Here is a 45,544-nt window from a genome sequence, read left to right as displayed (position 1 = left end):
CGGTAAGGGGCGGGCGCCAGGACGCCGTCCCTTACCGGCGTTCCGCGAGAGTCCGCTCGACTACCGGCGTTCCGCGAGTATCCGCTCGATCACGACGGCCACGCCGTCCTCGTTGTTGGCGACCGTACGACCGGAAGCTGCCGCGATCACGTCGGGATGGGCGTTGCCCATCGCGTACGACGTGCCCGCCCAGGTGAGCATCTCGACGTCGTTCGGCATGTCGCCGAAGGCGACGACCTCCTCGTGCGAGATGCCGCGCTCGGCGCAGCACAGTGCGAGCGTGCTGGCCTTGGAGACGCCGGGGCCGCTGATCTCCAGGAGCGCGCTCGGGCTGGAGCGGGTGACGTTGGCCCGGTCACCGATGGCCAGGCGGGCCGTCATGAGGAAGTCGTCCGGGGCGATCTCGTGGTGGAAGGCGAGGATCTTGAGTACGGGCTCATCGGCACCGGGTGCGTCCGGCGCCAGGAGCTTCTCGGCGGGCGCGAGGGTGTCGGGGGTCTCCATGTGCAGCTTGGGATACGCCGGCTCCTGGTAGAAGCCGTACGTCTGCTCGATGGCGAACACGGTCCCGGGCGCGGCGTCGCGGAGCAGCCGTACCGCGTCGAGCGCGTTGTCCCGCGCCAGCTCCCGGACCTTGACGAAGCGGTGGGCGCCGGGGCCGCCGTGCAGGTCGACCACGGCGGCGCCGTTCCCGCAGATGGCGAGGCCGTGACCGTGGACGTGGTCGCTGACGACGTCCATCCAGCGGGCGGGGCGTCCGGTCACGAAGAAGACCTCGATGCCGGCCGCCTCGGCGGCGGCCAGGGCGGCGATCGTGCGTGGCGAGACGGACTTGTCGTCGCGCAACAGGGTGCCGTCGAGATCCGTGGCGATCAGCCGGGGCGGGAGAGTGGAGGCCGGGTTCCCGGGCCGTCGGGTCGCTGAGGTCACTTCCTCATTCTCCCGCATATGCGTGCACGGGCGTGCGGCGGTCCGCACATGTGAGTGAGGCGTGCCTTCACCTGCGGTTTTGCCGACCCGGGGCTGAGGTGGGGCTTCCTTGAGAGACGCCTGTGGAGGGCCGCCGAAGCGACCGCCGCATCGGTCACCGGAGCGGGCATCCAGAACCGGCCCGCTGGAGCCGGCCCCACCTGCGTCGGTCCGCCGGAGCCGACTATCAGCGCCCGTCCGCCGGAGCCGGCCCATCGGCGTACGTCCGCCGCGAGTCCGCCCATCGGCGTAGGACCGCGAGTGCCGGCCGCCGAAGCCCGCCGCCGGAGCGAACCGCCCGAGCCAGGCGCCGGAACCAGGCCCCGGCCATGCCCTCAGCCGAGCTGTGCGACCGCCTCCATCGCGATGTGCTCGAAGACCTTCTCGTCCGCGGCGAAGTCCGGGTAGTCGGCGACGGGCCAGTGGATCACGATGTCGGTGAAGCCCAGCTCCATATGACGGCCCGCGAAGTCGACGAATGCGTCGAGGGACTCCAGCGGACGCGCGCGGTCCGGGGTGAAGCCGGTGAGCAGGACCTTGTCGAGCTCGTTCACGTCACGGCCGACCGTTTCGCACGCGGTGGTCAGTTTCTCGACCTGTCCGCGAATGGCCTGAACCGACTGCTCGGGCGTGCCCGTCTCGAACAGCTTCGGGTCGCCCGTCGTCACCCACGCCTGCCCGTACCCGGCGGCGAGCTTCAGCCCGCGCGGCCCGGTGGCGGCCACCGCGAAGGGCAGCCGGGGGCGCTGGACACACCCAGGGATGTTGTAGGCCTCGCGCGCCGAGTAGAAGGTGCCGTCGTGCGAAACGGAGTCCTCGGTGAGCAGCCGGTCGAGCAGCGGTACGAACTCGCCGAAGCGGTCGGCCCGCTCGCGCGGCGTCCACGGCTCCTCGCCGCTCTGCAGCAGCGTCGTGGCGTCGAAGCCGGAGCCGCCCGCGCCGATGCCCAGCGTGATCCGGCCACCGGAGATGTCGTCGAGCGCGATCAGTTCCTTGGCGAGAGTCACCGGGTGCCGGAAGTTCGGGGAGGTCACCAGCGTGCCGAGGCGCAGCCGGTCGGTGGCTCCCGCGGCGGCGGTGAGCGTCGGTACGGCCCCGTACCAGGGCCCCTCGCGGAACGTCCGCCACGACAGATGGTCGTACGTGAACGCGGTGTGGAACCCGAGCTGCTCCGCGCGCTGCCATGCGGAACGCCCTCCCTCGTGCCAGCGGAGGTACGGCAGGATCACGGTGCTCAGGCGCAGACTCATGCCTCAGAGCCTAAGCGCAGCCGCGGGACACACCCCAAACGGCCGGTGGGCGGGCCCGGGCCTTGGCAAGCCCGCAGGGGATGGGTCTGGGCAAGCCTGTGGCGGCGGGCCCGGACGAGCCTGCGGCGAGGGGTCTGGGCAGCCCGCGGGGACCGACCCCGCCGATCAGTGCGGGGCGGGAAACCGCAGGTAGCGCGCGGGCACGGCGGCCGTGAGCCAGACCCCGTTGGCGCTCACCCGGAACTCGTGGCCGTCGCGGTGCATGGCGGCGGCGTCCACGGAGAGCACGACGGGACGGCCACGGCGGGCGCCGACACGGGTCGCGGTCTCGCGGTCGGGCGAGAGGTGCACGTCGTGCCGGTTCATCGGCCGCAGCCCCTCGGCGCGGATCGCGTCCAGGCTGCGGCCGACGGTCCCGTGGTAGAGGTACGCGGGCGGGGTCGCCGCCGCCAGGCCCAGGTCGACCTCGACGGAGTGGCCCTGGCTGGCGCGGATCCGCGAGCCCTCGATCGCGAAGCGCCGCTTGTCGTTGTTCGCGACCACGTGGTCGAGCTCGTCCCGGGTGAACCGGAAGCCGTGCGCCTCCGCCGCGGCCATGAGCGTTTCGATCTCGACCCAGCCGCCCTCGTCGAGCGTGAGCCCGATCCGCTCGGGCTGATGCCGCAGGTGCTTCGAGAGGTACTTCGACACCTTCACGGTGCGTCTTTCGTCCATCCCGCCAGAGTGCCTGGCGAGACGCTCGTCACGCATTTGATTTTGACCCGGAGGTTTGATCCACAGCCAAATGCGTTATCCACAGGGCCAGTTGGAGAATCTGTGGACAACTCACCGACACTTTACGACGGTTCGTCAACTTTCCCAGGCTCAGCATGATTTGCGGCGAGTGCGTCCAAGGCACGGGCCCTGACCTCCCGTTCGGCGGCCACGGCGATGAACTCGGCCGCCTTGTCCGATCCGACGAGCCGCTCCACAGCGGCCATTGTCTCCGCGGGGACGGCCACGAATCGCGTCTCGTCCGCAGCAATCGGGGGTTGTTCCGCACCGAGGTGCCGGCGCAGATGCCGGTTGGCGAACAGCCGCATGGCCCGGGCGAGTTCGGCGTCCACAGTCTGGCGTGCGAGCGGTCGCAGGCGTCGTACGAGCGCGGCTGCTTCGACGGCATCCGCGTCGGTCGGCGGGTGCTCGCCGAGATAGCGGGCGAAGACGTGCTCGCTGGTGAACTCCAGGAAGCGCGAGGCGATGTGCTCCACCTGGCCCCTCAACTCCCGCAGATGGCCCGAGATCGCGGACAGCGGGACACCGGCCTCGTACAACTCGGCGGCCACGGCCAGCTCTTGAGGGCTCGGTACGAGGAACGTGTCCTCGTCCCCCGGAACGCGTTCGAGCACCCCGAGCTCGACGGCGTCGGCCACCGCCGTGTCGTCCGGGTGACCGCCGAACCGCTCGTCCAGCTCGGCCCGGGAGATACGGACCGCCTCCTCGTCCGTCCATGGCCCGTCGACCTCCGCGACCAGGCCGAGCACACCGCCGAGACCCCGGCCCGCGTCCCAGGCCTCCAGGAGTTCCTTGATCGAGGCCAGTGTGTAGCCGCGGTCCAGAAGGTCGGCGATCTGCCGCAGCCGGGCCAGATGGGCGTCCGAGTACACGTTGGCGCGGCCACGCCTCTCGGGCCGGGGGAGCAGCCCGCGGTCCTGGTAGGCGCGGATCGTCCGGACCGTGGCACCGCTGTGGTGTGCCAGGTCCTCGATCCGGTACGCGACGCCGGCCGGCTCGTCGTCCACGGTCCCTGCCTCCTGCCTTCCCGAGTCCTCGTCGCCACCCGATGCCGCTGCCGATGCTGCTGCCCGGGGCCACTACCCGATCGCGGCTCTGCCGATCGCCCCCGCCGCCGTCCGGGCTGCGGGTGACTGCGCCAGATACTCGACCGCCCTGCGCATCGAGCCCTCCTGGGAGGGATGGTACGAGCGCCGCAGATAGCGCGGCACGGCGGAGCCGAGCTCCTTCCACGTGGGCAACAGCCCTTTGCGCACCGCCCGGTTGTGCGCGCCGAGCGAGTAGCGCAGCCGCCCCGCCAGCCGCGGGTCGTGACGTATCAGGTAGGCCGCGCCCCACGCCCACATGTACAGCATCACGGGAGCCGTGACCGCCATGCCGGTGACCCTGCGCGCGTACCGGGGAAGGCCCTCGCCGCCGCAGTGCTGGTACATGTCGAAGGCGACCGCGCGGTGCTCCACCTCCTCCGCGCCGTGCCAGCGCAGCAGGTCGAGCATGACCTCGTCGGCCCCGGCACGGTCGAGCCCCTCGGCGGCCAGCACCCAGTCGCCCAGGACGGCCGTGAACTGCTCGATCGCCGCGATCACCGAGAGCCGGAAGCGCAGCCACTCCGATTCCGGTATCGGTGCGCCGAGCGGCGGGGTCTCGCCGAGGATCTTCCGGAAGAGGTAGTCGACGTGCTTCGTGTACGCGCCCGTGTCGAGGTCCTGCGCGGCGAGGTGGTCCAGCACGTACGAGTGCTGCACGCTGTGCGTCGCCTCCTGGCCCATGAACCCCTTGACGTCCTTGAGGAGTTCGGGGTCGCGGACCAGCGGAAGGCCCTCCTTGAAGACCTTCACGAACCACCGCTCCCCCGCCGGCAGCAACAGATGCAGCACGTTGATGACGTGGGTCGCGGTCGGCTCGTCCGGTATCCAGTGGAGCGGGGTCTCCTCCCAGTCGAAGGACACCCGCCGCGGCGTGATCGGGTAGTGGTCGCTCACAGGGGTGCCTTCATCGGTCACAGGGGTGGCTCCATTCGTGCGATCGCGCGCAGCGCTCTCGGCGTGAAGCGGGACATGAGGCGGCCACCGCGTGCCTCCGCGGTCACCGGCACCACGGCCTGGTTGCGGACGACCGCGCGCAGCACGGCCTCGGCGACCTTCTCCGGCGGGTAGTTGCGCAGCCCGTACAGCCGCGCGGACTTCTTCTGGCGCCGCTTCTCCTCGACGGCGTCGACCCCCGTGAAACGCGCGGTCGACGTGATGTTCGTGTTGATGAATCCCGGGCAGATCGCCGTGACTCCGATGCCCTGTCCGGCCAGTTCGGCGCGCAGGCACTCGCTGAGCATCAGCACCGCCGCCTTCGAGGTGCTGTAGGCGGGCAGCGTCCGGGAGGGCAGATACGCGGCTGCCGACGCGGTGTTGACGATGTGGCCGCCCTGTCCGCGCTCGGCCATCTGCTTCCCGAAGAGCCGGCAGCCGTGGATCACGCCCCACAGGTTGACGTCGAGGACGTTGCGCCAGTCCTCCGAGGTCGTGTCGAGGAACGAGCCGGACAGCCCGATCCCGGCGTTGTTCACCAGGACGTCGACCACCCCGTACTCGGCGGCGACCTTCTCGGCGAGCTTCTCCATGGCCTGCTCGTCGGAGACGTCGACCGTCTCGGCCCAGGCCTGGGGGGCACCGATGAGCCGGGACAGCTCCGCGGTGCGGGCCGCGCTCTCCGCGTCCCGGTCGACGGCCACCACGCGCGCGCCGGCCTCGGCGAACGCGAAGGCGGTGGCCCGCCCGATCCCGCTGCCCGCACCGGTGACTAGCACCAACTGCCCGCCGAAGCGGTCGGCGTACGGGCCGGTCGCCGCGGATGTGGTCCTCCCGCCCTCGGTGGTCGTCACGAACTCGGTGATCCAGGCGGCCAGTTGGTCCGGCCGGGTGCGCGGGACCCAGTGCTTGGCCGGGAGCGTGCGGCGCGTCAACTGCGGGGCCCACAGCTCCAGCTCGTCGTAGAGCTTCTCCGACAGGAACACGTCCCCGAGCGGCGTGATGAGCTGCACGGGCGCGTGTGCGTACGCGTCGGCGCGTGGCCTGCGCAGCCGGGCCCGTACGTTGTCCCGGTACAGCCAGGCGCCGTGTGCGGCGTCCGTGGGCAGCGACGGGGTCGGATAGTCGCCCCCGGGGACCTTTTCCAGCCGCCGCAGGATCTTGGGCCACTGCTTGCCGAGGGGGCCGCGCCAGGCGAGTTCGGGCAGCACCGGGGTGTGCAGCAGGTACACGTACCAGGACTTGGCGCCCTGGCCGAGCAGTTGACCGACCCTGCGGGGCGTCGGGCGGGACACGCGCTTCTTGATCCAGTGTCCGAAGTGGTCGAGGGACGGCCCCGACATCGACGTGAAGGAGGCGATCCGCCCCTCGGTGCGTTTGACCGTGGTGAACTCCCAGGCCTGGACCGAGCCCCAGTCGTGGCCCACCAGATGGACCGGGCGGTCCGGGCTGACCGCGTCCGCGACCGCCAGGAAGTCGTCCGTCAGTTTCTCCAGCGTGAACCCGCCGCGCAGCGGCTGCGGAGCCGACGACCTGCCATGGCCGCGCACGTCGTACAGCACGACATGGAAGTGCCCGGCCAGGCGTGCGGCGACCTCGGACCACACCTCCTTGGAGTCCGGATAGCCGTGCACGAGCATCACCGTGGGCTGCGCCGGGTCGCCCAGCTCGGCGACACACAGCTCGACCCCGCCCGTACGCACCCAGCGCTCACGCGCACCCTCAAGCGTCACTTGTCCTCCGCCCAGCGCCGCACGTGCGGCAGATCGTCGTCCAGCCAGAAGGCGCTCTGCTCGGGGTCCTCGGAGTCGGTGACCACGAGGATCTCCTCGAACTTCGCGCCCGTACCCCGGAATCCGAGGTGCGGCTCGACCGCCCACAGGCCGGGCCGGGGAGGGTGGTCGGAGAACCTGTACGGCGACCACAGCGGGGACCAGCCGTCACGGTGACCGTGGACCGCGTCGCTCGCCAGACCCTTGAGCGACTGCGTGCCGAACCCGAACAGATGTGGTGACCAGCGTCGTTCCTTCACCCGGTCGACCTTGTGCGCGATCACCCCGAAGGGATACGCCCGGTGCCGGTTCGCGTAGCCCTGGCGGACCATGAGGCGGTCCACGTCCTGGTAGATCTCGCGCAGCGGGCGCCGCTCGCGCACCTCGCGCAGGATCAGCTCGCGGTGGGCCTCCAGGTCGGCGAGGAGCCTGTCCTGCAGCGGGTTGGGCCCCAGCGAGCCGGAGTACCCGATGTCCGCGGTGAAGCCCTTGTAGACCGGCGCCATGTCGAGGATGAACGGCATCCCCGCCTCCAGGCGCCGGTTGGTGGGGAAGAACTGCAGCGGGATCCGGAAGTCCACGAACGCCGTACGGTCCCCGAACCAGGCGAAGGGCAGATGGAACCAGTCCCGTACGCCGCGCTCGCGCAGCCATTCGCGCTGCATCCGCGCCGCCTCGCGCTCGGTCACGCCAGGCTTCAGCTGCGCCGCGACCGCCTCCGCGCACTCGTACGCAAGCCGCTGTACCTCTCTGAACCCCCGCAGTTCCGCGGTGAGTCCGCCGCCCTTCCCCGAAGAAGTCCCTGGTGAAGCCGCTGCCGCTGCCACTGCCGAGGTCATGCCACCGTCCGTCCCAAGCCGACTGCCGTACACGCCCGCAACTTGACACTGATGAATGTGACAATTGTTGGAGGCTGCGTCAATAGGCGTGCACGCGACCTGTGGACAACCGGGCCCATGTGGACAATCGGGCCGAGACGGGCCCCGCGCGATGCCGTCCGTCGGCAGCCGGTTGTTCGACCTCAGGGGGACCCCTACGGGCCCGTAATACCCGAGAGGGACGCCGATACAGCTCCCAGGGTTGACGACCACTGTGGTCTGCGCCACTACCTTCGAATTGTGACTGTGATCGCGACCGAAAGCCTGAGCAAGCGGTTCCCGAGGGTGACCGCTCTTGACCGGCTCTCCGTGGACGTCGGGCCCGGTGTGACCGGACTCGTCGGAGCCAACGGAGCCGGCAAGTCCACACTGATCAAGATCCTGCTGGGTCTGTCCCCCGCCACCGAGGGCCGCGCCGAAGTGCTCGGACTCGATGTCGCCACCAAGGGCGGCGACATCCGTGAGCGCGTCGGGTACATGCCGGAGCACGACTGTCTGCCGCCCGACGTCTCGGCCACCGAGTTCGTCGTCCACATGGCGCGCATGTCCGGCCTGCCCCCGACCGCGGCCCGCGAGCGCACCGCGGACACGCTGCGCCACGTCGGCCTCTACGAGGAGCGCTACCGCCCCATCGGCGGTTACTCGACGGGCATGAAGCAGCGCGTGAAACTCGCCCAGGCTCTGGTCCACGACCCGCAGCTGGTCTTCCTGGACGAGCCGACGAACGGCCTGGACCCGGTCGGCCGTGACGAGATGCTCGGCCTGATCCGCCGTATCCACACCGACTTCGGCATCTCCGTCCTGGTCACCTCGCACCTCCTCGGCGAGCTGGAGCGCACCTGCGACCACGTCGTGGTCGTCGACGGCGGCAAGCTCCTGCGGTCCAGCTCCACCACGGACTTCACGCAGAGCACGGCGATCCTCGCGATCGAGGTCACCGACACCGACGAGCACCCGGACGGCACCCGCGCGGTGCGCGACGTGCTCCACGCGCGCGGGATCGACACCCACGACGGCAGCGGACTGCCCGGCGCGGGCCACATCCTCCTGCTCACGGCGGAGGGCGAGGAGACGTACGACGTCGTACGGGACGTCGTCGCCGACCTGGGCCTCGGTCTGGTGCGCATGGAGCAGCGCAGGCACCACATCTCGGAGGTCTTCAAGGACAGCGACGAGCAGGCTCTCCAAGGCGGCGACGAACAGCGGAAGGAGGCGGTCGGCCATGGCGGTTGAGCAGCCCCCGGCACAGACCTCGGCCCAGGCCACGGCCCCGGCCCGCCCGGGCGAGCAGACCCGGATCCACAACATCGGCTACCGCAACTACGACGGCCCGCGCCTGGGCCGCGCGTACGCCCGCCGTTCGCTCTACTCGCAGTCCCTGCGCGGCGCCTACGGCCTCGGCCGCTCGGTGAAGTCCAAGGTGCTGCCGATGCTGCTCTTCGTGGTCATGTGCGTCCCCGCGCTGATCATGGTCGCGGTCGCCGTCGCCACCAAGGCGAAGGACCTGCCCGTCGACTACACGAGCTACGCGGTCATCATGCAGGCCGTCATCGGCCTGTACGTCGCCTCCCAGGGACCGCAGTCCGTCTCACGGGACCTGCGCTTCAAGACCGTTCCGCTGTACTTCTCCCGCCCCATCGAGACCGCCGACTACGTCCGCGCCAAGTACGCGGCGCTGGCCTCGGCGCTGTTCATGCTCACCGCCGCACCGCTGCTCGTGCTGTACGTGGGCGCGCTGCTGGCCAAGCTCGACTTCTCCGACCAGACCAAGGGTTTCGCACAAGGGCTCGTCTCCGTGGCACTGCTCTCTCTCCTCTTCGCCGGCATCGGCCTGGTCATCTCGGCGGTCACGCCCAGGCGCGGCTTCGGCATCGCCGCCGTCATCGCCGTACTGACCATCTCCTACGGAGCCGTCTCCACCGTCCAGGCCATCGCCCACTCGCAGGACAGCACCTCGGCGATCCCGTGGCTCGGCCTTTTCTCACCCATCACGCTCATCGACGGCGTACAGACCGCCTTCCTCGGCGCGTCGTCCTCGTACCCCGGCGAGGTGGGGCCCTCGTCCGGACAGGGCGTCGTCTTCCTCCTCGTCACCCTGGGACTCATCGCCGGTTGCTACGGCCTGCTGATGCGCCGCTACCGAAAGGTCGGACTGTGACCACGCTCACCATCGACCACGTGTCGCGCTGGTTCGGCAACGTGGTGGCCGTCAACGACGTCACCATGACGATCGGCCCCGGCGTCACCGGCCTGCTCGGTCCGAACGGCGCGGGAAAGTCCACCCTCATCAACATGATGGGCGGCTTCCTGGCCCCCTCCACCGGCAGCGTCACGCTCGACGGCCTGCCGACCTGGCGCAACGAACAGATCTACAAGCAGATCGGCATCGTCCCCGAGCGCGAGGCGATGTACGACTTCCTCACGGGCCGCGAATTCGTCGTCGCCAACGCCGAGTTGCACGGCCTCGGCGACAAGGCCGCCCAGCGGGCCCTCGCCACGGTCCAGATGGAGTACGCGCAGGACCGCAAGATCTCCACGTACTCCAAGGGCATGCGCCAGCGCGTGAAGATGGCCTCGGCGCTCGTCCACAACCCGTCCCTGCTGCTCCTCGACGAGCCCTTCAACGGCATGGACCCCCGCCAGCGCATGCAGCTCATGGACCTGCTGCGGCGCATGGGCGACGAGGGCCGTACGGTCCTCTTCTCGTCCCACATCCTCGAAGAGGTCGAGCAACTCGCCTCGCACATCGAGGTGATCGTCGCCGGACGGCACGCGGCGAGCGGTGACTTCCGCCGGATCCGCCGCCTGATGACGGACCGACCGCACCGCTACCTGGTGCGCTCCAGCGACGACCGCGCCCTCGCGGCGGCGCTCATCGCGGACCCGTCGACGTCCGGCATCGAAGTGGACCTCCAGGAGGGCGCGTTGCGCATCCAGGCGGTCGACTTCCCACGCTTCACGGCACTGCTGCCGCGGGTGGCCCGTGACCACGGCATCCGGCTGCTCACGGTCTCGCCGTCCGACGAGTCCCTCGAGTCCGTCTTCTCGTATCTCGTCGCGGCGTAGGAGGCCAAGATGTACGACCCCACAGTCGCCCGGCTCACCTACCGCGGCCTGCTCGGCCGCCGCCGGGCCCTCATCCTGGGCGCCCTGCCCGTCCTGCTGATCGTCATCTCCGTGGCCGTACGCGGCTTCACGGGTGCCGACGACCAGGTGGCCTCCGACGTCCTCGGCGGGTTCGCGCTCGCCACGATGGTGCCCATCATCGGCGTCATCGCGGGCACCGGCGCGATCGGCCCGGAGATCGACGACGGCTCGGTCGTCTACCTGCTGGCCAAGCCGGTCAAACGACCCACCATCATCTTCACGAAACTGATCGTCGCCATCGCCGTCACCATGGCGTTCTCGGCGATCCCGACGTTCATCGCGGGAATGATCCTCAACGGCAACGGCCAGCAGATCGCCGTCGCCTACACGGTCGCCGCGCTGGTCGCCTCCATCGCGTACGCCGCGCTCTTCCTGCTCCTGGGCACCATCACGCGGCACGCGGTCGTCTTCGGACTCGTCTACGCCCTCGTGTGGGAGGCCCTCTTCGGGTCGCTGGTCTCCGGGGCACGCACGCTCAGCGTCCAGCAGTGGTCCCTCGCCGTCGCCCAGAAGGTGTCCGGCGGCGACCTCGTCACGTCGGACGTCGGGCTGACCACGGGGACGGTGCTGCTGGTCGTGGTGACCGTCGCCGCCACCTGGTTCGCCGGACAGAAGCTGCGGACGCTGACGCTGGCCGGCGAGGAGTAACCGCTCCGGGGAGTCGGGGCGGCTCCACGCGCGCGTGACCGGCTTTCCGGGGGCACGCGCGCGTGGAGCCTCTTTTGATCTTGAGATCGGCTTTACACGCGGAACGGCACACTTGCTCAAGGGGATGCACAGCGAGGAGGAACGGGGATGGCAGGGCAGGCACCGAGGAGCGAAGGGCAGGGCCCCGGCGACGGTCAGGGCCAGGAGACGTCCGAGGACGTCTGGGACGAGCTGGTCCTGGACGACGACTTCATACGGTCCGCCGATACGGCCGAGCCGTCCGCGCGAGCCCGGATGCTCGCCGCCCGCTGGCGCGACGGCGGACCCGACCCGCAGCCCTGGCGCTCCGACGAGCCGCCCGCGGGCTGGTTCTTCAGCAAGGCACGGCGCCGCAGGTGGCGTCGCAGGTAGCCCGCCTCCCGGTCACCTCGCGATCGCCCCGGCAGTCTTCCGCCATGGGCCGCGCCCGGCCGGTGATTTATTCGGTGGCGTCCAACTCGGCGTACGGGCACAGTGGTTATGTCCAAGTCGCCGGTTTCCTTCGGCGCCACGATCTGGGAGAGGAGCGCGACGATGCCCGTCAGTAGCAGTTCGTCGAGCTCCCAGCAGGGCAGCCGGCGGGCTCCGGAGTAGTTACCCCTCCGTCGAGTCCGCCCCACACGGGGAGCTGCCCGGGGCGGCCGCTTCGAGCGCGCACATTGGCGCGGGCCGCCCACCCGGAGGATTGGCCGAGCGGTAAGGCACCGGCTTGCTAAGCCGTGGTCGGGGGTGACCCCCGCGCGTGTTCGATCCACGCATCCTCCGCCAGACGCTGTCGCCGTGACTCGGCGGCGTTCGAGACACCGCTCAGCGGCGAGATTCCTGCCCACCTGCCACCCGCCGCCCCCGCTCGCCTCTATCGCCCCTTCGGGGCGGGCTCATCACGTGCCGCAGCCGGTTTCTCCGGCAGCGCCGGGGGCGGTGGTGGCGGTGACGTCAGCCCAGCAATCTCTCCAGCACCACCGCGATGCCGTCGTCCTCGTTCGACAACGTCATCTCGTCCGCGACGGCCTTGAGCTCCTCATGGGCGTTGGCCATTGCTACGCCATGGGCCGACCACGCGAACATCGGGATGTCGTTCGGCATGTCGCCGAAGGCGATCGTCTCCGCGGCCTTCACGCCCAGGCGGCGGGCCGCCAGGGAGAGGCCCGTGGCCTTGGACAGGCCGAGGGGGAGGATCTCGACGATGCCCTCGCCCGCCATCACGACGCTCACCAGACCGCCGGCCGCCGCTCGTGCCGCCGCCGCCAGCTCGTCGTCGGTGAGTTCGGGATGCTGGATGTACATCTTGGTCAGCGGCGCGGCCCAGAGCTCCGCGACATCGGTGAACGGGACGGCCTTCAGCTGGCCCAGCACCCGGTAGCCGGGGCCGATCAGGACGTCCCCGTCGACGCCGTCGCGGCTCGCGGCGAGGGCCAGCGGGCCGACCTCCGCCTCGATCTTGGCCAGCGCGAGGCCGGCCACCTGCCGGTCGAGGGTCACCGACGTGAGCAGGCGGTGCGCTCCGGCGTCGTACAGCTGCGCGCCCTGACCGCACACCGCGAGTCCCTCGTATCCGAGTTCGTCGAGGATGTGGCGTGTCCAGGGCACCGCGCGGCCGGTGACGACGAGGTGCGCGGAGCCCGCCGCGGTGGCCGCGGCGAGCGCCTCACGCGTGCGCTCCGAGACCGTGTCGTCGGAGCGCAGCAACGTTCCGTCGAGATCGGTCGCGACGAGCTTGTAGGGGAACGCCCCGGTCTCGCCGGCCCCGCCGGTCTCCCTGGTCGAAGCGGTCGAGGCTGTGGACCCAGTGGTGCCGGTCACTTGGAGATCGGCTCCAGCACCTCGCGGCCGCCCAGATACGGACGCAGCACCTCGGGAACCCGTACGGAACCGTCGGCCAGCTGGTGGTTCTCCAGGATCGCCACGATCGTGCGCGGGACGGCGCACAGTGTGCCGTTCAGCGTCGCGAGCGGCTGCACCTTCTTGCCGTCGCGCATGCGCACCGACAGTCGGCGGGCCTGGAAACCGTCGCAGTTCGAGGCCGACGTCAGTTCGCGGTACTTGCCCTGGGTCGGGATCCACGCCTCGCAGTCGAACTTGCGCGAGGCGGACGAGCCCAGGTCGGCCGACGCCACGTCGATGACCTGGAAGGGCAGCTCAAGCCCGGTCAGCCACTGCTTCTCCCACTCCAGGAGCCGCTGGTGCTCGTTCTCGGCGTCCTCGGGGTTGACGTACGAGAACATCTCGACCTTGTCGAACTGGTGCACGCGGAAGATGCCCCGCGTGTCCTTGCCGTACGTGCCGGCCTCGCGGCGGAAGCACGGCGAGAAGCCCGCGTAGCGCAGGGGCAGCTTGTCGGCGTCGAGGATCTCGTCCATGTGGTACGCCGCGAGCGGGACCTCGGAGGTGCCGACCAGGTAGTAGTCGTCCTTCTCCAGGTGGTACACGTTCTCCGCGGCCTGGCCGAGGAAGCCGGTGCCCTCCATGGCGCGCGGGCGGACCAGCGCGGGGGTCAGCATCGGGATGAAGCCGGCCTCGGTGGCCTGCGCGATCGCCGCGTTGACGAGGGCGAGCTCAAGCAGCGCGCCGACACCCGTCAGGTAGTAGAAGCGCGAGCCGGACACCTTGGCGCCGCGCTCGACGTCGATGGCGCCCAGCGCCTCGCCGAGCTCCAGGTGGTCCTTGGGCTCGAAGCCCTCGGCGCCGAAGTCGCGGATGGTGCCGTGCGTCTCCAGGACGACGAAGTCCTCCTCGCCGCCGACCGGGACGTCGGGGTGCACGAGGTTGCCGAGCTGGAGCAGGAGGCGCTTGGTCTCCTCGTCCGCCTCGTGCTGCTCGGCGTCGGCAGCCTTGACGTCGGCGGCGAGCCGGCCCGTCTTCTTGAGCAGCTCGGCCTTCTCGTCGGCGGACGCCTTGGAGATGAGCTTGCCGATGCTCTTCTGCTCGGAACGCAGCTCGTCGAAGCGGACGCCGGACGACCTGCGCCGCTCGTCGGCGGAGAGGAGGGCGTCGACAAGGGCGACGTCCTCTCCACGGGCGCGCTGGGAGGCGCGAACACGGTCGGGGTCCTCACGAAGCAGGCGAAGGTCAATCACCCCACAAGGCTACCGGTGCGGGGTTCCGACTCACGACCCGGTATTCCGTTCTGTCGCTTCTGTCATGTTTTGCGGGAATTGGTAAGGCGCTTCAATGGCGTCAATGAAAGAGGTCCCGCTCCCTGGAACGGGGCAGGTGGGATTCGGTCGGTTGACTCGATTCCCTTGTGGGGAACGGGACTTGAGAACTGGGTTGTCCACAGAAATCCACAACCCGGAAAAGTTATCCACAGGCTGTGCGAAAGATCTGTGGACATCGGAAGTGATCGTTCCCAAAGCTGTGCGCAGGGCCAAGAATTCCCGGACCAAACCCTCCCTACACGCACTTTCGAGTGGAAATGGTTCGCTCTATGGGATTGGTCAACAGAAACGGGTGGACGAAGGGTGACCGATGGGGCTGTGGACGGACTTGTGGGCTGTAGGGCGATTTGTCGACTGAGTCGCGCTTCGTTGTCGACTTGTCCCCAGGTCGAGAAGCGTGCCTGTGGATAACTTCTGTGGACAGAGACAATCTGCAGGTAGGACTGGTCGAAACGGGCGGGCGGAGCCGCCGGCTCCGCCCGGGAAGCCGCCCGGAGGACGGCCGGTGGCTGCCGGGTTGCCAACGGGTGGCCGCCCCGCAGCCGTGAGAAAAGCCCGCTCGGAAACCGGCGCTGAGCGAGCCCGCGCCAAGCGAACCCCACTCGGCAAGCCGCGCCAGGCGTCCCGCTCAGCAAGCCGCTTCTCAGCAAGCCGCTTCTCAGCAAGCCGCGCCTCAGCAAGGCCCGCTCGGCAAGTCCTGCTCAGCGAACCCCGCTCGGCAATGCCGCCCGGCAAGCCCCGCTCCGCGAACCCCGCCGCTGAGTAACCCGCTCACCAAAGCCCGCTCAGAACCGGCCGTCCTGGCAGCGCGCCAGCCAGTCCGAGGCCGCCGCGAACTCGCTCTCCGACGTACCGGCCCGCGGCGGGCGTACGTCCTTGGGGTCGACGTCGGCCTGCGGATAGGAACCGAGGAACCGCACCTGGGGACAGATCCGCTTGAGGCCCATCAGCGCCTCGCCGACACGGCGGTCGGCGATGTGGCCCTCGGCGTCGATGGCGAAGCAGTAGTTGCCGATGCCCTCGCCGGTCGGCCGGGACTGCAGCAGCATCAGGTTGACCCCGCGGACGGCGAACTCCTGGAGGAGTTCGAGCAGGGCACCCGGGTGGTCGTCGCGCTGCCAGATGACCACGGAGGTCTTGTCCGCGCCGGTCGGCGCCGCGGGCCGGGCCGGCTTGCCCACCAGGACGAACCGGGTCTGCGCGTTCTCCGCGTCGTGGATCCCCGTCTCCAGGGCCACCAGGCCGTACCGCTCCGCCGCGAACTCGCCCGCGAAGGCCGCGTCGTAGCGCCCCTCCTGCACCAGGCGGGCGCCGTCCGCGTTGGAGGCCGCGGACTCCCAGATGACGTCCGGCAGGTTGTTCTTCATCCAGTTGCGGACCTGCGGCTGTGCGGCCGGGTGCGCGCTGACCGTCTTGATCTCCGAGAGCTTCGTGCCCGGGCGGACCAGCAGCGCGAAGGTGATCGAGAGAAGTACCTCGCGGTAGATCATCAGCGGTTCGCCGACGGCCAGTTCGTCGACCGTGGTGGTGATGCCGCCCTCGACGGAGTTCTCGATCGGTACGAACGCGGCCTCGGCCTCGCCGGCCCGGACCGCGTCGAGCGCGGCGGGCACGGACACCATCGGGATGAGCTGCCGGGTGGCCGACTCCGGAAGAGTCCGCAGAGCGACTTCGGTGAAGGTGCCCTCGGGGCCGAGATACGCGTAGCTGGCTGGCATGGCCTCACCCTAATGGGCCTTGCGCGGCCCGGCTCCCGCTTCCGGCCCCAGCCGTTCCAGCCGTCCGGGCTGCCTCAGTCTCCTCAGCTGCTTCAGCCGCCTCAACTGTCCCAGTCGCCTCAGTGAGTGGATCTCACCCCTCCAGCAACTTCTGCCCCACGTACTCCCCCTCCGCCGCCCCGCCCGGCACGGCGAACAGTCCGCTCGACTCGTGCCGGATGTACGTGGACAACGCGTCACCGCGGTCGAGCTTGCGCTGCACCGGTACGAAGCCGCGCAGCGGGTCGGCCTGCCAGCAGACGAAGAGCAGCCCCGCGTCCGGGACGCCCTCGGCGTCGATGCCGTCGTGGAAGGAGAACGGCCTGCGGAGCATCGCGGCACCGCCGTTCTCGTCGGGCCGGGTGATGCGGGAATGGGCGTTGATGGGGACGACGAGCCCGCCGTCGGCGTCGGTCTTCTCCAGGTCCATCGCGGTCGTCTCGGTACCGCCGGAGAGCGGTGCCCCGGTGGCCTTCCGCCGCCCGATCACGTCCTCCTGCGCCTTGACCGAGAGCTGCTCCCAGTCGTCGAGGAGCATGCGGATACGGCGTACGACCGCGTACGAGCCGCCTGCCATCCACGACGGGTCGCCCGCGTCGGGCACGAAGATCCGCCGGTCGAAGTCGGACTCCGACGGCTTGGGATTGCGCGTGCCGTCGATCTGCCCCATCAGGTTGCGGGCCGTCATGGGCTGGGAGGTGGCTCCAGGCGTGCGGTTGAAGCCGTTCATCTGCCAGCGCACCTTCGCCGCCCGCCCCGCGTCCTGCTGGATCGCGCGCAGGGCGTGGAAGGCGACGAGGGCGTCGTTCGAGCCGATCTGGACCCACAGGTCGCCGTTGCTGCGCGCCTTGTCCAGGTGGTCCGAGGAGAAGTCGGGCAGCGGGTCGAGGGCGATCGGCCGCTGCTTCTCCAGTCCCGTACGGGCGAAGAAGCTGTGGCCGAAGCCGAAGGTGACCGTGAGGGACGAGGGTCCGGCGTCGCGTGCCACGTCGGTGTCGGCGCTCGCGGACGCCTCGCCCGCCATCAGTCGCTGGGCCGTCGTCGACCAGCGCCGCAGCAGGGCGGATGCCTCCTTGCGGCCCGCGCCCGCCGCGAGATCGAAGGCGACGAGGTGGCCGCGGGCCTGGAGTGCGGTCGTGATGCCGGGCTGATGTTTCCCGTGAAACATCACCTCGTCCGCGCCGAGCGAGCTGAGGAGCGCGGTCCGGTCGGCGGAGGGCGCGGCGGCATATCCGGCGGCCCCGCCCGCGGCGCCGAGCGCGAGCCCGGTGGCACCGGCGGTCCCGAGCAGGCGGCGCCGCGAAATGACGCCCTTGGAGGGGGCCTTTTGGGAAACGGCCTCCCCAGGAGGGGCATTTTCGGAAGAGGCCCCTTTGGCAGCGGCTCCCTTGGGAGCGGCCTTCGGGGCAGCGGCCTTCTGGGAGACGCCTCCCTGACCGGATGCCCCTTCGGCGGGGGCACCCGGGGAGGACGTCTCCGGAGTGGACTGTTCAGCCATGGTGTCGTTCAGCCGATCTGCGCGTTCTTGTCCACGGTCACCTGGTCGATGTCGGAGGTCCTGACCGTCACCGCGATCGCCCAGTTGCCCGCCATCGGGATCTGTACCCCGGTCGCCGTCCAGTGTCCGGTGGCGATCCGGTCGGGGACCACGGGCAGCGGTCCGATGTCCTTCGCCTTGAGGGTGAAGGAGACCTTGACCTCGGGGATGTCGAAGGCCTTGCCGTTCGGCCGCTGTACGTAGACGTGCATGTCGTTGCCACCGACGCGGGCCGGGTCGATCTCGACGCGTGCGAGGCCCTTGCCGTCCTTGCCGCCGGTGTCGAACGGGATGTCCACGGCCAGTGCGCCGGTGGCCTCCTGCGAGCTGGCGGCGGTGGCGGCCTCGGCCTCCTCCACCGTGCGCCCGGGTTCGGTGGACGTCAGCACGGTGGTGACGGCCAGCAGGACCACCGCGACGCCCGCCTCGGCGAGCACCGAGCGGCGCAGGCCCGAGCGGAGCGGATCGGCGTCCCTCACGCGCTTCTCGCGCGCGGTGGCCACCGCGGCCCGCTGCCGGGCCAGCTGGGTGGCCCGCTTGCCGTCACCGCCGCCCGCGGGAGTGGCGGCCGGCTCCTTCTCGTCCTCGGTCTCGCGGTCCTCGTCCTCCGACTTCTCTGAGGTCGCCGAGGTCGCCGCAGTCGCGGAGGTCTTGGCCGAGGCCTTGGCAGGGGTCTTGGCCGAGGTCTTCGTGGTGGCCTTCACCGGCGTGGCCGCCGAGGTCTTCGCGGCCTTCACGGCCTTCGTGGCCGGTGCCTGCGACAGTCGCGCCGTCCAGCGGCGCGATATCCACGCGATGCCGACGAGCACGACCACCAGGCCGATCTTGACGAGCAGCAGCTGCCCGTACGACGTCCCGGTGAACGCGGACCAGGAGCCGAGCTGTCGCCACGACTGGTAGATGCCCGTCGCGGCCAGCACGGCCACGCTGCCGAACGCGATGCGGGAGAAGCGGTGTACGGCGGCCGGCTCGATGGACGGGGCGCGGTAGAGCGCCACGAGCAGCGTGGACAGGCCGCCGAGCCAGACGGCGACGGCGAGCAGGTGCAGCACGTCGACGGGCATCGAGATTCCGGTCTGGATACCGGTCGAGGCGTGCTCGGCCATGGCCCAGGTCGCGGCGAGACCCGCCGCCACGACGAACCCGCCGATGGCGAGCCCGAAGGTCAGATCGCCCTTCTCCTCGTCGTCCTCGCGCTTTTCGTACGCTCCGAAGAGCACGGCGATGAACAAGGCTCCCGCGGCGAGCAGCAGCAGGCGCGAGACGAGCGCCGCGCCCGTCTTGGTCTGCAGCACATCGCTGAGCAGGGCCAGGTCGAAGATGTCCCCGACCTTCCCGGAGCCGGTGTACGAGCCGCGCAGCAGCAGCATGGCGAGCGTGGCCCCGGTCAGCGCGAGCCACCCGGAGACGACCAGCCGCTGAACCGACCGCTCCCCGGTGCCCCGCTGCCAGCAGGCCAGCACGAAGGCCGCGCCGCCGACGAGCAGGATGAAGCCCGCGTACGAGAGATAGCGCGCGAAGCCGTAGAGCCCGCCCACCACTCCGCCGCCGGCTTCCTGGTCGGACACGGAGACGGAGGTCGTCGAGGGGGCCCCGATGGAGAAGGTGAAGGCGCCGGAGACGGGGTGGCTGTCCGCCGACACCACCTGGTAGGTGACGGTGAACGTGCCGTCCGGCAGGCCCGAGTGCAGCTTCACGGAGTACGTGTTCGTGCCCTGCTCGCTGGTCTTCCCGGTGTCGACGCGCTTGCCCTTGGGGTCGAGCACGCGCACCGAGCCGTCGGACATCGCGACACCCTCGGAGAAGGTGAGCGACACCTGGGCCGGCGCCTCCTTGACCACCGATCCCTGCTGGGGGTCGCTCGCCGTCAGGGCGGCGTGCGCGGAGACGGGCGCGGACCCGGCGAGGAGCGCGCCGGTGACGGCGAGGAGCAGCAACAGCAGCGTCCGGACGCGGGGAGCGATGGTCTGGCTCACGGTTGGTCCCTCCCTCAGTGGTGAGACGTCGAGGACGACTGCAGGGACGACTTGGTGGTCGCTGTCGGCCGGTAGGTGGGGGACTTCACCGGCATCTCGACCTTCATCGGCCCGGACTTGGTGAAGTGCAGCTCCAGGGACACCTTGTCGCCCTCCTTCGGCTTGCGCTTCAGCTTCTCGAACATGAGGTGGTTGCCGCCGCTCTCCAGCACGAGCTTCCCGTGACCGGGGACGTCGAGGTTCTTGACCTCGGTCATCGACTGCCCGGACGTCGTGTGGAGGGTGACCTCGCCGGCGATGTCGCTGGTGACGGAGGACAGCCTGTCGTCGGCCCCTCCGGCGTTGGCGACGACCAGGAAACCGGCCGCCATGGAGTCCGAGACCGGCTGCGGCATGTAGACGGAACCGACGGACAGTTCGGGCTCCGAGGAGCCCGAGTCCGAGTCGCCGCAGCCCGCCAGGGCCAGGGCGGCGGCCACGACGATGGCAGCCGCCGAGGTGCCCGTGGACGTGGGCACCCTCCTGGCCGCCGTACGACGCGTCACGGCTTCTCGCCCTTGATCAGCTTGGGGAGGTCCTTGGTGTAGTCGTCGACGGTGGCGTCCTCGCCGTACAGCACGTACCCGCCGTCGGTCTTCGGGGAGAAGGCGATGACCTGGGTGCCGTGCATCGAGACGACCTTGCCCTTCTTGTCCTTCTTGGGCGCCTCGATGGAGATGCCGAGCGTCCGGGCACCGCCCTGGATGGTGGCGAAGGAGCCGGTCAGGCCGACGACGTCCGGGTCGATTCCCTTGAGCCACTTGCCGAGCGCGGCGGAAGTGTCCCGCTCCGGGTCGGTGGTGACGAACACGATGCGGAGCGAGTCCTTCTGGGCCTGCGACAGCTGCTTGTTCTGGGCCAGCTGCTTCTCGGCGACGGCGATGTTGTTCATCGTCAGCGGGCAGACGTCGGGGCAGTTGGTGTAGCCGAAGTAGACCAGCGTCGGCTTGCCCTTGGTCTCCTTGCGGAGGTCGTACTGCTTGCCGTGCGTGTCGGTGAGCACGAGGTCCGGCTTCTCGAACGGCTTGTCGAGGACCGTCGCGGCCTTGTCGGAGCCCGCCTCCTCGGAGACCTCGGCGACCGCGTTGTCGGCGTCGTCACCGCTGCCGCAGGCGGAAAGGGTCAGGGCTGCCGCGGCGAACAGCGCGGCAGCGGCGTACGTCTTCTTGCGCATAGTGCATTCTCCGGGGGGACGCCTCACCCGGTCGCCGCTGTGCGGCGGGCCGGACCCCCGGCCGGAAACGGATTCGGCCGGGGATCCCGGTGGGGCGTCCCGGGGTTTCGATGAGTGGGACTTGGCTTACGCGGTGGTACGCCGACGACCGGCGAGCACGCCGAACGCCACGCCCGCCACGCCGACGACGATGCCCACGACGCCCAGTACACGGGCCGTGGTGTCGCTGCTGTCGGAGGAGGCGGCCTCGGTGGTCGAGGTGTTGGCGGCGGCCTTCGCGTCGTCGGCCTCCGCGGAGTCGTCGGAGGCGGCGGAGGCGGAACCGTGGTGGTCGCCCTCGGCGGCGGACAGGGCGAGCACCGGAGCCGGCGACTCGGGCTCCTCCTCGCCCTTCGTCGGGGTCTCGATCCAGCGCACGACCTCCTTGTTGGAGTACGTCTGGATCGCCTTGAACACCAGCTCGTCGGTGTCCTCGGGCAGCGCGCCGATGGAGAGCGGGAACTTCTGGAAGTAGCCGGGCTGGATGCCCTTGCCGTCGGCGGTCCAGGTGACCTTGGTGACGGCCTCGTTGATCTTCTCGCCGTGCAGTTCGAGCGGCTTCTCGAGCTTGGACTTGGTGACCTTGACGGTCCAGCCGTCGACGGCCTGCGGCATCACCGAGGCGAGCGGGTGGTCGGCCGGGAAGTTCACTTCGAGCTTGGTGGTCGAGGCCTTGTCGCGCTCGTTCGGCACCTTGAAGTTGACGGTCGCGTAGCCACCCTTGGCGGCCGTGCCCTCGGGCTGCACGCTGACGTGCGCGAACGCGGGGCCGGACAGGACGAGGACGGCGGAGGCGGCGACGGCGCCGGTCGCGGCGATACGGGAAGCCTTCATGGCAGGACACTCCACTTTCAGCACTGGTTCGGTGGCAGAACGGGGTTGCGCGTGCGAAAGAGCGGGCACGCGCGCGTGCCGCACGACGGCACCCCGGGAGTGATACGTCCAGAAGTGGTGCGTCGCGTCAGGCGGCGAGGGCGAGAACCCCGTGGGCCGGCGGACCGCGCCGGACGACCGAGTGCTGAAGAGCGGTCGCGGGCACGGCCGGTGGCACGTACTCCGTGGCCCGCGGTACGCGCGGCGCCTCGGGGGACGTGCCCGGGAGACCCGCCAGCAGGGCGCGTACGAGCGCCAGGGCCCCGCGCAGGGAGACGAGCGCCCCTTCGGCCACTCCGTGCGCCGAGAGGCGCAGGAGGCGCCGCAGCGCGACGTCCCCGCGGCGCAGCAGCCATCCGGTGGCGGCGGCGGCGAGAACGTGGCCGAGGAACATGGACAGCGACGGCAGCGCCGACATCGGCGTTCCGGTGGCGGCCGACGCCATGGCGCCCGCCTGTTCGTGGGCCGCGTGAGCCGTGCCCGACCCGCCCGTTCCGCCCACCCCGACCGTGTCCAGCCGGGCGTCGGCGAGGATCCGCTGCGCCTGGGCGGGACTGAGCGTCGCGACGGACGCGCCGCACACCAGCCGGGCGGCCCGGGCCACGAGCGAGGCGTCCACACCGGTGGCCGCCGTCGCGGTCGTGCCGTGCTGGCCGAGTCCGAAGAGCGTGTGCAGCGCGGTCTGGCCGACCGCGAGCAGTACGGCGATGCCCGGCAGGGAGCGCTCACGCCCGGCGAGCGGTGCCGCGACGGCGAAGACGGCGAGGAATCCGGCACCCAGCGACCACAGGGGAACCGTGGCGCAGGAGACGATCGCATGACCGGCCGCGGCCAGCACGACACAGACCGCGGTGAACACCGCGGCCCTCAGGACCCGGAGATCACCTCCGGTACACGCGCGCTGGTGGGGGGCAGTCATGGCGGGCTCATCATCGCACTGGGCTCACCGGCTCCACACGGCAGGTCCACAAGGTGACGTACGTTCCGGAAGGTCACGTTCTGACACCGGTAGTACGCACATACACCGGCGGATGGAGTCGGCACATCCCCCGAATGGGCGGCATCACGTCAACGGCACGCTTACACCCGGCCCTGTGCGGCAATACGTATCGGTATGTCGAGCCGCGGCCAGGAGGCTGGAGCATGAGCATCTGGTGGTCCCTCCATCTCCGGCGTGAAGCGGCGAGCGTGCCGCTCGCCCGGCGCCTGCTGCTCGGCACGATGGAGTCGGCAGGGGTGGATCCCGACATCTCCTACGACCTCTCCGTCGCGCTGAGCGAGGCCTGCGCCAACGCCGTCGAGCACGGGGGTGAGTCCGTCCATGGGGAGTCCGGCGAGGCCTACCGGGTCACGGCCTACCTGGACGGCGAGACGTGCCGTATCGAAGTGGCCGACTCCGGACCAGGGTTCCCCTCGGGACGGGGACGAGCCCGCGTCCGGCCCGCCCACAGCGACGCCGAGAACGGCCGGGGCCTCTGTCTGATCCAGGAGCTCGCCGACCACGTCCACATCGGCAACAAGCCGGGCCGGGGCGGCGCGGTGGTCAGCTTCGACAAGATGCTCAAGTGGCGCGAGGACACGCCGCTGATGGCCACCCCCTAGGAGGGGGGTTTCCCGCCTGCTTCGCCCTCCCCGGGATTCTCAGGGTCCTCACAGCCGCCCCCCATGTTCCTGACGGACGGCGTCCCTAGCTTTCCTGGCATGACGGGAACACACAAAGACACGACGATCACCCGGCGCCGCGCGATCGCGGTCACCGGTGGCACGGTCGCGGCCGGTGGGCTCGCGATCGCGGGATACCAGTCCGCCTTCGCCGACGAGACGACCGCCACGGCCACGGAGACGGCCGCCGCGAGCGCGTCCGCCGGTTCGAGCAGCGGCACCTGTGTCCTCATGTCCAGTGTCACGGAGGGCCCGTACTACCTGGACGGCGCTCTCGTGCGGAAGGACATCACCGAGGGCAAGAGCGGTGTCCCGCTGACGCTGCGCATCACCGTGCAGGACACCACCGAGTCGTGCGCCCCGGTGGCCGGCGCGGCCGTGGAGATCTGGCACTGCGACGCCTGGGGCTACTACTCCGGCTACACGACCGCCAACCCCGGCGGCTCGGCGCCCGCCGAGAGCGAGGACGGCTCGACCGCCGACGACAAGACGTACCTGCGCGGCTACCAGGTCGCCAACGCCAACGGGGTCGTCAAGTTCGAGACGATCGTCCCCGGCTGGTACACGCCGAGGACCTGCCACATCCACGTGAAGGTGCACACCGGCGGCGAGAAGGAGGACGGCACCTACGAGGGCGGCAAGGTCAACTTCACCGGCCAGCTCTTCTTCGATGACGCCGTCGCCGAGCAGATCTTCGAGCTGGAGCCGTACTCGCAGCACACCGGCACCTGGACCAAGCTCGACGACGACATGGTCTACGACGGCGGAGGCGCCTCCAGCGGCCTGCTCACCCTGAAGCCCGTCCACAAGAAGGACCCGTCCAAGGGCTACAAGGGATCCATCACCCTCGGCATCGACCCGGACACCGAGAACACGGGCGCGGGCAGCGGCGGCGGTGGCGGCGGAACGCCCCCGAGCGGCGCGCCCGGCGATGCGCCGAGCGACGCCCCGAGCGCGTCGGCCTCCTCCACCGAATCCTCCTCGTAAGCGTTTACGTCGATGAGAGGCCGTGAAGTTTCGATGAGCAGTCGTGAGGACGAGACGCTGGCCCACGCCGCCGTGACCGCCCTGACCGGGCACCTGGCGCTGGCCCCCAAGCCCGGACTGCCCGACCCGCGTGACCTCGCCGCCCGCGCGACCGGCGAGGACCACTGCTCCCTGCGCTGGTCGGCCAAGGCGCTGGCCCCGGGCCTCGCGGCCATGGCGGCGGCCGCCCGCCGCACCGGTTCGGCGACACCGGAACTGAGGGCGGAGCTCGGCGCGATAGGGCGCTCCACCGAGCACTCGGTGGTCCTGGCGGGCGGCGGCCACCGCGGAGCCCTGTGGGTGCTCGGCCTGCTGGTCGCCGCGGCGGCCCTGGAACCCCGCGCCACGGGGCGCGACTTGGCCGCGACCGCCAAGCGGATCGCGGCGCACCCCGACCGGCGGGCGCCGCGTCGGCCCTCCCGCGGCTCGTCGGTCTCCGCGCAGTACGGCGCGGCCGGAGCGAGGGGCGAGGCCAGGGCCGGATTCCCGCACGTAAGGCGGGCGTTGGAGGCACTGGCCACGGCCCGCTCGGCGGGCGTCCCCGAGCCGTACGCCCGGCTCGACGCCCTGGTGACCGTGATGTCGACGCTCCAGGACACGGAGTTGCTCTACACGGTGGGCCCGCACGGTCTGCGGCACGTCCAGGCGGGCGCCCGCGGGGTTCTGGAGGCGGGCAGTACGTCCACAGAGGCGGGCCGCGCGGCGCTGGCCGCCTTCGACGACGACCTGCACACGCGCGCGTGGAGCCCCCGCGGAAGCAGCGGGCTGCTCGCGGGGGCCCTGTTCGTGGACTCGCTGCCGGTGACGGTCAGTTCACCGGTACTGGCCGCCTGACCATCGGTGCGGCGGCGGGCCGGCTGTCCGTCGCCCACCGCACGGCAGGCCCCATGGCGTACGAGGCCGCCAGTATCAGGCCTCCCAGGAGCAGCCACCCGGGCGTCCCCCACCCCACGAGCATCGACGTCAGCACCAGCGGCCCCGCGGTCCGCGCCACCGTCACGCCCGTACCGAAGAAGCCCTGGTACTCGCCCACCCGGTCGGCGGGGGCGAGGTCGAACGACAGCTGCCAGGAACCCGCCGACTGCTGCATCTCGGCGACGACCTGGAGCACCGCGCCGACCGTCAGCACGGCCACCGCCACCCAGGGCGAGACCCCCGCCGACAGCGCGAACACCGCGCACGACGCCAGCATCACGAGCCCCGAACGCCGCACCGCGCGCGTGGCCGACGCAGGCCCCCGCACCCCGCGTGCCATCCGTACCTGGAAGAGCATCACCGCACCGGTGTTGAGCACGAACAGCGCGGACACCAGCCAGGTCGGTGCCTCGGTCCGCTCGGAGATCCACAGCGGGATGCCCAGGCTCAGCAGCGGCATCCGCAGCAACAGCACGGTGTTGAGCAGTGTCACCAGGGCGTACGGGCGATCGCGCAGCACTCCGAGGGCGTTGCCCCGCCCCTTTTCGTCGGCCACGCGCGCGTGCACCGCCTTCACGACGGGCAGCCGCAGCAGCACCGCCGCGCACAGCAGGAAGCTCACCGCGTCCAGCGCGAACACCCCGAGGTAGGCCTCCCGCGTGCCCAGGTGCAGTGCGAGTCCGCCGAGCCCCGCGCCCACCGCGAGACCGGCGTTGAGCGTCGACTGGAGGTGCGCGAGCAGCCCTGTCCGCTCCTCCCGGGACACCAGCCCGGCCAGCAGCGCCTGCCGGGCCGCCGCCAGCCCCGACTGCGCGGAGGCGTACACGCACGCCGCGAGCACGAACGGCACGAAGCCGCGTACGACGAGGAAGGACGCCACCGCGACACTCGTCGCGAGCGCCAGCAGCACCGCCGTGCCGCGCGGCCCACGCCGGTCGGCGAGCCGCCCAAGGGGCACGCCCACCAGCGAACCGACCGCCCACGCGACCGTGAGTCCGAGCCCCACGCGCGCGGGGGCGAGCCCGACGACATGGGTGAAGTAGAGGGCGGACGTGACGTAGTAGGCACCGTCCCCGACGGAGTTGCTCAACTGAGCCAGAGCCAGAACGCGCTGCGGACCCGCGGGCGGGATCACGCGGCTCGTCTTCGCGGGGGCTCCGGCGGGTGCGACTCGGTTCGTCATGACTACGACGCTACGGGCGGAATGGAGCCCTCAACAGGTCCAATATTCACGCACTTTCTTGGCCCAATTCACCCCGCCTCAAGGCCCCCGCTCAAGGCCTCGGACCGCCCCTCAGGCCCCCTCCAGCACCCGGCCCAGCACCTCCAGCGCCTCCGGATAGACCCGCTCCCGAGGCGTGCCGTACCCGACCACGAGCCCCTGCGGCCGTCCGGCGTCGGCCTTGTGCCAGTGCTCCCCGAGGTGTCCCACCGCGAGCCCCTCCTCCGCGGCCCGCGCCAGCACCGCGGCCTCGTCGCTCACGTCGATCAGCGCGTGCAGCCCCGCCGCGATGCCCCGTACCCCGCGCCGCGTTCCCACCCGGTCCAGCAACTGGTCCCGTCGCCGCCGGTACCGCAGGCGGCACGCGCGTACGTGCCGGTCGTAGGCGTGGCTGGTGATCATTTCGGCGAGGGCCAACTGGCCGATGGACTCCGTGTGGTGGTCGGTGTGCAGCTTGGCGTCGGCGATCGCGTCCACGAGGTGCGGCGGCAGCACCATCCAGCCGAGCCGCAGCGCCGGCCCGAGCGTCTTGGACGCCGTCCCCAGGTAGACGACATGGCCGGGTGCCATCCCCTGGAGGGCGCCCACGGGCTGACGGTCGTAGCGGAACTCCCCGTCGTAGTCGTCCTCGACGATCAGCCCTCCACGCGCGCGTGCCCAGTCGGTGAGGGCCCGCCGCCGCTCCGGGTGCAGCGTCACCCCGGTCGGGTACTGGTGCGCGGGCGTGAGGACGACGGCCGCCGCGTCGTCCAACCCCCGTACCGAAGCACCCCGTTCGTCGACCTCCACAGGGACCACGGTTCCGCCGTTGTGCCGCACCACGTCCCGGTGGAAGGGGAGGCCGGGGTCCTCCATGGCGATCACACCGGCGTCCAGCACGCGGGTGAGGAGCGCGAGCCCCTGAACGTACCCGGAGGTGACGACGATCCGCTCGGGCGGCGCGATCACCCCGCGCGCCCGCCCCAGGTACCCCGACAACGCCGTCCGCAGCTCGATCCGGCCGCGCGGGTCCCCGTAGTCGTAGGCCGGGGAGGGCGCGCTCGCGATGGCCCGGCGCAGCGCGCGCAGCCAGGCCGCCGCCGGGAACGTACCGACGTCGGGGCTGCCGGGCCGCAGATCGAAACGGGGTGCACGCGCGCGCGTGGTTGCCTCCGGCGCGTCCGCGGCCGGGGAGGGCAGCGGGGCGACCTGCGTGCCGGACCCCTGCCGCGCGGTCAGATACCCCTCGGCGATCAGCTGGTCGTACGCCGACTTGGCCGTGCCACGCGAGATCCCGAGCTCGGCCGCGAGCCGGCGCGTCGCGGGCAACCGTGTTCCGGGCGCCAGCCGCCCGTCCCGTACGGCATCGCGCAACGCCCGTTCGAGCCCGGCCCGGCGCCCGTCGGCGGCGTCGGGTTCGAGGTGCAGATCGACACCGACGCCGGACCAGAACGCGTCCACAGACAAGTCCCCCTCGGTGAAACGCGTCCCTTCTTCCAGGGGCGCGGGGCCGTGACATGGTGCGGCTGCCCCGCCGGAGCGCGACCAGCCACCGACCGCGCGCAGACGTATGGCCGGGCACCACACTGGTACCCGGCCATCCATGTCATGTCAGCCCATGAGCAATGTGCCCATGAGCAATGTCAGCCCTTGAGGGCTGACATCCACGCCTCGACCTCGTCCGACCGGCGAGGCAGCCCGGCGGACAGGTTCCGGTTGCCGTTCTCCGTGACGAGGATGTCGTCCTCGATGCGGACGCCGATGCCCCGGTACTCCTCGGGCACGGTCAGGTCGTCCGCCTGGAAGTACAGGCCCGGCTCGACGGTCAGGCACATGCCTGGCTCCAGTGTGCCGTCCACGTACGTCTCCGTCCGCGCGGCGGCGCAGTCGTGGACGTCCATGCCGAGCATGTGACCGGTGCCGTGCAGCGTCCAGCGACGCTGCAGCCCGAGCTCCAGAACGCGCTCCACGGGGCCCTCGACGAGCCCCCACTCGACCAGCTTCCGGGCCAGCACGCGCTGCGAGGCGTCGTGGAAGTCGCGGTACTTGCCGCCCGGCTGCACGGCCGCGATACCGGCCTCCTGGGCCTCGTACACCGCGTCGTAGATCTTCTTCTGGATCTCGCTGTACGTGCCGTTGATCGGCAGCGTGCGCGTGACGTCGGCGGTGTAGAGCGTGTGGGTCTCCACGCCCGCGTCGAGCAGAAGCAGGTCGCCGGAGCGTACGGGGCCGTCGTTGCGCACCCAGTGCAGCGTGCACGCGTGCGGTCCGGCGGCGCAGATGGAGCCGTACCCGACGTCGTTGCCCTCGACCCGCGCGCGCAGGAAGAAGGTGCCCTCGATGTAGCGCTCGGACGTGGCCTCCGCCTTGTCGAGGACCTTCACCACGTCCTCGAAACCGCGGACCGTCGAGTCGACGGCCTTCTGCAGCTCGCCGGCCTCGAACTCGTCCTTGACCAGCCGCGCCTCGGAGAGGAAGACGCGCAGCTCCTCGTCGCGCTCGGCGGTCACCTTGTCGGTGAGCGCCGCCTCGACGCCGGCGTCGTAGCCGCGCACGACCCGCACCGGGCCGGTCGCCTCGCGCAGCGTGTCGGCGATCTCGCGGACATCGGAGGCCGGGATGCCGTACAACTGCCCGGCCTCGGTCAGCGAGTGGCGGCGGCCGACCCACAGCTCGCCCTGGCCGGAGAGCCAGAACTCGCCGTTCTCGCGGTCGGAGCGCGGCAGCAGGTAGATCGTGGCCTTGTGGCCGCCCGACGTCGGCTCCAGGACCAGGACGCCGTCCTCGGTCAGGTTGCCGGTCAGGTACGCGTACTCGACCGAGGCACGGAAGGGGTACTCCGTGTCGTTCGAGCGGGTCTTCAGGTTGCCCGCCGGGATCACCAGGCGCTCGCCCGGGAAGCGCGCGGAGAGCGCGGCACGGCGGGCGGCGGTGTACGCGGCCTGCGGGATCGGCTCCAGGCCGTGCAGCTCGGTGTCGGCCCAGCCGGACTTCATGCTCTCGGCCAGCTCGTCGGACACGCCCGGGTACAGGCCGTTCTTGCGCTGCTTGAGCGGCTTCTCTTCTTCCGCCTGGTCGGCGTCATCGTCAAGCACAGCTTCCGGGGTCTCCGGGTTGAGCGCCTCCGACACGGTCTGCCTCCTCGATACGACTCTGGACGCCCTCCATCGTACGGTCGTACGGAAGGACGCCCAGGGCCGGAAGACCTGTCCCGAGGGGCTCGCCCGAAGGGGCGGGACGCTCACTCGAAGCGTGCCGCCAGGAGCACCACGTCCTCGTCGCTGTCGGCGACGTCGAGTCCGTCCGGCAGCACACTCCGCAGAACGTGGTCGGCGACCGCGCCCGGGTCGGTGCGCAGCGCCCTCGGCACGGACGCGGCTGCCGCGTGCAGCCGTGAGAAGGCACGGTCCATGGGGTCGCCGGTGCGGTGCAGCAGCCCGTCCGTGTAGAGCAGAACCGTCTCTCCGGGCTCGGCCTGGAACTCCACGCTCGGCGCCTCCCAGCAGGCGAGCATCCCCAGGGGCGCCGACAGGGACGTCTCCACGTACTCCGTGCGCCGCTCGCCGATCACCAGCGGCGGGCTGTGCCCGGCCCCGGCGAGCGTGATCTTGCGCAGCGCGGGCTCGCAGTACGCGAACAGGGCGGTGGCGGAACGGGCGGGCTCGGTCAGCCGCAGCAGCAGTTCGAGGTCGGACAGGACGGCGACCGGGTCCTCGCCCTCCATCACCGCGTACGCCCTCAGGGAGGCCCTCAGGCGGCCCATCGCGGCGACCGCGCTGGGTCCCGAACCGGTGACGGACCCGACCGCGAGGCCGAGCGCGGCGTCGGGCAGCGGCAGCGCGTCGTACCAGTCGCCGCCGCCGCGCGGCCCCGTGCGGTGCCGGGCGGCGAGCTGAACTCCGGAGACGCGGGGCAGCCGCGAGGGGAGCAGTTCCTCGGAGATGGTCGTCATGCACGCGCGCGTGCGGTCCAGTTCCACCAGCCGGGCCAGGTGCTCGGCCGCGTAGCGCGCGTACAGGCCCACCAGGTGCCGCTGGCGCTCGACGGGTTCGGCGGGCTCGTCGTACAGCCACACGGCGGCGCCCAGTCGGCCCGCCTCCTCCGTGGACAGGGGGAGCGCGTAGCTCGCGGCGTAGCCGAGGCGGGCGGCGACCTCGCGGTGGCGCGGGTCGAGACCGTCCTCGGAGAGGAGGTCGGGCTGGGCGATCTCGCCCTCGCCCCCGGGGAGACCGTCGAGGATCTTGCCGTACGACATGGCGCTGCGCGGGACGGTCTCGATGTGGCCGAGATCGGCGCGGGCCAGACCCAGGCCGATGGTGGTGTCGGGGCCGAGTCCGTCACCCGGTTCCAGGACCACGAGACCGCGCCGGGCGCCCACGAGGGCGGCTCCGGCGCGCAGCAGCTCCTGCAGCGCGTCCGGCAGTGCGGCGGTGCGCGCCAGGCGCTCGGTCAGTTCGTGCAGAGTGGTGAGATCAGAGACCCAACCTGCGAGTCTGTCCTGGAGAACGGCCCCGGGGGCGTTGGGAGAAGTGGTCGAAGAGGCACCCGGGGCGGCAGGCGCGGGCGCGACAGTGTGTGTGGGCGATGGAACCGTTGAATCGATTCCGGCCACTTTCGGGAGGTGAGGGGCGTTCATGGCGTCCGGCTTTCCGACCGGTGCGTATTGCTCAATAGCATCGCAAACCCCCATGTCATTCTGCGCCGCTAGCAGTGTCTCCACATGTACACGCACTCGTGAGGGGATGTCCAGCATTGTCCTGCCGGGATTCCTGGTGTCCGTGGGACCGTTGCGGAATTGCAAAGTTGGCTTAAAACTGACTCGAGTCTCGGCGTATTGAGGTCGACTGGCCTTGTTCGACGGAGCGTCACAGCGGTCGTGATGGGTACGTACTCGGTGAAGGCCAGGGGTGGTTGGGATCGTCCCGGAACCTGGCGACGGACCCGGGCGTCTTAACCATCGACGACCGTGCCCCATCCTCCCGTGGCGGAGGCGGCGAGAAATACGCGCGACGGCAAACGCCAGGCGCCGCCACCCCACGCCATGCCCGTGCTTTTGCCAGACGCAGTATGGACGCGGACGCAGCCCAACGCTCGGCCCATAGGGGTTCCCCTTGTCTCTGACGGGGGTGTGATGCGCCAGCAGGTACGCACAGTGAAGTGATCGACACATGGTGTGATGTGGTCCTCGGTGTTGCCAGGCGTGCAACGGAAAGGAACGAGCGCTCATGCGCGAGATCCTCGGAAAGCGACGCAGGCTCCTGTCCAAGCGAAACGGCGGACAGCCTGAGATGCTCGGCGCGGCCCTGACCTTCGCGACCGCATGGCAGTGGCCCGTACTCCCGGGAGTGGCGGCGGACCCGCAGGGGCGGGCCCGATGCGCGTGCCCCGACCCGGAATGCACAGTGCCCGGTGCCCATCCCTTCGACCCCGGCCTCCTCGCGGCCACCACCGATGAGCGGATGGTGCGCTGGTGGTGGACGAACCGGCCTACGGCGCCGATCATCCTGGCCACCGGGGACAAGGCACCCTGCGCGGTGAGCCTGCCGGCGCTCGCCGCGTCCCGCGCGCTCCTCGCGCTCGACCACATGGGGATGCGCCTCGGCCCCGTGATCGCGTCCCCGACGCGCTGGGCGCTGCTCGTGAAGCCGTACTCCCTGGAACAGCTGGGCGAGTTGCTCTACGCCCAGGACCACGTTCCGGGCTCGCTGCGCTTCCACGGCGAGGGCGGCTATGTGGCGCTGCCCCCGTCCGAGACCGGCCAGGGCCAGCTGCGCTGGGAGCGGGCTCCGCTGCCCGGATCGGCCGCCCCCTGGGTACCCGATGTCGAGGCGGTCGTGGACGCCGTGGTGGAGGCCCTCACCCGTACGGGTGTGAGCGCCCCCGAGTTGTAGGGATACCGGGCGCGCGGCGAGCCGCGCGCCCGCCCTCGCTCGTTATGTTCCTTTCATGCTGCGTCACTCCCGGGGACGACGAGCCCCAGGCCCTCGAAGAGTCCGCCCGATCGCGCTGGCGGGCGCGGTAGCGCTCATGGCCGCGCTGCCACTGGCCGTGGCCTCCGCGGGACCTGTGGGTGACATGGATTCCGCGACCCCACGGACCTCCGACGACGGCTCACGCGCCTCCGACGACTCCGTACGCGCCTCGGGCGCACGTGGCTCCGACGACGCGCCCGCTGCCGCCGCCGGTCGCGCCGGCGCACCACAAGCGCCCGAACCCCGTTCCGCGCCCTCCGAGAGCCCCCTGACGCTCGGCCTGGGCCTCGCCACCGCCGCCCGCTGCGGTCCCGAACTCGCCTCTCCCGACGGCATCGAGGCGCAGACCTGCGTGCTGACCCAGGGGCGGGACACCTGGGCGCGTACGTACTACCGCAACGCGACCGGTGACGATCTGACGTCCGTGCTGACCCTCATGGGGCCCGACGGCCGCACCGTACGGATGCACTGCGCCGTGGGCGCGGACGACGAGCCGGGGGTGTGCGAGACACCGCGGGAGCGCACGGCGGGGGACGCTGGTGCGTACACGGCGGTGGTGGAGTTCGCGGAGGGGGCCGAGGGGCCGCTGTTGTTGCGCTCGGGGAGCAACTCGCCTGCGTAGAACGCGCGTTGAGGCTTCCGCCGGCAGGGGGTCCGGATCCGGGAATGAAAAGACCCGGTTGCTGGCGACGGGGGATGCACCAGCAACCGGGCTAATGGAACGGTAACAAGAGATCGGCGGTTCGCAAATTCGATCTCGGCTATTCGGACACCGACTTCCCTGCCACAACGGGGAGTTGTGACAGGAGTCACCCGGTCCACGGCCCTGTCGGCCGACTGACCGGTCGGGCAGTCCCACCTGGGTGTCGGCTGTGCCTCAGCTGAGCGTGACCTGCCGGTTGGTGAGGCCGCCGCGCGCCCGGCGCTCGTCCGGGGTGAGCGGTGCGTCCGAGGCCAGCGCGCCGGCGAGCCGCTCGGCGAACTCGGCGGCCGGCTTCTCGACATCCTCCGCCGTGACGCCGGTCGGCAGGTCCCAGACCGGCACCGTGAGGCCGTGGGCACGGAAGGAGCCCACGAGACGGGTGCCGTCGCCGAGGCTCGACCGGCCAGCGGCGTGCAGCCGGGCGAGTGCGTCCAGAAGCTGCTCCTCCGGGTGCGGCATGACCCAGCGCAGGTGGTTCTTGTCGGGCGTCTCGCACCAGTACGCGGCGTCGACACCCGAGAGCTTCACGGTCGGGATGGCGGCGGCGTTGGCCCGCTCCAGGGAGGCGGTCACCTCCGTGGTCGCGTTCTGCGCGTCCGGAACCCAGAATTCGAACCCAGGGTGCACAACTGGCTCGAACGCGCCTTCGGGGTCGAGGAGGTCCTGCAGCCGCGGTCCGTCGGCCGGGGCGCGACGGCCCTGGACCGGAGTGCCGGGCTCCGCGGTGAGCGCGCGCCCGAGCGTGTCGGCCAGGTCGCGGCTGATGTCACCGGACGCCGTGTCGTTCTGCAGGCCGATCAGGACCGAGCCGTCCTCGCGGCGCAGCGCCGGCCACGCCATCGGCAGCACCGTCGCGAGCGTGACCGACGGGACGCCCTCCGGGAGCGCCTCCTTCAGATGCAGCTCGACGGTGGCCGCGGGCACCAGCTCGCGCAGCGCGACCCAGTCGGCCTCGCCCGCCAGCGCTTCGAAGGGGCGGTGCACCAGCTCGGTCACAGCGTGCGCGGCGGCCCGTCCGTGACAGGCCTTGTAACGGCGGCCGCTGTTGCATGGGCAGGGCTCGCGTGCCCCGACGACCGGGATCTCTCCATCCGTCAGCTGAGGCTGCTTGGCCTTCGTCTGGGGTCGCTTCTTGGCCATCGTGGATGTCTCCCGGTTACGGCTCGACTCGTACGGGCGCGAGCCTAGCCGCTCGTACGGGGAGCCACGGGACCCTGTGGACAACGTGCCGAGTCGTCCCGGAAGCGGTGATTCGGTTCGTCCTTGAACAAGTGCTTCCGTCTGCTTCGGGTTGCTTCGGGGCAGGTCGTCCCCGGAGTCGTCTCCTCGTCCGCCGACCGGGGGCGTCCTCGGATCAGGTCGTTCTCAGTCCAGGCTGTCGAAAGCGTTCCCGAAGCCGAGGTCGGGTATCGCGGACACCGACGGGGCCGTGACGCGCGCGGCGAAGTCGTCGCGGCGATGTCCCGCGTGTGCGTCCTTGTGCACGACCACCCACACCGTGACCTCACCGCGGGCGTCGTCCCGGACGCCCCAGTCGTCGGCCAGCGCCGTGATGATGTTCAGCCCGCGACCGCCGCGTGCGGTGACCGAGGGCGTGGCCGGAACCGGACGGGTCGGACCGCCGCCGTCCGTCACCTCCACGGTGAGCCTGCCGGTCGGTTCGACGCGCCACGCGCACCGGACGTCGCCGTCCCCTGCCAGGGCGTCACCCAACGGCCTGCCGTGTCGGCAGGCGTTGCTCAATAGTTCGGAAAGGATCAATACGGCATCGTCGATGACCGTTTCCGCCACACCGCCGGTACGCAGCTGAGCCCGCATCCGGTGCCTTGCTTCCCCCACGCCCGCAGGGCCATGGGGTACGGCCATGCTCGACGACGTGGGCACCTCCTGTGCCACCACCAACGCCACCCCCGAGACCTCCTTTGCCCCACGCCACGGTGTGAATGCCCCTCTGGACTGGACCGGAAACCGGCCAATGCACGTGCAGTGACGCACTCGTAACGATCGAATACGGACCGAACGCGCCGGAGCACTCCCTGTAATCGTGTGGCCTGAATTCGACGGTATGGCCGAGGGTCGGGGGTAGCCGCGCGGGGGACTCCGAAGGGCCCCAGGTCAGCGGCCCAGTTGGTGGAGCACCGCGCGCGGGCGGTTGGTGATGATGGCGTCGACGCCCAGCTCGACACAGAGATCGACATCCTCGGGCTCGTTCACCGTCCATACGTGAACGTGATGTCCGGCACGCTTCAGGCGCTCGATGTACGCCGGGTGATTGCGGACGATGCGCATCGAGGGACCCGCGATCCGCACCCCCGCGGGCAGCCGTCCGTCGCGCAGGCGGGGCGAGACGAACTGCATGAGATAGACCGTCGGCAGGGTCGGGGACGCGGCACGGACGCGGTGCAGCGAGCGCGCCGAGAAACTCATGACGCGAACGGGCGACTCGGCGGCCGAGGGCGGAGCGTCCAGGCCGAAGCGCTTCAGGAGTACGAGCAGGCGCTCCTCGACCTGGCCCGCCCAGCGCGTGGGGTGCTTCGTCTCGATGGCGAGCTGTACGGGGCGGCCGGCGTCGGCGACGAGTTCGAGCAGCCGCTCCAGGGTGAGCACGGACTGCTGCTCCCAGGACGGGGGCCGTTGCTGTTCCCAGTCGGGCGCCTCGTCGCGGTTCTTCCAGGAGCCGAAGTCCAGGGTGGCGAGGTCGGCGAGCTCCAGGGCGGAGACGGCGCCGCGGCCGTTGGAGGTGCGGTTGACGCGGCGGTCGTGGACGCAGACGAGATGTCCGTCCGCGGTCAGCCGTACATCGCACTCCAGGGCGTCCGCCCCGTCCTCGATCGCCTTCTCGTACGCGGCCAGGGTGTGCTCCGGGGCCTCTTCGGAGGCCCCGCGGTGGGCGACGACCTGGTTCAGGTGCTGTCGTGCGTGGGTCACCGCGTCATGGTGCCATCGCGAGTGGGTAGGCGTGACGTCGATGGTGTGGTGCATGCGATGGTTTTGTCAGACCTGTCCGATATAAATGAAGATCCCGGAGTCACAGGCACCGCTTATGGTGCCCTGACGGCCCATGGGAAAAGCTGACGGCATACAAAAGCACATGCACAGCTGAATCGCGCCGGTTCCTGAACGCTCGCGGGTGGAGTCATGAACACACGTGAGTGATCGTGACCGAGTGCGACCTGACTGAACAGCCGTGGATCGAGAGGAAGAGCTGTGAGCACCGAGAACGAGGGCACTGCGGTACCCCCGGCCCCGTCTGCACCTCCCGTGCCGGTGGACACTCCTGCTGCTTCCGTGCCGCCGGAGCGGGGGGTGTCGCCGGCAACGGACCCTGTGGACCCCCATCAGGGCGTGGACCCCCATCAGGGCACGGCTCCGTCCCAGGGTCCGGCGTACTCCCAGGAGTCGGCCTACTCCCAGGATTCGGGCGTTTCCCAAGAAGGTGCGCCGACAGCCGCGTTGCCCCCGGTCCCCTCCGGGGCGCCCGAGGCCGCGGGCCCGGCACCGGAAGCGGGTGCCTGGCCGCCTCCGCCGCCGGCCACACCCTCGTACGCGAGCGGCGGCGAGGGCGGCTCGGGGGACACCTGGGGCTCCTCGTACCAACAGCCCGCGCCCAAGCCCAAGTCCGGCGGGCGCGGCGGTCTGGTCGCCGCGGTCCTGGTGGCCGCGCTGGTCGCGGGCGGCGTGGGTGGTGGCATCGGCTACTGGGCCGCCGACCGGAACGACGACTCCACGGGCTCCACGACAGTTGCCGCCTCCGAGAGCGGCGGAGACCTCAAACGTGACCCGGGCACGGTCGCGAACGTGGCCGCCACGGCGCTGCCGAGCACGGTCACCATCGAGGCCGAGGGGAGCAACGGCGAGGGCGGCACGGGCACCGGCTTCGTCTTCGACACCCAGGGCCACATCCTCACCAACAACCACGTGGTGGCGGAGGCGGTCGACAGCGGCAAGCTCTCGGCGACCTTCTCGAACGGCAAGAAGTACGACGCCGAGGTGGTGGGCCACGCCCAGGGCTACGACGTCGCGGTCATCAAGCTCAAGAACGCACCGAGCGACCTCAAGCCGTTGCACCTCGGCAACTCCGACAAGATCGCCGTCGGCGACTCGACGATCGCGATCGGCGCGCCCTTCGGCCTGTCGAACACGGTGACCACGGGCATCATCAGCGCCAAGAACCGCCCGGTGGCCTCCAGCGACGGCAGCGCCCAGAGCAAGGCCTCGTACATGAGCGCCCTGCAGACCGACGCCTCGATCAACCCGGGCAACTCCGGCGGCCCGCTGCTGGACGCGAACGGCGCGGTCATCGGCATCAACTCCGCCATCCAGTCCTCCAGCGGCGGCGGCCTGGGCGGCACGAGCCAGTCCGGTTCCATCGGCCTGGGCTTCGCGATCCCGATCAACCAGGCGAAGACCGTCGCCCAGCAGCTGATCAAGACCGGCAAGCCCGTCTACCCGGTGATCGGCGCCTCGGTCTCCCTGGAGGAGGGCACGGGCGCGAAGATCACCGAGCAGGGCGCCAGCGGTTCGGACGCGGTCACGCCGAACGGCCCCGCCGCCAAGGCCGGCCTCAAGCCCGGCGACGTCATCACCAAGCTCGACGACCGGGTGATCGACAGCGGCCCCACCCTCATCGGCGAGATCTGGACCCACCAGCCCGGCGACACCGTCAAACTCACCTACACCCGCGACGGCAAGCAGCAGACCGCCGAAGTCACCCTGGGCCAGCGCGAGGGCGACAGCTGACCGGTTAGTCTTGTCCCCGCGCCGATCTCCCAGCGGCGCGGGGTGGGTTGCCCGAGCGGCCTAAGGGAACGGTCTTGAAAACCGTCGTCGCAGCGATGTGACCGTGGGTTCAAATCCCACACCCACCGCAGTGCGGGAAGCAGGGGCGTCCGGAACCGAGAGGTTCCGGGCGCCCCTGTTGTTCTTGGTGGTGCGTTGCATAGGTGTTTTTGGGGTGCACGCGCGCGTGAGTGGTTGTTGGTCGGCCTTCCTCGGTTTTCGGGGCTCATAGGGGGGCCGTTTTCGGTTGTGGCGGGGCTAGGGGCGGTGCCTCGTCATGCGGGATGCCGAGGTGATGGTCGAGCGGGCCTCGCGTTCGGTGAGGCCGGTGTGGATGGCGGCGTCGACGAGGGCCTCGGTGAGGTCCTGGCCGAGGCCGTTCTCGTAGGCACGGCAGGCGGCCCAGAAGAGGCGGGTGTTGCGCTGGCCCTCGTGGGCGGCGAGCACGAACTGGACGAGGCCCTGGCCGTGTTGCCCCGCCGAGGCAGGGCCGGCGTGGCGGCCGGTGCGCGGCGGGGGCAGGAGGAGCTGCAGAAGGGACGGCGGGCAGGCGGCGGGTGCCAGGTGGGCGGTGCCCGGGGCCGTGCCGTAGGCGCCGTGTTCGGTGCGTGAGCCGGGGCCCACGAGGTAGCCGCCCGCGCCGCGGATGTCGATTCCGGGGGCCAGGCGGCCGGCCGAGTTGGGGACGACGACGTCTGGCGGGCCGCTCAGCCAGACATGACGGCCGCCGCTGGGGGTCAGCACGACGACCGTATCCGGGATCGTGAACAGGTGGCGCAGGGCCAGTTCCCGGAGTGCCGCGGACGAGTCCGTACCCGATTTGGTGTCGAGGTCGATGCCGATCAGGTGATGGGGGTCCAGCCCGCAGGCGATGCCGTAGCCGGTGGCCCAGGGGGCGGCGGCGAAGAGCTCTCGGATGCGTACGGGGTCGATCGAGGCGTCGTACACCCCGTGCCCGAAGCGGCCGCACTCGCCGTGGCAGAGCGGGGCCGTCGGATCGTCACGATGCGGGGAGCGCAGTGCCGGAAGTTTGGTTCGGGACAGCGGGATGACGGCCAGTCCGCGTTCGGCGGCTGACAGGGCGTGTGCGAGGGCCAGCGTCGTGGCCTGCCGGTCGATGGTGGCCATGACTCTATGTTCGTACGAGTGTTCGAAAAAAGGAAGAGGTGCTCCGGGGTGGAGCGAAGGAGGGCTCGGTCGGGAGGGGATGGAAACCGGCCCCGTGGGATTGGCTGAAAACGTGCCGGAACGCTTCGTCCCTTGCGGCGTATGGGATTGAGTCGCCCACACCGCCCTGATCTGCGGTTTTGGTCGTATGAAGGGGGTTTATCGACATGTCCTCACGCTTGCGAGCGAATAGTGCCTTCCGGGGTGGTTCGCCGGGGATTCGGTGGGCAATTCTGGTCTCGCGACGTTGTGACAGACACCGAGGCGGTCGGCCAACTGCCTTGGAACAAGCCGTACTCAGCCGGTCCTGGCCGGTGCGAACTTCCGCTTCTGGAGGAAAAGACATGGCAAGCATCCGTACCGCCCGCCTTCTCGCCGCCGCGGCAGCCCTGCCGCTCGCCGCCGCCCTCTTCACGGGCGTTGCGGCGGCCGACAACGGCGCCTTCGCGGACAACGGATCGAACGCGGCCGTGGCGAACGTCGTCGGCAGCGGCGTCGGCGGCGACAACTACGGGACCTCGTCCACGACGCAGCAGCAGGCCGTCGGCTCCGGTGCCTCGAACCAGAGCAACACGGCCCAGGTGAACGGTTCCGCGTTCACGGCCATCGACCAGTCGAACGAGAACACCGCCGTCAACTTCACCGAGCTCTGGTGAGCCGGCGGCTGTCGGGGACTGGAGACCCCCGGCGGTCGTACGCCTCCTCAGTGGGGTGCTTTGTGGGGTGGTAACACGTCTGCGCGGCGGCACTTGGGTGCCGCCGCGCAGACGTTTCCGCATGTGCGCCGGGCGGGCGATCGTGACCCCGGCGGTCGAGGTCCGTGACCTTGACAGTCCCATCTATCTGACGGACAGTCAGAAATCCTTGTTCGTACGAGGTCCGGGAGGGCCGTCGTCGTGCACCTCGCCCCCACCGAGCGCCAGCGACGGCTGCGCGCCGAACTCCGCACGTACTTCCGGGACCTGATGCCGGACGGACCGCCGTCGCCTGCGGACTCGGACTCGGACTCGGGTTCGGACTCGGGTTCGGGCTCGGGCTCGGAGCCGGGTGAGCCCGGTGTCTCGGACCGGCAGCGGGCGCTCTTGCGCCGCATCGGTGCCGACGGGTGGCTGGGGCTCGGCTGGCCCGTCGCCTACGGAGGCCAGGGGCGCGGCGCCGACGAGCAGTTCGTCTTCTTCGACGAGGCCTACCGGGCGGGCGCTCCGGTCTCCATGGTCACGCTCAACACGGTCGGGCCGACGCTCATGAAGTACGGCACCGAGGAACAGAAGGACTACTTCCTGCCGCGGATCCTGCGCGGCGAACTCGTGTTCGCGATCGGGTACAGCGAGCCGTCCGCCGGGACGGATCTGGCGTCACTGCGGACCCGGGCCGTGCGCCGTGGTCATGGCGATGGTGATGGTGAGTGGCTTGTCGACGGGCAGAAGGTGTTCACCTCCAACGCCCAGCAGGCCGACTGGATCTGGCTCGCCTGCCGTACGGATCCCGACGCGCCGAAGCACAAGGGGATCTCGATCCTGCTCGTGCCCACCGACGACCCCGGGTTCTCGTGGACGCCGATCGCGACGGTGGGCGGGCTGACCACGACAGCCACGTACTACGACGGCATCCGGGTCCCGGCGGCCAACCTCGTCGGTGAGGAGAACGGCGGCTGGGGGCTCATCACCAACCAGCTCAACCACGAACGGGTCGCGCTCGCGGCGATCGGCATGCAGGCCGAGGACTTCTACGCAGCCGCGCTGGCCGCCGCCCGTACCCCCGATCCGGTGACTGGGCGGCGCAGGGTTGACGAGCCGTGGGTGCGGTCGAGGCTGGCCGAAGTACATGCCCGGCTGGCGGCAACACGCCTGCTCAACTGGCGTTTGGTGGGTGATGTGGGGGCGGGCCGGCTGGCACCCGGCGACGCGAGCGGAGTGAAAGTCGTGGGAACCGAATCGGCGGTCGCGGTGTACCGAATGTGTCAAGAAATTGTCGGGTCGGACGCGCTGGTCCGTTCCGGATCGCCGGGTGTGTTCGGGGACGGCGAGCTGGAGCGGATGAACAGGGCGGCTCAGATCAACACGTTCGGGGGCGGGGTGAGCGAGGTGCAGCGGGAGATCGTGGCGACGATGCGGCTCGGGATGGCCAGGGGGCGGCGGTGAGCGAGCGGGAGGTTCCGGGTGGCGAGGGGGCGACGGCCTTGGACGAGGGCGGCGAGTACGAGGACGTGTTCGCGCGGGCGAAGGCGTACGAGGGCCAGGCCGCCGCGGTCGGTGGCCTGGGCAAGGACCTGGTCAACGAGCCGATGATCCGGCACTGGTGCGAGGCGATGGGAGACACGAATCCGGCGTACGTGGGAGCGGACGCCATAGCGCCGCCCACCATGCTCCAGGCATGGACGATGGGAGGTCTCTCCGGGCACGCGGGGCGCTCCGAGGCGTACGACGAGCTCCTCGGGCTCCTCGACGACGCCGGGTACACCTCGGTGGTCGCCACCGACTGCGAGCAGGAGTATCTGCGGCCCCTGCGGCCCGGGGACGCGATCACCTTCGACGCGGTGATCGAGTCGGTCTCCGAGCGCAAGACGACCAAGCTGGGCACGGGGTACTTCGTCACGACGCGGATGGACGTCCGGGTGGCCGGCCGACCGGTGGGGACACATCGGTTCCGGATCCTGAAGTACGTGCCCGCGGGCCGGAGAAGGAGCGCTCCGAAGGCGGAGGGGGCAGGTGCGGTTGCTAGGACTGCGGGGGCTGCGAGGGCTGCCGAGATCCCACGGGAGATCGCCGGGACCGCCGGGACCGCCGGGACCTCACGGCCCAAGCGGCCCCGCCCAGTCGTCAATCGCGACAACGCCGGCTTCTGGGAGGGCGTGTCCCGGCACCGGCTGCTCATACAGCGCTGCGACGGATGCAGGACGCTGAGATTCCCCTGGCTGCCGGGGTGCAACGCATGCGGTTGCCCGGACTGGGACACGGTCGAGGCGGGCGGCGAGGGGACCGTCTATTCGTACGTGGTGATGCATCACCCGCCCTTCCCGGCCTTCGACCCGCCGTATGCGGTGGGGCTGATCGAACTCGCGGAGGGCGTGCGGATGATCAGCAACGTGGTGGGGGTGCAGCACGACCGGGTGCGGATCGGGATGCCGGTCCGGCTGGAGTTCGAGCAGGTGGACGAGGAGTTGGAGCTGCCGGTCTTCCGGGCCGTCGAGAGGAGCGGGGGCTGACATGGACTTCACGCCCACGGAGGAGCAGGCGGCGGCCCGCGATCTGGCCGCGCGGATCTTCGGCGACCTGTCCACCCACGAGCGGCTGACAGCCGCGGGCACCGGCAGCGACGCCGAGCTGTGGAAGGCGTTGTGCGAGGCCGGGTTGCCGGCTGCCGTCGAGGACATCGGGCTCCTCGGACTGGTGCTGCTACTGGAGGAACAGGGGCGGACCACGGCTCAGGTGCCGTTCGCGGCGAGCTGTGTGTACGGGCTGCTGGCGGTGTCGGCCCATGGTTCGGCGGAGCAGCGGGAGCGGCTGCTGCCCGCGATCGGGGACGGCGCGGTGGTCGTCACCGGCGCCCTGCCCGAGGCTGCCGTACGGGTGGGCGGATCGGGGGAGTTGAGCGGTGCGGTCCCCGTGGTGCCGTGGCTCCGCGACGCCACGCATGTCCTGGTCGCCGACGAGGAGCACGGCCTGTGGCTCGTACGGACCGGGGACGCGCGGTGCGATCCCGTCGAGCTGACGGCGCCCTGGTCGGCGGGACGGCTGATGCTGGACGCGACACCGGGCGAGCCGCTGGGCGGGAGCCTGGGCGAGCGGCAGGGCGGTCCCGAAGCGGTTGCGGCGGGCCAGGACGCGTACGACGACGTACTGGCCACCGCGCGTACCGCCTTCGCGGGGCTGCAGGCCGGGGTGTGCGCGGGGTCGGTGGCCCGGGCGGTCGATTACACCAACACCCGCGAGCAGTTCGGGAGACCGCTCGCGACCAAGCAGGGGGTCCAACTCCGGGCGGCCGACGCGTACATGGACACCGAGGCGATACGGGTCACGGCCTACGAAGCGGCCTGGCGGCGGGACGAGGGGCTGGACTACGCGACGCACGCGCTGACCGCGGCCTGGTGGGCGTCGGAGGCGGGGCATCGCGTGGTGCACGCGGGACAGCATCTGCACGGCGGTATGGGGGCCGACCTCGACCATCCCGTGCACCGGCACTTTCTGTGGGGGCGGCAGCTTGACGCGTATCTGGGGTGCGGGAGCGAAGTGCTCCAGGAGCTGGGGGCGTTGATCGTGGACGGAGAGGGGGACGCATGAACACCGAGGTCGGGCCGGTGCGGGTCGGGGACGTCCTGCCGCCGCTGGAGATCGAGATCACCCGCACGCTCATCGTCGCCGGGGCGATCGCGTCGCGGGACTACCAGGACGTGCACCATGACGCGGAGCTCGCCCGGCAGAAGGGTTCGCCGGACATCTTCATGAACATCCTGACGACCAACGGGCTGGTCGGGCGTTACATCACGGACCGGTTCGGACCCAGGTCGGTGCTGCGGAGGGTCGCGATCAGGCTGGGCGCTCCCAACTACCCGGGCGACACGATGGTGTTGACCGGCACGGTGGAGGCGGTCGATGGCGACACGGCGACGGTCAGGGTGGTGGGGGCCAACGGGATCGGCAGACATGTCACCGGGACGGTCACGGTCACTGTTCCCGGAGCCGCTGGCGCTGTGGGAGCCGATGGAGCCCGTGTAGCCCAGGGCGCTGAGGGCGCTGAGGGCATTGAGGGAGCCGAGGACGCCGCGGTCCACGAGGCGGCGGGGAGTCGGCCATGAGCGTACGGACGAGGGACACGCTCGGCGGGCGGGCGGCGATCGTCGGGATCGGGGCCACCGAGTTCTCCAAGGACTCGGGGCGCAGTGAGCTGCGGCTGGCCGTCGAGGCGGTGCGGGCCGCGCTCGACGACGCGGGGCTCACACCGGCCGACGTGGACGGGATGGTGACGTTCACGATGGACACCAGCCCGGAGATCACCGTCGCCCAGGCGGCCGGTATGGGCGAGCTGTCCTTCTTCTCGCGGATCCACTACGGCGGAGGTGCGGCCTGCGCGACCGTCCAACAGGCCGCTCTGGCCGTGGCCACGGGCGTGGCCGAGGTGGTGGTCTGCTACCGGGCGTTCAACGAGCGGTCGGGACGCAGATTCGGTTCGGGGGTGCAGCGGCGCGAGCCGTCGGCCGAGGGCGCGGCGCTCGGCTGGGCGCTGCCTTTCGGACTGCTCACGCCCGCGTCCTGGGTGGCGATGGCGGCCCAGCGCTATCTGCACACGTACGGACTGACGCCCGAGGCGTTCGGGCAGGTCGCGGTCGTCGACCGGAAGTACGCGGCGACCAACCCGGCGGCGTATTTCCACGGCAAGCCGATCACCCTCGCCGACCATGCGGCCTCGCGGTGGATCGTCGAGCCGTTGCGGCTGCTGGACTGCTGTCAGGAGACCGACGGCGGCCAGGCCCTGGTCGTCACCTCGGTGGAGCGGGCGCGGGACCTGCCGCACCCGCCGGCCGTGATCACCGCAGCCGCCCAGGGCGCGGGCCGCGCGCAGGAGCAGATGACCAGCTTCTACCGGGACGACCTGACGGGGCTGCCGGAGATGGGCGTGGTGGCACGGCAGCTGTGGCGCACGTCCGGGCTGACGCCGGCCGGAATAGACGTGGGGATCCTGTACGACCACTTCACACCGTTCGTGCTGACGCAGCTGGAGGAGTTCGGGTTCTGCAAGCCGGGTGAGGCCGCGGACTTCGTCGCCGAGGAGCGGTTGCCGTTGAACACGCACGGGGGGCAGCTCGGGGAGGCCTATCTGCACGGCATGAACGGCGTGGCCGAAGGCGTACGACAGCTCCGGGGCACCTCCGTGAACCAGATACCCGGGGCCGGCCGGGTACTGGTAACGGCGGGTACGGGGGTCCCCACGTCGGGGTTGATCCTGGGCTCGGACGATCGGGGCTGATTCCAGGACGGGGCGGATGACCGAGGCGCGTGTCCTGGACCGGCGAAGCGGGTGACCGTGGTGCGGGTGCGGGCGGGCCGGGGCGGATGAATGCGGTGCGCGTC

The 45,544-nt window shown here is 70.7% G+C and carries 41 protein-coding genes and 2 tRNA genes; 19 read left to right on the top strand and 24 right to left on the bottom strand.

Going from position 1 to position 45,544, the window contains the following annotated elements:
* Positions 1 to 60 precede the first annotated feature (60 nt).
* From AOK17_RS20570 to AOK17_RS20540, 7 genes are all read right to left on the bottom strand, one after another.
* The gene (locus AOK17_RS20570; protein WP_206190792.1) at positions 61 to 948 is read right to left on the bottom strand and encodes a Cof-type HAD-IIB family hydrolase; all 888 of its coding nucleotides are present in this window, start codon (positions 946 to 948) and stop codon (positions 61 to 63) included.
* A gap of 356 nt (positions 949 to 1,304) precedes the next feature.
* Complete coding sequence (locus AOK17_RS20565; protein ID WP_055613978.1) at positions 1,305 to 2,219, bottom strand: LLM class flavin-dependent oxidoreductase; 915 nt, start codon at positions 2,217 to 2,219, stop codon at positions 1,305 to 1,307.
* Between the two features lie 165 nt (positions 2,220 to 2,384).
* Positions 2,385 to 2,933, bottom strand: a complete 549-nt coding sequence (locus tag AOK17_RS20560; RefSeq protein ID WP_055613977.1) for an RNA 2'-phosphotransferase — start codon at positions 2,931 to 2,933, stop codon at positions 2,385 to 2,387.
* A gap of 122 nt (positions 2,934 to 3,055) precedes the next feature.
* On the bottom strand, positions 3,056 to 4,000 hold the full coding sequence (locus AOK17_RS20555) for a MerR family transcriptional regulator (protein ID WP_055613976.1): 945 nt from the start codon (positions 3,998 to 4,000) through the stop codon (positions 3,056 to 3,058).
* Positions 4,001 to 4,072: 72 nt separating this feature from the next.
* Positions 4,073 to 4,996, bottom strand: coding sequence for a metal-dependent hydrolase (locus AOK17_RS20550; RefSeq protein WP_206190791.1), 924 nt, complete (start codon positions 4,994 to 4,996; stop codon positions 4,073 to 4,075).
* The gene (locus AOK17_RS20545) at positions 4,993 to 6,747 is read right to left on the bottom strand and encodes an SDR family oxidoreductase (RefSeq protein ID WP_055613975.1); all 1,755 of its coding nucleotides are present in this window, start codon (positions 6,745 to 6,747) and stop codon (positions 4,993 to 4,995) included. Before AOK17_RS20545 ends, AOK17_RS20550 begins: the two co-directional genes overlap by 4 nt.
* Positions 6,744 to 7,625, bottom strand: a complete 882-nt coding sequence (locus tag AOK17_RS20540; protein ID WP_079053164.1) for a M24 family metallopeptidase — start codon at positions 7,623 to 7,625, stop codon at positions 6,744 to 6,746. The genes AOK17_RS20545 and AOK17_RS20540 overlap by 4 nt, the downstream gene beginning before the upstream one ends.
* Positions 7,626 to 7,910: 285 nt before the next feature.
* On the opposite strand from AOK17_RS20540, the gene AOK17_RS20535 reads away from it, so the two are divergent.
* The 6 genes from AOK17_RS20535 to AOK17_RS20510 all read left to right on the top strand — a co-directional run bounded on the left by AOK17_RS20535 (position 7,911) and on the right by AOK17_RS20510 (position 12,266).
* Positions 7,911 to 8,897 (top strand): ABC transporter ATP-binding protein, encoded by a 987-nt coding sequence (locus tag AOK17_RS20535; protein ID WP_055613974.1) that lies wholly within the window; start codon positions 7,911 to 7,913, stop codon positions 8,895 to 8,897.
* Positions 8,887 to 9,822, top strand: coding sequence for an ABC transporter permease (locus AOK17_RS20530; RefSeq protein ID WP_055613973.1), 936 nt, complete (start codon positions 8,887 to 8,889; stop codon positions 9,820 to 9,822). Before AOK17_RS20535 ends, AOK17_RS20530 begins: the two co-directional genes overlap by 11 nt.
* Positions 9,819 to 10,730 (top strand): ABC transporter ATP-binding protein, encoded by a 912-nt coding sequence (locus AOK17_RS20525; protein ID WP_055613972.1) that lies wholly within the window; start codon positions 9,819 to 9,821, stop codon positions 10,728 to 10,730. Before AOK17_RS20530 ends, AOK17_RS20525 begins: the two co-directional genes overlap by 4 nt.
* Positions 10,731 to 10,739: 9 nt before the next feature.
* Positions 10,740 to 11,459 (top strand): ABC transporter permease, encoded by a 720-nt coding sequence (locus tag AOK17_RS20520; RefSeq protein WP_055613971.1) that lies wholly within the window; start codon positions 10,740 to 10,742, stop codon positions 11,457 to 11,459.
* A 147-nt stretch (positions 11,460 to 11,606) separates the two neighbouring features.
* On the top strand, positions 11,607 to 11,870 hold the full coding sequence (locus AOK17_RS20515; RefSeq protein WP_055613970.1) for an SGM_3592 family protein: 264 nt from the start codon (positions 11,607 to 11,609) through the stop codon (positions 11,868 to 11,870).
* Between the two features lie 307 nt (positions 11,871 to 12,177).
* Positions 12,178 to 12,266, top strand: a tRNA-Ser gene (locus tag AOK17_RS20510).
* A gap of 168 nt (positions 12,267 to 12,434) precedes the next feature.
* Here AOK17_RS20510 and AOK17_RS20505 read toward each other — a convergent pair.
* From AOK17_RS20505 to AOK17_RS20465, 9 genes are all read right to left on the bottom strand, one after another.
* Positions 12,435 to 13,301: an HAD family hydrolase gene (locus AOK17_RS20505; RefSeq protein ID WP_079053163.1), complete on the bottom strand. Its 867-nt coding sequence runs from the start codon at positions 13,299 to 13,301 to the stop codon at positions 12,435 to 12,437.
* The gene (serS, locus tag AOK17_RS20500) at positions 13,298 to 14,575 is read right to left on the bottom strand and encodes a serine--tRNA ligase (RefSeq protein WP_055613969.1); all 1,278 of its coding nucleotides are present in this window, start codon (positions 14,573 to 14,575) and stop codon (positions 13,298 to 13,300) included. The genes AOK17_RS20505 and serS overlap by 4 nt, the downstream gene beginning before the upstream one ends.
* Positions 14,576 to 15,441: 866 nt before the next feature.
* Positions 15,442 to 16,374, bottom strand: coding sequence for a prephenate dehydratase (gene pheA, locus AOK17_RS20495; protein ID WP_055613968.1), 933 nt, complete (start codon positions 16,372 to 16,374; stop codon positions 15,442 to 15,444).
* A gap of 133 nt (positions 16,375 to 16,507) precedes the next feature.
* Positions 16,508 to 17,911 carry an iron uptake transporter deferrochelatase/peroxidase subunit gene (efeB, locus tag AOK17_RS20490; RefSeq protein WP_055613967.1) on the bottom strand — a complete coding sequence of 468 codons (1,404 nt, stop codon included), beginning with the start codon at positions 17,909 to 17,911 and terminating at the stop codon, positions 16,508 to 16,510.
* An 8-nt stretch (positions 17,912 to 17,919) separates the two neighbouring features.
* Positions 17,920 to 19,926, bottom strand: coding sequence for a copper resistance CopC/CopD family protein (locus AOK17_RS20485; RefSeq protein ID WP_055613966.1), 2,007 nt, complete (start codon positions 19,924 to 19,926; stop codon positions 17,920 to 17,922).
* A 14-nt stretch (positions 19,927 to 19,940) separates the two neighbouring features.
* Positions 19,941 to 20,471, bottom strand: a complete 531-nt coding sequence (locus AOK17_RS20480) for a copper chaperone PCu(A)C (protein WP_245697253.1) — start codon at positions 20,469 to 20,471, stop codon at positions 19,941 to 19,943.
* Complete coding sequence (locus AOK17_RS20475; protein ID WP_055613964.1) at positions 20,468 to 21,139, bottom strand: SCO family protein; 672 nt, start codon at positions 21,137 to 21,139, stop codon at positions 20,468 to 20,470. Before AOK17_RS20475 ends, AOK17_RS20480 begins: the two co-directional genes overlap by 4 nt.
* A 126-nt stretch (positions 21,140 to 21,265) precedes the next feature.
* A complete protein-coding gene (locus tag AOK17_RS20470; RefSeq protein ID WP_055613963.1) occupies positions 21,266 to 22,012 on the bottom strand; it encodes a YcnI family copper-binding membrane protein in 747 nt (248 codons plus the stop codon).
* 127 nt (positions 22,013 to 22,139) lie between these two features.
* A complete protein-coding gene (locus tag AOK17_RS20465) occupies positions 22,140 to 22,970 on the bottom strand; it encodes a hypothetical protein (RefSeq protein WP_055613962.1) in 831 nt (276 codons plus the stop codon).
* Between the two features lie 224 nt (positions 22,971 to 23,194).
* Here AOK17_RS20465 and AOK17_RS20460 point away from each other — a divergent pair, with 224 nt between their 5' ends.
* The 3 genes from AOK17_RS20460 to AOK17_RS20450 all read left to right on the top strand — a co-directional run bounded on the left by AOK17_RS20460 (position 23,195) and on the right by AOK17_RS20450 (position 25,573).
* A complete protein-coding gene (locus tag AOK17_RS20460) occupies positions 23,195 to 23,653 on the top strand; it encodes an ATP-binding protein (protein ID WP_055613961.1) in 459 nt (152 codons plus the stop codon).
* A 99-nt stretch (positions 23,654 to 23,752) separates the two neighbouring features.
* On the top strand, positions 23,753 to 24,700 hold the full coding sequence (locus AOK17_RS20455) for an intradiol ring-cleavage dioxygenase (RefSeq protein ID WP_055613960.1): 948 nt from the start codon (positions 23,753 to 23,755) through the stop codon (positions 24,698 to 24,700).
* Positions 24,701 to 24,733: 33 nt separating this feature from the next.
* Positions 24,734 to 25,573 carry a triphosphoribosyl-dephospho-CoA synthase gene (locus AOK17_RS20450; protein ID WP_055613959.1) on the top strand — a complete coding sequence of 280 codons (840 nt, stop codon included), beginning with the start codon at positions 24,734 to 24,736 and terminating at the stop codon, positions 25,571 to 25,573.
* Here the strand turns inward: AOK17_RS20450 and AOK17_RS20445 are convergent.
* The 4 genes from AOK17_RS20445 to AOK17_RS20430 form a co-directional block, all read right to left on the bottom strand.
* Positions 25,548 to 26,837: an MFS transporter gene (locus tag AOK17_RS20445; protein WP_055613958.1), complete on the bottom strand. Its 1,290-nt coding sequence runs from the start codon at positions 26,835 to 26,837 to the stop codon at positions 25,548 to 25,550. The genes AOK17_RS20450 and AOK17_RS20445 overlap by 26 nt on opposite strands.
* A 111-nt stretch (positions 26,838 to 26,948) precedes the next feature.
* Positions 26,949 to 28,316 carry a MocR-like pyridoxine biosynthesis transcription factor PdxR gene (gene pdxR / locus AOK17_RS20440; RefSeq protein ID WP_055613957.1) on the bottom strand — a complete coding sequence of 456 codons (1,368 nt, stop codon included), beginning with the start codon at positions 28,314 to 28,316 and terminating at the stop codon, positions 26,949 to 26,951.
* Positions 28,317 to 28,498: 182 nt separating this feature from the next.
* Positions 28,499 to 29,986 (bottom strand): aminopeptidase P family protein, encoded by a 1,488-nt coding sequence (locus AOK17_RS20435; protein WP_055613956.1) that lies wholly within the window; start codon positions 29,984 to 29,986, stop codon positions 28,499 to 28,501.
* A 110-nt stretch (positions 29,987 to 30,096) separates the two neighbouring features.
* The gene (locus AOK17_RS20430; RefSeq protein WP_206190790.1) at positions 30,097 to 31,608 is read right to left on the bottom strand and encodes a PP2C family protein-serine/threonine phosphatase; all 1,512 of its coding nucleotides are present in this window, start codon (positions 31,606 to 31,608) and stop codon (positions 30,097 to 30,099) included.
* 472 nt (positions 31,609 to 32,080) lie between these two features.
* Here AOK17_RS20430 and AOK17_RS20425 point away from each other — a divergent pair, with 472 nt between their 5' ends.
* Positions 32,081 to 32,746 carry a bifunctional DNA primase/polymerase gene (locus AOK17_RS20425; RefSeq protein ID WP_055613955.1) on the top strand — a complete coding sequence of 222 codons (666 nt, stop codon included), beginning with the start codon at positions 32,081 to 32,083 and terminating at the stop codon, positions 32,744 to 32,746.
* 55 nt (positions 32,747 to 32,801) lie between these two features.
* Positions 32,802 to 33,449: a hypothetical protein gene (locus AOK17_RS20420; protein ID WP_055613954.1), complete on the top strand. Its 648-nt coding sequence runs from the start codon at positions 32,802 to 32,804 to the stop codon at positions 33,447 to 33,449.
* Between the two features lie 255 nt (positions 33,450 to 33,704).
* Here AOK17_RS20420 and AOK17_RS20415 read toward each other — a convergent pair whose 3' ends face one another.
* The 3 genes from AOK17_RS20415 to AOK17_RS20405 all read right to left on the bottom strand — a co-directional run bounded on the left by AOK17_RS20415 (position 33,705) and on the right by AOK17_RS20405 (position 36,458).
* Entirely contained in the window at positions 33,705 to 34,670 is a 966-nt protein-coding gene (locus AOK17_RS20415) for a DUF5926 family protein (protein ID WP_055613953.1), read from the bottom strand.
* Positions 34,671 to 34,895: 225 nt separating this feature from the next.
* The gene (locus tag AOK17_RS20410) at positions 34,896 to 35,525 is read right to left on the bottom strand and encodes an ATP-binding protein (RefSeq protein WP_063997265.1); all 630 of its coding nucleotides are present in this window, start codon (positions 35,523 to 35,525) and stop codon (positions 34,896 to 34,898) included.
* A 120-nt stretch (positions 35,526 to 35,645) separates the two neighbouring features.
* Complete coding sequence (locus tag AOK17_RS20405) at positions 35,646 to 36,458, bottom strand: glycerophosphodiester phosphodiesterase (protein WP_055613982.1); 813 nt, start codon at positions 36,456 to 36,458, stop codon at positions 35,646 to 35,648.
* Positions 36,459 to 36,737: 279 nt separating this feature from the next.
* Here AOK17_RS20405 and AOK17_RS20400 point away from each other — a divergent pair, with 279 nt between their 5' ends.
* Both AOK17_RS20400 and AOK17_RS20395 read left to right on the top strand, forming a co-directional pair.
* Positions 36,738 to 38,270, top strand: a complete 1,533-nt coding sequence (locus AOK17_RS20400) for a S1C family serine protease (protein WP_055613951.1) — start codon at positions 36,738 to 36,740, stop codon at positions 38,268 to 38,270.
* Between the two features lie 41 nt (positions 38,271 to 38,311).
* Positions 38,312 to 38,398: transfer RNA gene (locus tag AOK17_RS20395), tRNA-Ser, on the top strand.
* A 169-nt stretch (positions 38,399 to 38,567) separates the two neighbouring features.
* Here the strand turns inward: AOK17_RS20395 and AOK17_RS20390 are convergent.
* Entirely contained in the window at positions 38,568 to 39,437 is an 870-nt protein-coding gene (locus tag AOK17_RS20390; protein ID WP_055613950.1) for a bifunctional DNA primase/polymerase, read from the bottom strand.
* Positions 39,438 to 39,820: 383 nt separating this feature from the next.
* On the opposite strand from AOK17_RS20390, the gene AOK17_RS20385 reads away from it, so the two are divergent.
* From AOK17_RS20385 to AOK17_RS20360, 6 genes are all read left to right on the top strand, one after another.
* Entirely contained in the window at positions 39,821 to 40,132 is a 312-nt protein-coding gene (locus AOK17_RS20385; protein ID WP_055613949.1) for a hypothetical protein, read from the top strand.
* A 240-nt stretch (positions 40,133 to 40,372) separates the two neighbouring features.
* Complete coding sequence (locus AOK17_RS20380) at positions 40,373 to 41,617, top strand: acyl-CoA dehydrogenase family protein (protein WP_055613948.1); 1,245 nt, start codon at positions 40,373 to 40,375, stop codon at positions 41,615 to 41,617.
* A gap of 38 nt (positions 41,618 to 41,655) precedes the next feature.
* On the top strand, positions 41,656 to 42,681 hold the full coding sequence (locus AOK17_RS20375) for a bifunctional MaoC family dehydratase N-terminal/OB-fold nucleic acid binding domain-containing protein (protein WP_055613981.1): 1,026 nt from the start codon (positions 41,656 to 41,658) through the stop codon (positions 42,679 to 42,681).
* A 1-nt stretch (position 42,682) separates the two neighbouring features.
* Positions 42,683 to 43,756, top strand: a complete 1,074-nt coding sequence (locus tag AOK17_RS20370; RefSeq protein WP_055613947.1) for an acyl-CoA dehydrogenase family protein — start codon at positions 42,683 to 42,685, stop codon at positions 43,754 to 43,756.
* 17 nt (positions 43,757 to 43,773) lie between these two features.
* Positions 43,774 to 44,271 (top strand): MaoC family dehydratase, encoded by a 498-nt coding sequence (locus AOK17_RS20365; RefSeq protein WP_055613980.1) that lies wholly within the window; start codon positions 43,774 to 43,776, stop codon positions 44,269 to 44,271.
* Complete coding sequence (locus AOK17_RS20360; protein ID WP_055613946.1) at positions 44,268 to 45,440, top strand: lipid-transfer protein; 1,173 nt, start codon at positions 44,268 to 44,270, stop codon at positions 45,438 to 45,440. Before AOK17_RS20365 ends, AOK17_RS20360 begins: the two co-directional genes overlap by 4 nt.
* Positions 45,441 to 45,544: the final 104 nt, after the last annotated feature.

It is taken from the genome of Streptomyces phaeochromogenes, assembly GCF_001418655.1.
GTDB classification, from domain to species: Bacteria; Actinomycetota; Actinomycetes; order Streptomycetales; family Streptomycetaceae; genus Streptomyces; species Streptomyces phaeochromogenes.
Note: the sequence above shows the minus strand (reverse complement) of the source record. Positions and strands in the feature narration are given on the sequence as shown.

Coding starts and splice junctions, on each gene's coding strand:
- AOK17_RS20515 (WP_055613970.1), top strand. CDS start 11,607: ATGGCAGGGCAGGCACCGAGGAGCGAAGGGCAGGGCCCCGGCGACGGT.
- AOK17_RS20420 (WP_055613954.1), top strand. CDS start 32,802: ATGCTGCGTCACTCCCGGGGACGACGAGCCCCAGGCCCTCGAAGAGTC.
- AOK17_RS20445 (WP_055613958.1), bottom strand. CDS start 26,837: ATGACGAACCGAGTCGCACCCGCCGGAGCCCCCGCGAAGACGAGCCGC.
- AOK17_RS20565 (WP_055613978.1), bottom strand. CDS start 2,219: ATGAGTCTGCGCCTGAGCACCGTGATCCTGCCGTACCTCCGCTGGCAC.
- AOK17_RS20560 (WP_055613977.1), bottom strand. CDS start 2,933: ATGGACGAAAGACGCACCGTGAAGGTGTCGAAGTACCTCTCGAAGCAC.
- AOK17_RS20415 (WP_055613953.1), bottom strand. CDS start 34,670: ATGGCCAAGAAGCGACCCCAGACGAAGGCCAAGCAGCCTCAGCTGACG.
- AOK17_RS20570 (WP_206190792.1), bottom strand. CDS start 948: ATGCGGGAGAATGAGGAAGTGACCTCAGCGACCCGACGGCCCGGGAAC.
- AOK17_RS20455 (WP_055613960.1), top strand. CDS start 23,753: ATGACGGGAACACACAAAGACACGACGATCACCCGGCGCCGCGCGATC.
- AOK17_RS20475 (WP_055613964.1), bottom strand. CDS start 21,139: ATGCGCAAGAAGACGTACGCCGCTGCCGCGCTGTTCGCCGCGGCAGCC.
- AOK17_RS20470 (WP_055613963.1), bottom strand. CDS start 22,012: ATGAAGGCTTCCCGTATCGCCGCGACCGGCGCCGTCGCCGCCTCCGCC.
- AOK17_RS20385 (WP_055613949.1), top strand. CDS start 39,821: ATGGCAAGCATCCGTACCGCCCGCCTTCTCGCCGCCGCGGCAGCCCTG.
- AOK17_RS20390 (WP_055613950.1), bottom strand. CDS start 39,437: ATGGCCACCATCGACCGGCAGGCCACGACGCTGGCCCTCGCACACGCC.
- AOK17_RS20450 (WP_055613959.1), top strand. CDS start 24,734: ATGAGCAGTCGTGAGGACGAGACGCTGGCCCACGCCGCCGTGACCGCC.
- pheA (WP_055613968.1), bottom strand. CDS start 16,374: ATGCCAGCCAGCTACGCGTATCTCGGCCCCGAGGGCACCTTCACCGAA.
- AOK17_RS20465 (WP_055613962.1), bottom strand. CDS start 22,970: ATGACTGCCCCCCACCAGCGCGCGTGTACCGGAGGTGATCTCCGGGTC.
- AOK17_RS20425 (WP_055613955.1), top strand. CDS start 32,081: ATGCGCGAGATCCTCGGAAAGCGACGCAGGCTCCTGTCCAAGCGAAAC.
- AOK17_RS20430 (WP_206190790.1), bottom strand. CDS start 31,608: ATGCTGGACATCCCCTCACGAGTGCGTGTACATGTGGAGACACTGCTA.
- efeB (WP_055613967.1), bottom strand. CDS start 17,911: ATGGCTGAACAGTCCACTCCGGAGACGTCCTCCCCGGGTGCCCCCGCC.
- AOK17_RS20530 (WP_055613973.1), top strand. CDS start 8,887: ATGGCGGTTGAGCAGCCCCCGGCACAGACCTCGGCCCAGGCCACGGCC.
- AOK17_RS20370 (WP_055613947.1), top strand. CDS start 42,683: ATGGACTTCACGCCCACGGAGGAGCAGGCGGCGGCCCGCGATCTGGCC.
- AOK17_RS20520 (WP_055613971.1), top strand. CDS start 10,740: ATGTACGACCCCACAGTCGCCCGGCTCACCTACCGCGGCCTGCTCGGC.
- AOK17_RS20540 (WP_079053164.1), bottom strand. CDS start 7,625: ATGACCTCGGCAGTGGCAGCGGCAGCGGCTTCACCAGGGACTTCTTCG.
- AOK17_RS20460 (WP_055613961.1), top strand. CDS start 23,195: ATGAGCATCTGGTGGTCCCTCCATCTCCGGCGTGAAGCGGCGAGCGTG.
- AOK17_RS20360 (WP_055613946.1), top strand. CDS start 44,268: ATGAGCGTACGGACGAGGGACACGCTCGGCGGGCGGGCGGCGATCGTC.